59 protein-coding genes and 2 tRNA genes (1 of these 61 running past the window's edge) are annotated in these 55,147 nt (G+C 65.9%); 38 read left to right on the top strand and 23 right to left on the bottom strand.

The window, feature by feature from the left end; all coding sequences use genetic code 11:
• Positions 1-163, bottom strand: partial view of a response regulator transcription factor gene (locus ABIB54_RS04560; protein ID WP_354574350.1) — the 5' portion only. 530 nt of this gene lie to the left of the window's left edge; only the first 163 of its 693 coding nucleotides appear in the window; the start codon lies at positions 161-163; its stop codon lies off the left edge, out of view.
• Positions 164-241: 78 nt separating this feature from the next.
• Here ABIB54_RS04560 and ABIB54_RS04555 point away from each other — a divergent pair, with 78 nt between their 5' ends.
• The 4 genes from ABIB54_RS04555 (at position 242) to ABIB54_RS04540 (ending at position 3,444) form a co-directional block, all read left to right on the top strand.
• Entirely contained in the window at positions 242-532 is a 291-nt protein-coding gene (locus ABIB54_RS04555; protein WP_354574349.1) for a hypothetical protein, read from the top strand.
• Between the two features lie 132 nt (positions 533-664).
• Positions 665-1,261: a heme-binding beta-barrel domain-containing protein gene (locus ABIB54_RS04550; RefSeq protein ID WP_354574348.1), complete on the top strand. Its 597-nt coding sequence runs from the start codon at positions 665-667 to the stop codon at positions 1,259-1,261.
• Positions 1,230-2,333, top strand: coding sequence for a CAF17-like 4Fe-4S cluster assembly/insertion protein YgfZ (gene ygfZ, locus ABIB54_RS04545; protein ID WP_354574347.1), 1,104 nt, complete (start codon positions 1,230-1,232; stop codon positions 2,331-2,333). Before ABIB54_RS04550 ends, ygfZ begins: the two co-directional genes overlap by 32 nt.
• A gap of 43 nt (positions 2,334-2,376) precedes the next feature.
• Positions 2,377-3,444 (top strand): FUSC family protein, encoded by a 1,068-nt coding sequence (locus ABIB54_RS04540; protein WP_354574346.1) that lies wholly within the window; start codon positions 2,377-2,379, stop codon positions 3,442-3,444.
• A 12-nt stretch (positions 3,445-3,456) separates the two neighbouring features.
• Here ABIB54_RS04540 and ABIB54_RS04535 read toward each other — a convergent pair whose 3' ends face one another.
• Positions 3,457-4,242 carry a class I SAM-dependent methyltransferase gene (locus tag ABIB54_RS04535; RefSeq protein ID WP_354574345.1) on the bottom strand — a complete coding sequence of 262 codons (786 nt, stop codon included), beginning with the start codon at positions 4,240-4,242 and terminating at the stop codon, positions 3,457-3,459.
• 32 nt (positions 4,243-4,274) lie between these two features.
• Between ABIB54_RS04535 and ABIB54_RS04530 the strand changes: the two genes are divergently transcribed.
• Positions 4,275-5,018 (top strand): phosphoglyceromutase, encoded by a 744-nt coding sequence (locus ABIB54_RS04530; RefSeq protein ID WP_354574344.1) that lies wholly within the window; start codon positions 4,275-4,277, stop codon positions 5,016-5,018.
• 14 nt (positions 5,019-5,032) lie between these two features.
• Here ABIB54_RS04530 and phoU read toward each other — a convergent pair whose 3' ends face one another.
• The gene (phoU, locus tag ABIB54_RS04525) at positions 5,033-5,686 is read right to left on the bottom strand and encodes a phosphate signaling complex protein PhoU (RefSeq protein ID WP_354574343.1); all 654 of its coding nucleotides are present in this window, start codon (positions 5,684-5,686) and stop codon (positions 5,033-5,035) included.
• Between the two features lie 169 nt (positions 5,687-5,855).
• On the opposite strand from phoU, the gene ABIB54_RS04520 reads away from it, so the two are divergent.
• Positions 5,856-7,007 carry a sensor histidine kinase gene (locus ABIB54_RS04520; RefSeq protein WP_354574342.1) on the top strand — a complete coding sequence of 384 codons (1,152 nt, stop codon included), beginning with the start codon at positions 5,856-5,858 and terminating at the stop codon, positions 7,005-7,007.
• 1 nt (position 7,008) lies between these two features.
• Entirely contained in the window at positions 7,009-7,686 is a 678-nt protein-coding gene (locus ABIB54_RS04515; RefSeq protein WP_354574341.1) for a response regulator, read from the top strand.
• 71 nt (positions 7,687-7,757) lie between these two features.
• Here ABIB54_RS04515 and ABIB54_RS04510 read toward each other — a convergent pair whose 3' ends face one another.
• On the bottom strand, positions 7,758-8,318 hold the full coding sequence (locus ABIB54_RS04510; protein ID WP_354574340.1) for a hypothetical protein: 561 nt from the start codon (positions 8,316-8,318) through the stop codon (positions 7,758-7,760).
• A gap of 161 nt (positions 8,319-8,479) precedes the next feature.
• Between ABIB54_RS04510 and ABIB54_RS04505 the strand changes: the two genes are divergently transcribed.
• The 4 genes from ABIB54_RS04505 to rlmB are packed head-to-tail and all read left to right on the top strand — an operon-like array spanning position 8,480 to position 12,590.
• The gene (locus ABIB54_RS04505; RefSeq protein ID WP_354574339.1) at positions 8,480-8,962 is read left to right on the top strand and encodes a CarD family transcriptional regulator; all 483 of its coding nucleotides are present in this window, start codon (positions 8,480-8,482) and stop codon (positions 8,960-8,962) included.
• Complete coding sequence (ispD, locus tag ABIB54_RS04500) at positions 8,943-10,142, top strand: 2-C-methyl-D-erythritol 4-phosphate cytidylyltransferase (protein WP_354574338.1); 1,200 nt, start codon at positions 8,943-8,945, stop codon at positions 10,140-10,142. Before ABIB54_RS04505 ends, ispD begins: the two co-directional genes overlap by 20 nt.
• Before the next feature lie 10 nt (positions 10,143-10,152).
• On the top strand, positions 10,153-11,568 hold the full coding sequence (gene cysS, locus ABIB54_RS04495) for a cysteine--tRNA ligase (RefSeq protein ID WP_354574337.1): 1,416 nt from the start codon (positions 10,153-10,155) through the stop codon (positions 11,566-11,568).
• Positions 11,568-12,590 (top strand): 23S rRNA (guanosine(2251)-2'-O)-methyltransferase RlmB, encoded by a 1,023-nt coding sequence (gene rlmB / locus ABIB54_RS04490; protein WP_354574336.1) that lies wholly within the window; start codon positions 11,568-11,570, stop codon positions 12,588-12,590. The genes cysS and rlmB overlap by 1 nt, the downstream gene beginning before the upstream one ends.
• 166 nt (positions 12,591-12,756) lie before the next feature.
• On the opposite strand, the gene ABIB54_RS04485 is transcribed toward rlmB, so the two are convergent.
• Both ABIB54_RS04485 and ABIB54_RS04480 read right to left on the bottom strand, forming a co-directional pair.
• Positions 12,757-14,034, bottom strand: coding sequence for a DUF4032 domain-containing protein (locus ABIB54_RS04485; RefSeq protein WP_354574335.1), 1,278 nt, complete (start codon positions 14,032-14,034; stop codon positions 12,757-12,759).
• An 87-nt stretch (positions 14,035-14,121) separates the two neighbouring features.
• Positions 14,122-15,216 (bottom strand): ABC transporter ATP-binding protein, encoded by a 1,095-nt coding sequence (locus ABIB54_RS04480; RefSeq protein WP_354574334.1) that lies wholly within the window; start codon positions 15,214-15,216, stop codon positions 14,122-14,124.
• A 240-nt stretch (positions 15,217-15,456) separates the two neighbouring features.
• On the opposite strand from ABIB54_RS04480, the gene ABIB54_RS04475 reads away from it, so the two are divergent.
• Positions 15,457-16,386 carry a DsbA family protein gene (locus tag ABIB54_RS04475; protein WP_354574333.1) on the top strand — a complete coding sequence of 310 codons (930 nt, stop codon included), beginning with the start codon at positions 15,457-15,459 and terminating at the stop codon, positions 16,384-16,386.
• 117 nt (positions 16,387-16,503) lie between these two features.
• Here ABIB54_RS04475 and ABIB54_RS04470 read toward each other — a convergent pair whose 3' ends face one another.
• The 3 genes from ABIB54_RS04470 to ABIB54_RS04460 are packed head-to-tail and all read right to left on the bottom strand — an operon-like array spanning position 16,504 to position 19,753.
• The gene (locus tag ABIB54_RS04470) at positions 16,504-18,192 is read right to left on the bottom strand and encodes an FAD-binding oxidoreductase (protein WP_354574332.1); all 1,689 of its coding nucleotides are present in this window, start codon (positions 18,190-18,192) and stop codon (positions 16,504-16,506) included.
• Positions 18,193-18,224: 32 nt separating this feature from the next.
• Positions 18,225-18,965, bottom strand: a complete 741-nt coding sequence (locus ABIB54_RS04465; RefSeq protein ID WP_354574331.1) for a lysophospholipid acyltransferase family protein — start codon at positions 18,963-18,965, stop codon at positions 18,225-18,227.
• An 8-nt stretch (positions 18,966-18,973) separates the two neighbouring features.
• Complete coding sequence (locus tag ABIB54_RS04460) at positions 18,974-19,753, bottom strand: SDR family NAD(P)-dependent oxidoreductase (protein WP_354574330.1); 780 nt, start codon at positions 19,751-19,753, stop codon at positions 18,974-18,976.
• 74 nt (positions 19,754-19,827) lie between these two features.
• Here ABIB54_RS04460 and ABIB54_RS04455 point away from each other — a divergent pair, with 74 nt between their 5' ends.
• The 8 genes from ABIB54_RS04455 (at position 19,828) to ABIB54_RS04420 (ending at position 28,477) form a co-directional block, all read left to right on the top strand.
• Positions 19,828-20,694 (top strand): hypothetical protein, encoded by an 867-nt coding sequence (locus ABIB54_RS04455; RefSeq protein ID WP_354574329.1) that lies wholly within the window; start codon positions 19,828-19,830, stop codon positions 20,692-20,694.
• Entirely contained in the window at positions 20,691-23,030 is a 2,340-nt protein-coding gene (locus ABIB54_RS04450) for an SDR family oxidoreductase (protein ID WP_354574328.1), read from the top strand. The genes ABIB54_RS04455 and ABIB54_RS04450 overlap by 4 nt, the downstream gene beginning before the upstream one ends.
• A 25-nt stretch (positions 23,031-23,055) precedes the next feature.
• The gene (locus ABIB54_RS04445) at positions 23,056-23,850 is read left to right on the top strand and encodes a ferritin family protein (protein WP_185201584.1); all 795 of its coding nucleotides are present in this window, start codon (positions 23,056-23,058) and stop codon (positions 23,848-23,850) included.
• A 131-nt stretch (positions 23,851-23,981) separates the two neighbouring features.
• On the top strand, positions 23,982-24,233 hold the full coding sequence (locus ABIB54_RS04440) for a VOC family protein (RefSeq protein ID WP_354574661.1): 252 nt from the start codon (positions 23,982-23,984) through the stop codon (positions 24,231-24,233).
• A gap of 274 nt (positions 24,234-24,507) precedes the next feature.
• Positions 24,508-24,846 carry a YciI family protein gene (locus tag ABIB54_RS04435; RefSeq protein ID WP_354574327.1) on the top strand — a complete coding sequence of 113 codons (339 nt, stop codon included), beginning with the start codon at positions 24,508-24,510 and terminating at the stop codon, positions 24,844-24,846.
• 197 nt (positions 24,847-25,043) lie between these two features.
• Complete coding sequence (locus tag ABIB54_RS04430; protein WP_354574326.1) at positions 25,044-26,147, top strand: tyrosine-type recombinase/integrase; 1,104 nt, start codon at positions 25,044-25,046, stop codon at positions 26,145-26,147.
• Entirely contained in the window at positions 26,140-28,065 is a 1,926-nt protein-coding gene (locus ABIB54_RS04425) for a tyrosine-type recombinase/integrase (protein ID WP_354574325.1), read from the top strand. Before ABIB54_RS04430 ends, ABIB54_RS04425 begins: the two co-directional genes overlap by 8 nt.
• Positions 28,052-28,477 carry a DUF6262 family protein gene (locus tag ABIB54_RS04420; protein WP_354574324.1) on the top strand — a complete coding sequence of 142 codons (426 nt, stop codon included), beginning with the start codon at positions 28,052-28,054 and terminating at the stop codon, positions 28,475-28,477. Before ABIB54_RS04425 ends, ABIB54_RS04420 begins: the two co-directional genes overlap by 14 nt.
• A gap of 22 nt (positions 28,478-28,499) precedes the next feature.
• Here ABIB54_RS04420 and ABIB54_RS04415 read toward each other — a convergent pair.
• Positions 28,500-28,577 (bottom strand) — tRNA-Thr (locus ABIB54_RS04415).
• Positions 28,578-28,768: 191 nt separating this feature from the next.
• On the opposite strand from ABIB54_RS04415, the gene ABIB54_RS04410 reads away from it, so the two are divergent.
• Positions 28,769-29,743, top strand: a complete 975-nt coding sequence (locus ABIB54_RS04410) for a DMT family transporter (protein ID WP_354574323.1) — start codon at positions 28,769-28,771, stop codon at positions 29,741-29,743.
• Here ABIB54_RS04410 and ABIB54_RS04405 read toward each other — a convergent pair.
• Both ABIB54_RS04405 and msrB read right to left on the bottom strand, forming a co-directional pair.
• Complete coding sequence (locus ABIB54_RS04405; protein WP_354574322.1) at positions 29,730-30,275, bottom strand: nitroreductase family protein; 546 nt, start codon at positions 30,273-30,275, stop codon at positions 29,730-29,732. The genes ABIB54_RS04410 and ABIB54_RS04405 overlap by 14 nt on opposite strands.
• Before the next feature lie 7 nt (positions 30,276-30,282).
• A complete protein-coding gene (msrB, locus tag ABIB54_RS04400; RefSeq protein ID WP_354574321.1) occupies positions 30,283-30,705 on the bottom strand; it encodes a peptide-methionine (R)-S-oxide reductase MsrB in 423 nt (140 codons plus the stop codon).
• Between the two features lie 49 nt (positions 30,706-30,754).
• Between msrB and ABIB54_RS04395 the strand changes: the two genes are divergently transcribed.
• The 7 genes from ABIB54_RS04395 (at position 30,755) to groL (ending at position 36,341) form a co-directional block, all read left to right on the top strand.
• Entirely contained in the window at positions 30,755-31,213 is a 459-nt protein-coding gene (locus tag ABIB54_RS04395) for a GNAT family N-acetyltransferase (RefSeq protein ID WP_354574320.1), read from the top strand.
• The gene (locus ABIB54_RS04390) at positions 31,213-32,184 is read left to right on the top strand and encodes a DUF2332 domain-containing protein (RefSeq protein WP_354574319.1); all 972 of its coding nucleotides are present in this window, start codon (positions 31,213-31,215) and stop codon (positions 32,182-32,184) included. The genes ABIB54_RS04395 and ABIB54_RS04390 overlap by 1 nt, the downstream gene beginning before the upstream one ends.
• Before the next feature lie 92 nt (positions 32,185-32,276).
• Positions 32,277-32,591 carry a DUF3263 domain-containing protein gene (locus ABIB54_RS04385; RefSeq protein WP_502917060.1) on the top strand — a complete coding sequence of 105 codons (315 nt, stop codon included), beginning with the start codon at positions 32,277-32,279 and terminating at the stop codon, positions 32,589-32,591.
• 21 nt (positions 32,592-32,612) lie between these two features.
• Positions 32,613-33,176 carry a LytR C-terminal domain-containing protein gene (locus ABIB54_RS04380; protein WP_354574318.1) on the top strand — a complete coding sequence of 188 codons (564 nt, stop codon included), beginning with the start codon at positions 32,613-32,615 and terminating at the stop codon, positions 33,174-33,176.
• Positions 33,177-33,292: 116 nt separating this feature from the next.
• Positions 33,293-33,499: a cold-shock protein gene (locus ABIB54_RS04375; RefSeq protein WP_354574317.1), complete on the top strand. Its 207-nt coding sequence runs from the start codon at positions 33,293-33,295 to the stop codon at positions 33,497-33,499.
• 47 nt (positions 33,500-33,546) lie between these two features.
• Complete coding sequence (locus tag ABIB54_RS04370; protein WP_354574316.1) at positions 33,547-34,587, top strand: DUF3048 domain-containing protein; 1,041 nt, start codon at positions 33,547-33,549, stop codon at positions 34,585-34,587.
• Positions 34,588-34,712: 125 nt separating this feature from the next.
• A complete protein-coding gene (gene groL, locus ABIB54_RS04365) occupies positions 34,713-36,341 on the top strand; it encodes a chaperonin GroEL (RefSeq protein WP_185201568.1) in 1,629 nt (542 codons plus the stop codon).
• A 726-nt stretch (positions 36,342-37,067) separates the two neighbouring features.
• Here the strand turns inward: groL and ABIB54_RS04360 are convergent.
• The 3 genes from ABIB54_RS04360 to ABIB54_RS04350 all read right to left on the bottom strand — a co-directional run bounded on the left by ABIB54_RS04360 (position 37,068) and on the right by ABIB54_RS04350 (position 39,858).
• Positions 37,068-37,358 carry a WXG100 family type VII secretion target gene (locus tag ABIB54_RS04360; protein ID WP_354574315.1) on the bottom strand — a complete coding sequence of 97 codons (291 nt, stop codon included), beginning with the start codon at positions 37,356-37,358 and terminating at the stop codon, positions 37,068-37,070.
• 87 nt (positions 37,359-37,445) lie between these two features.
• Positions 37,446-39,098, bottom strand: a complete 1,653-nt coding sequence (locus ABIB54_RS04355; protein ID WP_354574314.1) for a sensor histidine kinase — start codon at positions 39,096-39,098, stop codon at positions 37,446-37,448.
• A 67-nt stretch (positions 39,099-39,165) separates the two neighbouring features.
• Positions 39,166-39,858, bottom strand: a complete 693-nt coding sequence (locus ABIB54_RS04350; RefSeq protein ID WP_185201565.1) for a response regulator transcription factor — start codon at positions 39,856-39,858, stop codon at positions 39,166-39,168.
• Between the two features lie 105 nt (positions 39,859-39,963).
• On the opposite strand from ABIB54_RS04350, the gene folP reads away from it, so the two are divergent.
• Entirely contained in the window at positions 39,964-40,824 is an 861-nt protein-coding gene (folP, locus tag ABIB54_RS04345) for a dihydropteroate synthase (protein WP_502917081.1), read from the top strand.
• A 10-nt stretch (positions 40,825-40,834) separates the two neighbouring features.
• Complete coding sequence (locus ABIB54_RS04340) at positions 40,835-41,581, top strand: pyrimidine reductase family protein (protein WP_354574312.1); 747 nt, start codon at positions 40,835-40,837, stop codon at positions 41,579-41,581.
• A 190-nt stretch (positions 41,582-41,771) separates the two neighbouring features.
• On the opposite strand, the gene ABIB54_RS04335 is transcribed toward ABIB54_RS04340, so the two are convergent.
• The 5 genes from ABIB54_RS04335 to ABIB54_RS04315 form a co-directional block, all read right to left on the bottom strand.
• Entirely contained in the window at positions 41,772-43,439 is a 1,668-nt protein-coding gene (locus ABIB54_RS04335) for a DNA repair helicase XPB (protein ID WP_354574311.1), read from the bottom strand.
• 175 nt (positions 43,440-43,614) lie between these two features.
• Entirely contained in the window at positions 43,615-44,673 is a 1,059-nt protein-coding gene (locus tag ABIB54_RS04330) for a hypothetical protein (protein ID WP_354574310.1), read from the bottom strand.
• On the bottom strand, positions 44,670-45,029 hold the full coding sequence (locus ABIB54_RS04325) for a PadR family transcriptional regulator (RefSeq protein ID WP_185201562.1): 360 nt from the start codon (positions 45,027-45,029) through the stop codon (positions 44,670-44,672). Before ABIB54_RS04325 ends, ABIB54_RS04330 begins: the two co-directional genes overlap by 4 nt.
• 210 nt (positions 45,030-45,239) lie before the next feature.
• Complete coding sequence (locus tag ABIB54_RS04320) at positions 45,240-47,111, bottom strand: helicase-associated domain-containing protein (protein WP_354574309.1); 1,872 nt, start codon at positions 47,109-47,111, stop codon at positions 45,240-45,242.
• A gap of 77 nt (positions 47,112-47,188) precedes the next feature.
• The gene (locus tag ABIB54_RS04315) at positions 47,189-47,500 is read right to left on the bottom strand and encodes a hypothetical protein (protein ID WP_354574308.1); all 312 of its coding nucleotides are present in this window, start codon (positions 47,498-47,500) and stop codon (positions 47,189-47,191) included.
• A gap of 68 nt (positions 47,501-47,568) precedes the next feature.
• On the opposite strand from ABIB54_RS04315, the gene ABIB54_RS04310 reads away from it, so the two are divergent.
• Both ABIB54_RS04310 and ABIB54_RS04305 read left to right on the top strand, forming a co-directional pair.
• Positions 47,569-47,949 (top strand): cold-shock protein, encoded by a 381-nt coding sequence (locus ABIB54_RS04310; protein ID WP_354574307.1) that lies wholly within the window; start codon positions 47,569-47,571, stop codon positions 47,947-47,949.
• A 37-nt stretch (positions 47,950-47,986) separates the two neighbouring features.
• Positions 47,987-48,628 (top strand): DUF3027 domain-containing protein, encoded by a 642-nt coding sequence (locus ABIB54_RS04305; protein ID WP_354574306.1) that lies wholly within the window; start codon positions 47,987-47,989, stop codon positions 48,626-48,628.
• Between the two features lie 10 nt (positions 48,629-48,638).
• Here ABIB54_RS04305 and ABIB54_RS04300 read toward each other — a convergent pair whose 3' ends face one another.
• Both ABIB54_RS04300 and serC read right to left on the bottom strand, forming a co-directional pair.
• Complete coding sequence (locus ABIB54_RS04300; protein WP_354574305.1) at positions 48,639-48,872, bottom strand: DUF2530 domain-containing protein; 234 nt, start codon at positions 48,870-48,872, stop codon at positions 48,639-48,641.
• 2 nt (positions 48,873-48,874) lie between these two features.
• Complete coding sequence (gene serC / locus ABIB54_RS04295) at positions 48,875-49,987, bottom strand: phosphoserine transaminase (protein WP_354574304.1); 1,113 nt, start codon at positions 49,985-49,987, stop codon at positions 48,875-48,877.
• Between the two features lie 95 nt (positions 49,988-50,082).
• Between serC and ABIB54_RS04290 the strand changes: the two genes are divergently transcribed.
• From ABIB54_RS04290 to ABIB54_RS04265, 6 genes are all read left to right on the top strand, one after another.
• Positions 50,083-50,775, top strand: coding sequence for an iron-dependent transcriptional repressor DtxR (locus tag ABIB54_RS04290; protein WP_354574303.1), 693 nt, complete (start codon positions 50,083-50,085; stop codon positions 50,773-50,775).
• Positions 50,776-51,115: 340 nt separating this feature from the next.
• Positions 51,116-51,610 carry an HNH endonuclease gene (locus ABIB54_RS04285; RefSeq protein ID WP_185201554.1) on the top strand — a complete coding sequence of 165 codons (495 nt, stop codon included), beginning with the start codon at positions 51,116-51,118 and terminating at the stop codon, positions 51,608-51,610.
• A gap of 197 nt (positions 51,611-51,807) precedes the next feature.
• Positions 51,808-52,380, top strand: coding sequence for a prolipoprotein diacylglyceryl transferase (locus ABIB54_RS04280; RefSeq protein WP_354574302.1), 573 nt, complete (start codon positions 51,808-51,810; stop codon positions 52,378-52,380).
• 69 nt (positions 52,381-52,449) lie between these two features.
• Entirely contained in the window at positions 52,450-53,004 is a 555-nt protein-coding gene (locus ABIB54_RS04275; RefSeq protein ID WP_354574301.1) for an RNA polymerase sigma factor, read from the top strand.
• The gene (locus tag ABIB54_RS04270; RefSeq protein ID WP_354574300.1) at positions 53,001-53,585 is read left to right on the top strand and encodes a hypothetical protein; all 585 of its coding nucleotides are present in this window, start codon (positions 53,001-53,003) and stop codon (positions 53,583-53,585) included. Before ABIB54_RS04275 ends, ABIB54_RS04270 begins: the two co-directional genes overlap by 4 nt.
• A 45-nt stretch (positions 53,586-53,630) precedes the next feature.
• Positions 53,631-53,702 (top strand) — tRNA-Arg (locus ABIB54_RS04265).
• Between the two features lie 138 nt (positions 53,703-53,840).
• On the opposite strand, the gene ABIB54_RS04260 is transcribed toward ABIB54_RS04265, so the two are convergent.
• The gene (locus ABIB54_RS04260; protein WP_354574299.1) at positions 53,841-54,935 is read right to left on the bottom strand and encodes a type I restriction endonuclease; all 1,095 of its coding nucleotides are present in this window, start codon (positions 54,933-54,935) and stop codon (positions 53,841-53,843) included.
• Between the last annotated feature and the right edge of the window lie 212 nt (positions 54,936-55,147).

Below are 55,147 nucleotides of genomic sequence, written 5' to 3'. Positions count from 1 at the left end.
TCGCGAGGTCCTGCCGGGCGTCCACGAGGATCAGGTCGCAGCTCGGCGCGGTGATGAGCGACGCCGGCTCGGCGGGAATCTGCCGGGTCCGGTGACTGAGTAGTCCGAGGGCCGGCAAGACATCGCTGTTGACGGCGGAAGTCAGGATCAACAGCTGCGCCAACGAGTCCTCCAAGTGCCGAACCACAGTCTAAAGGCACTCGGAGGCCACGTCAGGCCCGGGTAGGGCAGAATTGGGCGGGTGACCACCGACCAGCCAGCCACTCGCCTCACCCTCACGAGCGTCGTCCCGGTCTGGTCCGTCGCCGTCGTGGGCTCCGTGCTCATCGGGCTGTTCGTACCGCGGGCGCACTACCTCGACTGGGTGCCGTTCGTGCTCGCCGCCGATGTGTTGCTCACCTTCTGCATCCAGCTCGCGATCGTGCAGAAAGAGGGTCTCGTCGACCGCATGATGGCCTGTCTCGGCGGCTCGGTGGTCATTCTCGGCGTCGCTACCCTCGTGCTGGGCATTCTGCAGCTCAGTGCCGGATAGAATCGAACCATGTACCTCGGTCTTGAGCTGTTCTTCATCGGCCTGCTGATCCTCGCCACTCTGGCCATCGGCTATGTCTCCGTGGTGGTGCTGTTCAACCTCTTTCGCGGCCAGCGCTAGTAGAGGGACGCTGTGATCGACCTACCGGTCAACCTGCCCGCCGAACTCGTACCCCTCTCGTGGCTCATCGGGGTGTGGGAGGGCACCGGTGTGGTCAACTACGCCATCGGGGAAGAGATCCGCAACTACGAGTTCGGGCACCGCATGAGCTTCACCCATGACGGGCTTCCCCACCTCAACTACACGTCCTACACCTGGTTGCTCGACGACGACCTCACTCCGCTCGCCACCGAGACCGGCTACTGGCGGCTGAGCCGGCAGGCGACCGAAGGAGACCCGGGTCCCGGACTGCTCCAGGGCGTCGGCATCCAGCCGTTCACCACCGCACGCGCGGTCGAGACGCTGCGCAACGCCTCCGACGGGTTCGACATCGAGGTGTCGATCCTGCATCCCGGCGGGGTGAGCGAACTGTATGTCGGGCAGGTCAAGGGACCCCGCATCGACCTGGCGACGGATGCCGTGATGCGATCCGTCACCTCCAAGGAGCACACCGCCTCGACCCGCATCTACGGGCTGGTCGACAATCACATGCTCTGGGCGTGGGATCTCGCCGCGCTCGGACAGGAGCTCGCCACCCATGCCTCCGGACGGCTGGCCCGCCTTGAGTGAGCTCGAACGCCCGGGTGCGGTCGACGGCGTCGGGACCGACGCCGGCGTCGCCGCCCACTACGGCAACCCCCTCGCGGAACAGCGTTCGCTCGCCGCGGGCGAGGCCGTGGTGGACCTGTCCCACCGTGCCGTTCTGTCCATTTCCGGGGTCGACCGTCTCAGCTGGATCAACTCGCTCACCTCCCAGAGTGTCACCGACCTGAAGCCCGGACAGTCGAGCGAGACGCTGCTCCTGGATGCGACGGGCCGCCTCGAATACGCGGTGCGGCTGCTCGACGACGGCGTGGACCTGTGGCTGCTGCTGGAACGGGAAGAAGCGCCGGGGCTCTTCGCCTGGCTCTCGAAGATGGTGTTCATGTTGCGGGTGGAGGTGCGCGACCGCACCGCCGACTTCGCCACCATCGGCACGCTCGGGTCCCCCGAGATCCTGGTGGCCTCCCCGAATGGCGTGCCACTGGTCTGGATCGATCCCTGGTCGGCGGTGGCTGCCGGAGGCTGGCAGTATGCCGCTGTGGAGCATCACCCTTCCGAGGAGTGGACCTACAGCGAGGTGCTGATTCCCCGCGCTGCCCTGCCCGGACTCGATCTGCCGCTCGCGGGTTTCCTCGCGCTCGAGGCACTGCGGATCGCGGCCTGGCGGCCACGGCTGGCGACCGAGGGCGATGAGAAGACGATCCCCCATGAGCTCGACTGGCTGCGCTCGGCCGTGCACCTCAGCAAGGGCTGCTACCGCGGTCAGGAGACCGTCGCCAAGGTCCACAACCTCGGGCACCCCCCGCGTCGCCTCGTGATGCTGCATCTCGACGGCTCGGACTCCGTGCTGCCGTCGCCGGGGGACGAGGTGCTTCTCGGCGAGAAGACTGTCGGGTCGGTGACATCCGCTGCCCGTCATTTCGAGCTGGGACCGATCGCGCTCGCCGTGGTGAAGCGCACCGCCGACCCCCTCGCCGAGCTCGCGGTGCGGTCTGAGGGCATCCTGGTGCCTGCGGCACAGGAGATCGTCGTGCCCCCGGAAGCCGGGGCCGCGGCGAACGTGCCACGGCTTCCCCGTCTCGGCGCGATTCCCCGCTAGGGAGCGAGCGCTGACGATGCAGGCGGGCAGGGTGCGCTCGGTCGTGCCACAGGTGTTCGATCTCCGATCGTCGGGCCGGCGAACGGTCGAATCGATCGTGCCGGCGTTGCAGATCGTCATCGCTTCCTCGACCTCCTACGCGGTGGCGCACTACCTCCTCGGATACGCGGTGCCGCTGCTCGCGGTGACCGTCACCATCTCGAGCCTCGGCTTCGTGCGGGATGCCCGCCCCGTTCGGGTGCTCGAGACGGCGATCGGCATCGTCATCGGCATCGTGCTCAGCGAAGCGTTGCTCCTCACGGTGGGTCAGGGGCTCTGGCAGGTCGCGCTCGTGCTGATGCTGACCCTTGTCGTGGCGCGCGCCCTCTCGCCGAGCAATGCCTTCGCGGTCGCGGCAGGCGTCCAATCGATGCTCGTCATGTTGTTGCCCGTCCCCGCCGGTGGCCCCTTCGTGCGCAGCATCGACGGAATCGTCGCGGGGATCGTCGCGCTCATCGTCACGGCCCTGGTGCCGCGGGATCCCCGACGGCTCGCCCGTCAGGATGCCCGGCGCCTCTTCGCGTCGCTCAACGAGGCGCTGGATTCCCTGGTCGTCGCGCTGGAGAGGGCGGACGAGCCCTCCGCAGAGCACGCCCTCGATCGACTGCGCACGACCCAGCCGGTCATCGACGGCTGGGCGGCGTCCCTCGACTCCGCCGCCGCGATCGCCCGGATCTCGCCGTTCCTGCGTCGGCGGCGCCCGGATCTGCTCGCGCAGACCCGCGTGCTCCGCGGCATGGACCTCGCCACCCGCAACCTCCGGGTGATCGCCAGGCGCATCGACTTCCTGGTGCGCGACGGTGAGCAGAGACCCGGGATCGCCTCGATCATGGCGAGCCTCGGCACCGCGGTGGAGTTGCTCGGCCAGAGCCTCGACGACCCTCTGCTCGCCGACACGGCGCGGGTCGGACTCGTGGCCATCGCCGAACGGCTCCGCCCCGACACCGTCGTCGCCGGTGCGCCCGTCACGGATTCCGTGGTGATCCTGATGATGCGACCCCTGCTCGTCGACCTGCTGACGGCCGCGGACCTGCCGGCCGAGAAGGCTCGAGCTCTGCTGCCAGAGCTGTGACGGCCCTCTCGGTCACCAGAGGAAGCCCTGGGGCGCTACGGCCTCCCAGAGCACCGTGAGCTCCCCGAGCTTCCACCGGGACCGGCCCCCCTGCACCGGCCAGCCCGCATCCGCGAGACCCTGGGCTGTGGCGATCCAGCGCTGGGACGGACCATAGACCGAGAGGGCCGCGTTGAGCTGCCACTGCCGATCGAGGTCACGCAGGAACGCATGAACCCCCTCCCCGGGCACGTTGCGATGGATCAGCACCTTGGGAAGTCGCTCCGCCACGATCGACGGTCGTTCGAGGTCGGCGAGGCGCAGGCTCACCGTTAGGGTGCGGGGACCGTCGGCCGTGACATCCACCCAGCTGGCGACGCGGCCCACTTCGTTGCAGGTGCCCTCCACGAGCACCCCGAGGGGCTCGAGGCGCGACACCATCAGGCGCCACGCGGCGAGCACCTCGGATTCGTCGTACTGCCGAAGCACGTTGAGCGCGCGGATCACCGTGGCCGAGCGCCCACCGGGCAGCGGCACCTCGAATCCGCCGAGCGCGAAGCGCACGCCCGCCCGGGCGGAGACGCTCGCGAGCGCGACCCGCGCCGGATCAATCTCGAAGCCGACGACCTCCACCGTCGGCCGCACTCGGGAGAGCCTCTGGTGCAGCTCGAGGGTGGTGGTCGCGGATGCCCCGTAGCCGAGGTCGACCACGAGCGCATCAGCGGCGCGACGGAAGGCCGGCAGCTCCGCGATCCACCGGTCGACACGGCGGAGCCGATTGGTTCCGGTGGTCCCACGAGTGATCGAACCGATGGGCATGCGTCGATTATCCCGCTCGCTAGAGTTGAGGCATGACGTACACGCTCATCCTCCTGCGCCACGGCCAGTCAGACTGGAACCAGAAGAACCTCTTCACCGGGTGGGTGGATGTCGACCTCAGCGAGGTGGGACGCACCGAGGCCCGCCGGGCCGGCGAACTTCTCGCGGAGTCCGGCATCCTTCCCGACATCCAGTACACGAGCGTTCTCAAGCGGGCCATCCACACCGCCGATATCGCGCTCGATGTGGCCGACCGGGACTGGATCGACGTGAAGCGCAGCTGGCGCCTCAACGAGCGTCACTATGGTGCACTGCAGGGCAAGGACAAGGCGCAGACCCTCGCCGAGTACGGCCAGGAGCAGTTCATGACTTGGCGCCGGTCCTTCGATGTTCCGCCGCCGCCGCTCGACGACGACAGCGAATTCTCACAGGCTCACGATCCGCGTTACGCCGGCCTCGGCGACGACCTGCCGCGAACCGAATCCCTCAAACTGGTCATCGATCGGATGCTTCCGTACTGGCACTCCGACATCACGGTCGACCTCGCCGCGGGAAAGACCGTGCTCGTCACCGCGCACGGCAACTCTCTTCGCGCGCTGGTGAAGCACCTCGACCACATCGCGGACGACGCGATCGCCGAGCTGAACATCCCGACCGGCATCCCACTGGTCTACACGCTCGACGAGACCTTCGCGCCGGTGAAGCCCGGCGAATACCTCGACCCCGAGGCTGCGGCCGCGGGTGCGGCAGCGGTGGCGGCGCAGGGCAAGAAGTAGCGCGCCAGCGCGGATTACAGTTCCGCGGCCACCCAGTCGCCGGTGGCCAGGTACTGCACCTTCTTCGCGATCGAGACCGCGTGGTCGGCGAAACGTTCGTGGTAGCGCGACGCGAGGGTGGCATCCACAGTGTCGACGGCCGCGCCCTTCCAGGTCTCGCCGAGCACCTTGTCGAACACGCTCAGGTGCAGCGCGTCGATGCGGTCGTCGTCGTTGCGGATCTCTTCGGCGATGCGCACGTCTTCGGTGCGGAGCAACTGGGTGAGCTTGCGCGCGATCTGAACATCGAGATGGCCGAGTTCGGCGAACGTGGTGCGCAGGGACTTCGGCACCACCTTGTCGGGAAAGCGGTAGCGGGCCAGCTGAGCGATGTGCTCCGACATGTCGCCCATGCGCTCGAGCGAGGCGCTGATGCGCAGGGCGCTCACGACAATGCGGAGGTCGCGGGCCACCGGCTGCTGGCGGGCCAGGATGTTGATGGCCAGTTCGTCGAGGGCGATGGCCGCTTCGTCGATCTTGCTGTCGTCGGCGATGACGGCCTCGGCGAGTGACACGTTCGATTCGTTGAACGCACGGGTGGCGTTGTCGATCGACGTCTCCACGAGGGCGGCGATCTCGACGAGGCGCTCCTGCACCTCCGCCAGTTCCTGCTGGAATACCTCGCGCATCGTTCACGTCCCTTTCGCTGCGAGTCTTCGATTCCCGCACAGTTCTGCTGCAACCCTGCCCCGCGCAGGTGAACAGCGGGGGAACCGCACCTGAACAACACGCCAAGTGCCGGAGCCGGCCACCACACGGGCGCGAGCCGAGCCCCCGGATGTAACTAATCTAGTGGCTATGGACTCCGCCCTGCTGGTGCCGCTCGCGCTGGCTTTCGGTGTCGCCGTCGGTGTGGGTGTCACGGCGCTGCTCGTCGCCTCCGCCCGCCGCGGCCAGCGTGCCGTTGCGGTGGTGAGTACCGCGGTGCCCGACGGTGTCGACCAGGTGATCGAGGCCCTCGAGTCCGCCGGGATCGTGCTCGATCCCTCGAACACCGTGGTGAAGGCAAGCCCGGGGGCGATGGCCTTCGGCCTCGTCTGGAACCAGGCTCTCGTGCATCCGGAACTCGTGACCATCGTCGATCGCGTCCGTCGATACGGCGAACCGATCACGCAGGAGCTCGAGCTCTCTCGCGGTCCCTTCGGCGACGCGAACATCTACCTCTTCGTGCGGGTCGCCCGCTTGGGCGCCCGGTACATCCTGCTGCTCGCGGAGGACCGCACCGAGTCCTATCGCCTCGACGAGGTGCGGCGGGACTTCGTGGCCAACATCAGCCATGAACTCAAGACCCCGATCGGCGCGGTCGGCCTTCTCGCCGAAGCGCTGCAGGCGGCCTCCGACGATCCGGACCAGGTGCGCCGCTTCGCCAAGAGGCTCACCAAGGAGGCGGATCGCCTCGCCCGCATCACGCAGGAGATCATCGAGCTCTCCCGCTTGCAGGCGGCGGATGCCCTCACCAGCCCCCACGTCGTGGAGATCGACCACGTGGTTGCCCTGGCGATCGACCAGAACCGGGTGGCGGCGGAGTCCAGCCGCGTCACCATCGTCAGCGGGGGAGACGCCGGCGCGGAGGTCTACGGCGACGAACCGCTGCTCGCCGTCGCCCTGCACAACCTCATCGCCAATGCGATCCAGTATTCGCCCAAGGGCTCCCGGGTGGGCGTCGGCGTGAGCAACGCCGACGGCATCGTCGAGATCGCCGTCACCGACCAGGGCATCGGCATTCCGGATGACGAACTCGACCGCGTGTTCGAGCGCTTCTTCCGCATCGATCCGGCTCGCTCACGCCACACCGGGGGCTCGGGGCTCGGCCTCAGCATCGTCAAGCACGTCGTGCAGAACCACGGCGGCGACATCCGCGTCTGGTCCCAGCCCGGAAACGGGTCGACCTTCACCATCCGCCTGCCCGAAGCGTCCCACGCCACGACCGCATCCCTGAAAGAGGCTTAAGTTGCGCATCCTGATCGTCGAAGACGAACCCTCCCTGAGCGAGCCCCTCGCCTTCCTGCTCGGTCGTGAGGGCTACGAGACCTCCATCGCAGCCGACGGCATCTCCGCCCTCGCGGAGTTCGACCGCGCCGGAGCCGACCTCATCCTGCTCGACCTCATGCTTCCCGGCATCGCTGGCACTGAGGTGTGCCGCGAGATCCGCACTCGATCCCAGGTGCCGATCATCATGCTCACCGCGAAGGACAGTGAAGTGGATGTGGTGGTCGGCCTCGAGCTCGGTGCCGACGACTACGTCACCAAGCCGTACTCCACCCGCGAGCTTCTCGCGCGCATCCGGGCCGTCATGCGACGCCGGGTTGAGACCGACGAAGACGACACCGCCATCCTCGAGTCCGGCGACGTCCGCATGGATGTCGACCGCCACACCGTCGCCGTTCGCGGAGTGGACACGGCCATGCCGCTGAAGGAATACGAGCTTCTCGAGGTGCTTCTGCGCAACTCCGGCCGGGTGCTCACCCGCGGCCAGCTGATCGACCGTGTGTGGGGCTCGGACTACTTCGGCGACACCAAGACGCTCGACGTGCACATCAAGCGCATCCGGTCGAAGATCGAGAAGGAGCCCTCCGACCCGAGGATGCTGCTGACCGTTCGCGGGCTCGGCTACCGCTTCGAGCCCTGAAGCAGCCGACGGCAGCCTGGGGCGGCAGGCTGGGGCGGCACCCGCGCGCGGGCTCCGCTGCGGCCCAGCGGCTACGGGGCGGTCGTCGCCGTGGGGGTCGGGACCGGGATGACCGTCGGGTTCACCGGCGGAGTGGCGGTCGGCAGCGGCGTCGGAAGGAGCTTCGAGTATTCGGAGAGCGACCCGTCGAGCACCGGCACCAGCAACTGGTCCCCGGTCTCCGTGCCGTACTGGACGAAGACGGGGAAGAGGGATCCGGGCTGGGAGTTGATTCCGCTGAAGATCAGCTGGCGGGTATCGGAGGATCCGAAGGTCTTGACCTCCCCCGCGTCGAGCTGCACGCGGGTGTCGACCTTGCCGGAGGTCCCCTCGGCCGTCGTGCCGTCGTACTGGATGAGCACGTTCACGGTCTTCTGGCCGTCGTTGACGAGGTTGACGAGGAAGCTCGCCTCCTGCCCGTCCTTCGTGAGGAGCAGTGCGTTGCGCACCTTCACCTGGCCGACGGTCGCGCCCACCCCGTCGCTCGGGTCGTACTTCTTGAGTGTCGACTGCGGCGCGAAGAAGCTGCAGCCGGCGGTGGAGAGCAACAGCGACGCCGCCACTACGACGGTTGCGACGATGCGAGCTCTCACGGGACCCTCCAGAACGAAACGAAAACACGGCGATGACGCGGCGGATGGCCAACGAAGCCAGTTCGAAGTTTAGCCTACGGCGACGGCGGCCAAGGCCTCTCGCCCCCGCCACGGAAAAGGCCCTGTGATAAACTGACGGCCACTGAAACGGAGTGTCAGCAATGCTTTTCGAGGTCGGCGAGACGGTTGTTTACCCCCACCACGGTGCGGCGACGATCACCGAAGTGAAGACGCGCAAGGTCAAGGGTGAAGACACGCTCTACCTCAAACTCACCGTCGCACAGGGCGGCCTCGTGATCGAGGTGCCGGCAGAGAACGTCGATCTCGTCGGGGTTCGGGATGTGATCGGGCAGGACGGCCTCGACCGCGTCTTCGACGTCTTGCGGGCCCCGTTCACCGAGGAGCCGACCAACTGGTCACGCCGTTTCAAAGCCAACCTGGAGAAGCTCGCCTCGGGAGACGTGATCAAGGTGTCCGAGGTGGTTCGCGATCTCTGGCGCCGCGACCAGGACCGGGGGCTGTCCGCCGGTGAGAAGAGCATGCTCGCCAAGGCGAGGCAGATCCTCGTCTCCGAACTCGCCCTCGCCGAGAAGACCGACGAAGAGAAGGCCTCGACCGTGCTCGATGAGGTTCTTGCGTCCTAGCTCCGGGCCCGATGTCGGCATCATCGTCGTCGCGGCCGGCAGCGGATCGCGTCTCGGGCATCCGGATCCCAAGGCTTTCGTGCCGGTCTCCGGGCGACCGATCCTCGCCCACGCCCTCGAGGGGGTCTTCGGCAGCGGCGAGTCGGCGCAGGTCGTGGTGGTCGCGCCCGCCGACTGGGTCGACGAAGCACGCACGCTCGCGACAGAGGTCGCCGGGGCCGCTCACGAATCGGTGACCGTCGTCATCGGTTCCGAGTCTCGCCAGGGCTCCGTGGCGGCGGGCCTCGCCGCGCTCGCAGCGAGTGTTCGGATCGTGCTCGTTCACGATGCGGCCAGGTCGTTCACGCCGCCTGCCCAGTTCGACGCCGTGGTCGCGGCGGTGCGGCAGACCGGCGCAGGGGTGATCCCCGGCCTCGCCGTCGCCGACACGATCAAGCGGGTGGAGGGCGGGCTCGCGGTCGCGACCGTCGATCGCTCGGAGCTCGTTGCGGTGCAGACCCCGCAGGGCTTCCCCCGGCAGCAGCTCGTTGCCGCCTACGCGGACGCGAGCGCCGACCACACCGATGATGCCGCCCTCTTCGCTGCCGCCGGTCACCCGGTGGTCGTGATCGATGGCGATGCCCTCGCCTTCAAGATCACCACACCGTGGGACCTCCGCCGAGCCGAGTCCCTCCTCGCCGCGGTCCTGCCGGCGGAGACCCGCACCGGCATCGGCATCGATGTGCATGCCTTCGACGAGGCGAGTCCGCTCTGGCTCGGCGGCGTGTTCTGGCCGGCGGAGGTCGGCCTCGCCGGGCACAGCGACGGGGATGCGGTCAGTCACGCCATCTGCGATGCGCTGCTCTCGGCATCAGGCCTCGGTGACCTCGGGTCGAACTTCGGCACCTCGGATCCCCGGTTCGCGGATGCCCATGGCGAGGTCTTCCTCGCCGCGACCGTTGAGCTCGTGGGAGCCGCCGGGTTCGCGATCGGCAACGTCTCGGTGCAGGTCGTGGCGAACCATCCGAAGATCGGCACCCGGCGAGCGGAGATCGAGACCAGGCTCAGCGCACTCGTCGGGGCTCCGGTGAGCGTGGCGGCGACGACCTCCGACGGGCTCGGATTCACCGGGAGGGGCGACGGGATCAGCGTGGTCGCGACCTGTCTTCTTCAGCGCATTCGGTCGGGGAGCACTCGGTAGGCTGGTGCGCGTGACAGTGCGCCTCTACGATTCCCGCTCGCAGGGGCTTCTCGACCTTGTGCCGATCGTCGAAGGCAAGGTCGGAATCTACGTCTGCGGACCCACGGTTCAGTCCTCGCCGCACATCGGTCACCTGCGCTCCGCCCTCGTCTACGATCAGTGGCGACGCTGGCTCGGCTATCGCGGATACGACGTCACGCTCGTGCGCAACGTCACCGACATCGACGACAAGATCCTCGCGAGCGCGGCCACCGGGAGCGAGGAATGGTGGGCCCTCGCCTACCGCTTCGAGCTCGAGTTCACCCGGGGTTACGAGCGCCTCGGCATCCTCGCGCCCACCTATGAGCCGCGCGCGACCGCCAGCATCCCGCAGATGCAGCGCTTGATCGCGGAGCTGATCGAGCGCGGTCACGCCTACGCCGCCGACGACGAGTCGGGCGACGTCTACTTCGACGTGGCGTCCTGGCCGGCCTACGGCGAGCTCACCAACCAGAAACCCGCAGACATGGCGGCATCAGCCGATGCGCCGAGCCGGGCCAAGCGCGATGCCCGCGACTTCGCCCTGTGGAAGGGGCACAAACAGGACGAGCCGGCATCGGCCGCATACCCTTCGCCCTGGGGTGACGGCCGCCCGGGGTGGCACATCGAGTGCTCCGCGATGTCGCAGCAGTATCTCGGCACCCGCTTCGACATCCACGGTGGCGGTTTGGACCTGCGGTTCCCGCATCACGAGAACGAGCTGGCCCAGTCATCCGCCGCCGGCCATGGCTTCGCGGGCGTCTGGGTGCACAACGGGCTCGTGAATGTGAACGGACAGAAGATGTCCAAGTCGCTCGGCAACTCCATCTTTGCGGCCGAGTTCCTCGATCAGGCTCGCCCGCTCGTCGTGCGGTACTACCTCGGCTCCGCTCACTACCGCTCCACCATCGACTATCACGATGGCGCACTTGCCGAAGCGGAGGCCGCCCTCGATCGCATCGAGGTGTTCCTCGATCGCGCTGCCCGCCGCCTCGAGGGAACGCAGTTCGCTGGCACCGGCGTGGAGATCATTCCCGACGAATTCGCCGAGGCGATGGACGACGACCTCGCCATTCCGCAGGCGATGGCCGTGCTCCACGAGCAGGTTCGTGCCGGCAACGCGGCTCTCGATGCTGAGGACCTCGGCAGCGCCGCAGCCCTGCAGGGCCAGGTGTTGGCGATGACGGAAGTTCTCGGAATCAACCCGATGGCCGTAGAGTGGCAGACTGCTGCGGATGATCCGGCGAGTGTAGCGCTCGCAACTCTCGTCGAGAAATTGCTCGAGGACAGGGACGCGGCACGCAAGGCGCGCGATTTCCCGTCCGCCGATCGCATTCGCGATGAACTTGCCGCAGCCGGCATCCAGATCGAAGACACCCCGTCGGGGTCGCATTGGAGTCTTGACTAATGAAGAGCAGTGGAGCCAACAAGCCGCGCGCAGGTGCCGTGCGCAAGAGCAGCACCGGCAAGCAGGTCGGCTCCGGTGGCCAGGGTCGCCAGGCGCTCGAAGGTAAGAAGCCCACCCCGAAGGCCGTCGATCGTCCGTACCATCCCGCGGGCAAGCGCAAAGCGGCCAATGACCGTTTCGCCGCCGCCGGCGGCACGAAGAAGCCGTCGAGCACGGGCGCCCCGCAGCGTGCAGCCGGTCCCCAGCGTGCACAGCGTCCGAAGCAGACCGACGAGTTCGAGGTCGTCACCGGCCGCAACTCGGTGCTCGAGGCTCTCCGCGCCAAGATCCCGGCGACCGCTCTCTACATCGCGACCCGCATCGAATACGATGACCGCGTCAAGGAGGTCATGCAGATCGCGACCAAGCGCGGCCTGCCGATTCTCGAGGTCATGCGCCCGGAGCTCGACCGCCTCGCCGGCTTCGACTCGGTGCACCAGGGACTCGCCCTCAAAGTTCCGCCCTACGAGTACGCGCACCCCACAGACCTCCTCGACAAGATCGTGGCGAGCGGGCGCGTTCCACTCCTGGTCGCGCTCGATGGCGTGACCGACCCGCGCAACCTGGGCGCGATCATCCGCTCGGTCGCCGCATTCGGCGGTCACGGCGTGATCGTGCCGCAGCGTCGTTCGGTGGGTCTCACCGCCGCGGCCTGGAAGACTTCGGCGGGTGCCGCCGCCCGCACGCCCGTCGCGATGGCATCGAACCTCACCCAGACGCTCAAGGCGTTCAAGGAGCGCGGCGTGTTCGTGCTGGGACTCGCCGGCGACGGTGACACTCCGCTGCCCGAACTGTCCTGGGCGAAGGAGCCGCTGGTGGTTGTCGTCGGCAGCGAGGGGAAGGGCCTCTCCCGCCTCGTGACCGAGACCTGTGATGCCGTGATCTCGATCCCGATCAACTCCTCGACCGAGTCGCTCAACGCCGGCATCGCCGCGAGCGTCACCCTCTACGAGATCTCGAAGCAGCGCGCGAAGAAGAAGTAGCGTCGGCGCGTAGAGCCCCGGTCCGGCCTTTCATCATTCAGGAAGGTGTGGGGCTGGCGGGGCTGGAGTTGCTCGTGGGGTCGTCATGCGCCTCATCCGTCCCGCCCGGCACAGGACTTCCTGAATGATGAGGCGGTGACTCTGGTGCTGCGCGTCGGGCGGCGGCTCAGACTTTCGAGCGCCAGTCATCCTCCGCGATGACGTCCACCGGCAGGGTGATCGTGCCGGTCGCCGGAGCGATGACCGTCGCCTCGTCCCGACGGTGGCGCAAGACGGTGTCGATATAGGAACTGACGGCCTCGGCGAGCGGAACGTCGCGGTTCTCGTTCTGCGACAGGTACCACCGGTGCTCCAGCAGCTGGTGGAACATCTCCGCCGGCTCCAGTCGTCCCTTGAGATCGCGGGGGATGGCGCGGATCACGGGCTCGAAGACCTTAGCGAGCCACTCGTGGGCCACCATCTCCTCATCGTCGCCCTGTTTGTTGAAGGTGGCGGTGTAGGAGTCGAGGTCGTTGAGAAGGCGACGCGCCTGGTTCTCCTGGGCGTCGAGCCCGGTCAGGCGCAGCAGGCGGCGCTGGTGGTGCCCGGCATCCACGACCTTGGGCTGGATGCGCACCTGCGAGCCGGTGTCGTCGGTCTTGATGGCCAGCTCTTCGATGTCGAATCCGAGCTCGTTGAGTCGTTCGACCCGCTCGTTGATGCGCCAGCGTTCGGAGGAGGAGAAGGATTCGGATCCGGTGAGCTCGACCCAGAGGCTGCGATAGGCCGCGACGATGCCGTTCGACACCTCGACGGGATCCAGTCCCTCCTCGAGTCGCCCGCCCGCGGCGAGATCGAGCAGCTCTCCGGCGATGTTCACCCGGGCGATCTCGAGATCGTTCTCCCGTTGACCGTTAGACAGTCCGTTGTAGAGCTGGCCGGTCTCGGCATCCACCAGGTAGGCGGCGAAGGAGCCGGCATCCCGGCGGAAGAGGGTGTTGGAGAGCGACACGTCGCCCCAGAAGAACCCGATGATGTGTAGGCGCACGAGGAGCACGGCAAGCGCATCGACGGTGCGCGTCGCGGTCTCGGGGCGCAGAGTCTGCGAATACAGCGCCCGATAGGGCAGCGAGAACTTCAGGTGGCGGGTGACGAGCACGGAATCGAGCTCGTTGCCCTCGTCGTCCGTTCGATTGGTGATGACCGCGACCGGGTCGACGCAGGGCACATCGAGCTTCTGCAGCGTGCGCAGCATCTCGTACTCCCGGCGGGCGAGCTCCGCCGAGGTCTCCTTGATGGCGATCACATAGCCGCTGAGATGCACGAAGCGCACGAGGTGGCGCGAGATGCCCTTGGGGAGCGCGGCGATCACGCTGTCCGGCCAGGTGTCGAGCGGGAGGTTCCAGGGCAGGTCGAGGAGTGCGGGATCGACTGTCGCCGAGGTGATGTTGAGGGAACCGCTCATGTGCGTTGCCTAACGGAGTTGTAGTGCGGACGAAAAAGTGCGGGCGACGATCGTGATCGCCGCCCGCACCGAAGGGTATTCGACTGCTTAGTCGACCACGGCCTTGCTCAGGCGATCGCCCGACTCGATGTCGAACGCGTGCACGTGAGCCGGCTCCGGGAGGATGAACACGGTCTCACCGGCGTTCGGGTGCGAGCGTCCATCGACACGGGCCACGAGGTCGACTCGCGCGCCGTCGATGTCGGTGTGACCGTAGAGATAGCCGTCCGCGCCGAGCTCTTCCACGAGGTCCACCGCGACCTGCAGGCCCTCACCGGAGGTCGATACGCGCACGTCCTCGGGGCGAACACCGATGGTGACCTTGGTGTTGTTGGTCTTGCCCATGGTGGCACGGTCGAGCGCGGCGACTGCCGTGCCGAACTTGAGGCCACCGTCGACGAGCTCAGCGGTGAAGAGGTTCATCGCCGGGGAGCCGATGAAGCCGGCCACGAAGACGTTCTTCGGGTTGGCGTACAGGTCGCGGGGCGTCCCGACCTGCTGAAGCACGCCATCCTTCAGCACGGCGATGCGGTCGCCCATGGTGAGCGCCTCGGTCTGGTCGTGGGTGACGTAGACGGTGGTGACGCCGAGTCGACGCTGGAGGGATGCGATCTGGGTGCGGGTCTGCACGCGAAGCTTGGCGTCGAGGTTCGAGAGCGGCTCGTCCATGAGGAACACCTGGGGCTGGCGCACGATTGCGCGGCCCATGGCGACGCGCTGGCGCTGTCCGCCGGAGAGTGCCTTCGGCTTGCGGCCGAGGTAGGGCTCGAGGTCGAGGAGCTTTGCGGCTTCGAGCACGCGGGTCGCACGCTCGTCCTTGTTGACGCCGGCGATCTTGAGGGCGAAGCCCATGTTCTCGGCGACGGTCATGTGCGGGTACAGCGCGTAGTTCTGGAACACCATCGCGATGTCACGGTCCTTCGGCGGCACGTCGGTGACGTTGCGGTCACCGATGAGGATGTTGCCGTCGTTGACCTCTTCGAGCCCGGCGAGCATGCGCAGGGACGTGGACTTTCCACAGCCGGATGGTCCGACGAGCACGAGGAACTCGCCATCTGCAACGTGCAGGTCGAGCGCGTCGACCGCCGGCTTCGTCGAGCCGGGGTAGAGGCGGGTAGCTTTGTCAAAAGTGACAGATGCCATGGTTGTACAACTCCTTCACCGGCAGGTACGTGCCGGACGATCCGTAGTGAATGGATGGTAGTGCACTGCCATTATGCCACTCGAACGGGGTGCACCAAGGGGCCAATTCCCCTCGATAGGCTGAAGCGGCTGGCACTTTGGCTTTTTCCCAGACTGCGTGTCTAGTGTTCTTAGGGCTCCGCTCACGGCAAACTGCAGCGGCTGATGGCCACGGCATTGATTGATAGCGAGTGAGGTGCGATGACCTACGACGGTTCGAGTGACAAAGGTCTCAGCAAGAACGAGAGGCGCGAGGCTGCGCGTGAGAAGGCCCGTGCGCTGCGCGAGCAGCAGAAGAAGAAGGATCGCCGCAGTCGGGTGGTACTGCAGGGGAGCCTCGCGGTTCTGGTGATCGCCATCGTCGCCGTCATCGGTCTCGTGATCGTCAACAGCGTGCGGCCGCCGTCTCCCGGCCCCGCGAACATGATCAGTGACGGCATCAAGATCGGCCAGGGGTTCACGGCTGTGCCGACCGCAGCACTTCAACCGGATGCCAAGCCCGTGCCATCCGCAACCAACCCCGCCAACGTGATCGACCTGCGTGTGTACATCGACTACCAGTGCCCCTCCTGCGGTGACTTCGAGAAGACCAACGCGGAGCAGATCAAAAAGTGGGTCTCCACGGGGGCGGCAACTCTCGAGATCCACCCGGTCGCCATCCTCGACCAGTCCTCGCTCGGCAAGAAATACTCCACGCGGTCGGCGAATGCGGCCGCTTGCGTGGCCAACTACTCGCCCAACCAGTTCTTCGACTTCAGCGCACTGCTCTTCCAGAACCAGCCCAAGGAGAACACCGAGGGCCTCACGGACGACCAGATCATCGCACTCACGAAGAAGGCGAAGGTGGGAAAGGCCGATTCGATCGCCAACTGCATCATCGACCAGAAATTCAAGTCGTGGACGAATGCGGCGACGGCCCGGGCGACGACCGGTCCGCTGGTCGGTACGGATGTGAAGAATCTCTCGTCCACTCCCACCGTGATCATCAACGGCAAGAAGTACGGCGGAGCCATCGACAACGCCGCGGACTTCGCGACCGCGGTCTCCAAGGCGGCGGGGGACAGCTTCAGCGAAGACTCCTCGGCGACGCCGAGCCCGAGTCCGTCGCCGTCGGCTGCCGACGGCAACTAGCGCTCCCGCTCACCACCGGCTCGCGCCGGAGAAGTGATGCCTGACGAGAACGGCCGGACCCTGGGGTCCGGCCGTTCTCGTTTTCGGGCAGTGCCGCCGGGGGCAGTGCCGCCGGGGTCAGTCCTGCAGGGCCGCCACCGGTGCCGAGGTGATGATCTTGCCCGGGTTGAAGGTGTTCGTCGGGTCGGCCGAGTCGAACAGGCCCTGCATCACCGCGACTCCTCCGGTGGAGATGTCCTGCTCGAGCCACGGAGCATGCTCGAGGCCGACACCGTGGTGGTGCGACACTGTTCCACCCGAGTCGATGAAGGCCTGCTGGATCGCGCTCTTCACGACGTCGTACTGGTCGAGCGAATCGCCGCTCGGCAGGTAGGCGAAGGTGAAGTACAGGCACGCTCCCGAGTGGTACGAGTGGGAGAGGTGGGCCATGATCCAGCCCTTGACCCCGATCTCATCGAAGGCCTTGTTCGCGGCGGCCATCACGTTGTCGTACAGTCCGGGGAGCTTCGACCAGGGGGCCGAGGTCTCCGAGACATCCGCTGAACCGCCGAGGTCGAGCAGGAAGTCGCGGATGTACGGGGTGTCGAACTTCTTCTGGTCGTAGAGGGCACCGGGTCCCTTGCCCACTCCGATGCCGCCGTGCTTCTTGACGATGCGCCCGACGAGCTTCTCGTTGCGGGCCACGTGCTCTTCGCTGCCCTCGTAGCCGATGAACGACAGGCACATCTTGTCGGTGTCCCAGCCCTTCGATTTGAGGAAGACGCCGAGGCCCTTGGTCACGAGGCTCGAGATTCCCTTGCTCTCCTTGCTGGTCGCGAACGAGAACACGGTCTCGCGACCGTCGGAGACCCGGGTTACCGAGGGAGTGGCGTCGCTTTCCGAGATCTCCTTCATCGCCGCGAGCCCGTCAGTCCAGGTGGGGTAGAGGTAGGCCTGGATCTCCCGCTTCACCGGGATGCGGTGCACCTGTACGGTCACCTCCGTGATCACGCCGAGGCGCCCCTCGCTGCCGAGGATCATCTCCCGCACGCTCGGGCCGGTGGAAGCGCTCGGCACGGCGCGGATGACGAGCACGGTTCCCGGGCGCACGACGCGAAGTCCCTTGGCGATGTCGGCGATGTCGCCGTACTTGTCCGACTGCATTCCGGAGGATCTCGTGGCGACCCATCCACCGACGGTGGAGTGGGTGAAGCTGTCGGGGAAGTGACCGATCGTCCAGCCGCGCTTCTCGAGCTGGGCCTCGAGGTCGGGGCCCTGTGCTCCGGCTTCGATGCGGGCGAGGCCGGATCCTTCGTCGATGTCGATCACGCGGTTGAGGCGCCCGAGGTCGAGGGAGATCACGGTGCGGGTCTCTTCGGCGAGCGGTTCGAGGCTGCCAACGATGTTGCTTCCGCCGCCGAAGGGGATGATCACGGCGTCGGCCGCGACCGCGGCATCCACCACCTGCTGCACCTCGAATTCGTCCGCGGGGTAGATCACCACGTCGGGGGTGCGGGCAAGGGACCCGGCGCGAACGCGGATCAGGTCGCGGATGCTCTTGCCGAAGGTGTGCACGACGCGGCTCATGTCGTCCGTGGTCACATGCTCGTCCCCGGCGATGGCGACCAACCGCTCGAGGAAGTCAGCGCTCGCGCGGCTGGCCGGCACATCTAGGTCCTCGAAGGTGGGGGGAGCGACCGTCGGCGCCCCCGGCTCGAGCCCGAGGGCGAAGGTGAGGAATGGGGCGAACCCGGGCTTGTCATCGTGATGGAACGCGACGCCATCCCGTCCCCAGCCCCACCACTTCATGTGCTGAACATCGGTCACTTCTGTACTCCTCCGTGTTGCGGGTACCGCGGTCATTTCTGCCGGGGTCGGGTGTGTCGGCCGAGGATGTCGGCCGAATGCAGGTCTCTCAGGCGCACGATCTCCTGGCGGGTGCGCTCGGCGAAGTCTCCCTTGGATTCGCCCTCCGCGACGCGAAGCGGGTCTCCGAAGACGACTCCGACGGGCAGCCTGCCGGGTCTCGGCCAGTTCGTGCCACGGGGGTGGGCGATGTGCGCCCCGATGAGGGCCACCGGGATGCACGGCACGTCACAGGCGGCGGCAAGGGCCGCGGCGCCCGGCTTGAAGCGGCCGAGCTCGCCGTCCTTCGACCGGGTGCCCTCCGGGAAGATCAGCACGGGGATGCCGCGCATCAGCAGCGAGCGGGCGCTGGTCGACGATGTCTCTGTCCCGGTTCGACGGACGGGGAAGGCATTGAAGAACAGCGCAGTGAGCCCGCGGCGCCACCAGACGTTGAAGAAGTAGTCCGCGGCGGCACCGGCGGCGAGGTAGCGGGCCAGTGGGCGGGGGAGCGATCCGACGATCAGCGGGGTGTCGAGATGGCTGGAGTGGTTCGCGATCACCACGAACCCGCCCTTCACCTCTTTCAGCTTCTCACTGCGGATCACGGTGACGCTCGTGAGCGACCAGATGAGCGGCTTGAGCAGTGCCCGCTGGGCGAGGAAACGAGCTACGGCCTGGTAGGGGGAGTTGAAGCGATCATGAAGCCGCTTCGCTGCGGAACGGGGCCCTGCGGGGCGCGAGCTGAGAGGCATCCGCACCGTCACCGCACTACGGGCTTTCGCCGAGACGACGAGATCGCACCGGAGAACGAACGGATGGCGCTCTTCGGAGCGAGCCCGGCCAAGCCGATCAGCGCTCGGTAGCGAAGAGTAGGTATGGAAATCACTTTGCCTCGATCCACGTCGCGCAGGGCTGCGCTCACCAGTTGTTCGGCGTCGAGCCACATAAAGTTTGGGATGCCGCCCGAACGGATGCCGGCCCGCTCATGAAACTCCGTGCGAACCCAACCCGGGCAGAGGGCCGTGACCGTGACGCCACTGCCGCGCAACTCCACCGCGAGTCCCTCGGTGTACGAGGTGACCCAGGCCTTGATCGACGAGTAGGCACCCATCGTGAGGAACCCCGCGGTGCTCGAGACATTGAGGATGCTGCCGGAACCACGCTCGACCATCCCTCGAGCCGCGGCACCGCTCAGAACGAAGACCGCGCGGCACATGACCTCGAACGCTCGGTCGAATTCGGAGACGTCGGGATCGAGCGACGAGGAATGCATGCCGAATCCGGCATTGTTCACCAGCATGTCGATGGGCCGCTCGGGATCGCTCAGCCGTTCGGCCACCCGGGCGACCGCCTTCCGGTCCGACAGGTCGGCCGGAAGCAACTCGACGGAACGGCCCGTCGCCCTCAATTCCGCGGCCATCGTCTCGAGCCGGTCGGTCGACCGGGCGACGAGCACGAGATCATAGCCACGCGCAGCGAGGAGACGGGCGAACGCGGCACCTATGCCAGACGTGCCGCCGGTGACGAGAGCTACACCCATGCCGTTAGGTTACGCTGCTCAGGGGGCAGCGGTTGCCTAAACAGGGGCTCCGATGGCAGCAAAGGCTTGGAATCATGACATTCGCGAACAGCGACTCCACCACTGAATCCCCGGCGGGTTCGGGCGATCACGCCCTGGACTCCACCCCTGCGCGATTCGACGTTCGCGGCTTCGCCCGAACGGCACAGGGCAATCATCGCGAGACACTGCGCCTCGACGAATTCTCGACGACCCCGCTCTCGGCGGACAGCATCCGCTCCGTGCGGTATCTGGCCCGCCTGGAGAGCGGCACGATGGAGCAGTTGCGCAACCTGCTGGTGACGGCGACACACAAGGATGCCCGGATCACGGCCTTTCTGGTGACCTGGGCATTCGAGAAATTCTGGATCGCCGACGCCCTCGATGCCGTGCTCGAGGCGAACGGGCAAGCCAAGTCGCACGACGCGGCCGAGGGCTCGGTGCGCCGATCGCACACCGAGTCGGTCGAACGACACGGGCCGATCCGTCGGGCGATCGCGGGGCTCATCCAGGGGGTACCGATCATCGGGGTTCACGTGACAACGGGTCTGGTGGACGAATGGGTGACCCGTGCGGCATACGACCGTCTGGACGCCTCGAGTCAGAGCTCAGCGCTCTCGGCCACCATCGCGACGATCGTCGCAGTGAAGGAGAGGCACGTCGCCTTCTTCGACGACGAGGCCCGGCGTCGACTGGCGGATGACCCGAAAGCCGTCGCCCTCACCCGCACCTCTCTCGAGCGCCAGGCCTGGCCGCTCGGCGCCATCGACCGCGCCGGTGACGACCGATCCTTCTTCGAGACTTCCGTCTTCGGCGACGACTCGGGCCGAGAGCGTGCCGCCGACATCGGTCGCCGGGTCGCCGGACTGCCCGGCATGGATTCCCGCATCGGCGATGCCGTGACCCGGAAGTTGCGCGAATGAACGCCGCCGCAGAGCCGTCGAAAGCACAGCCGTCGAAAAAGGCTCCCGTACGCAAAGCGAAGGTCGCGGCGCCGAAGGCCGTCGCCGCATCCGGCCTCGGCTCGTCCCACGTCTTCCTCACGGGAGGGACCGGGTTCGTCGGCCAGGCGATCCTCGAGCGTCTGCTGTCGTCGCATCCGGACACCACCATCTCCCTTCTGATCCGTTCGAAGGGCAGCACGAGTGCGACGGACCGCCTGCGCACCCTGCTGCGCAAGCCGGTCTTCCGCCTGTGGCGGGAGCGCGTCGGAGACGACGAGGTGGAACGAGCCGTCCGTGAACGCCTTCGCGTGGTCGAGGGGGATCTCGGCTCGGTGCCGGCGCTCCCCGCAGACCTGGACGTCGTCATCCACAGCGCTTCATCCGTGTCCTTCGATCCCCCCATCGACCAGGCCTTCGAGACGAACCTGGGGGGAGCGGTGACCCTCTACACGGCACTGCTCGCGAGCGGGGCGGACCCGCACGTCGTGCACGTGTCGACGGCGTACGTCGGCGGCATCCGCAAGGGGATCGTGCCGGAGGCGCGACTCGCCCACACCGTGGACTGGCGCAGCGAGTTCGAAGCCGCGCGCGACGCTCGCGTCCGCGTCGAGATGGCTTCACGCCAGCCGGAGACCCTTCGCCGCTTCCTCGGGGAGGGCCGCGCCGAGCACGGCAAGGAAGGTCCGCAGGCGGTCGCGAAGGCCGCGGAAGCCGCCCGTGTCGAGTGGGTGCGCTCCCGCCTCGTCGACTACGGCCGCACCCGCGCCGAGAGCCTGGGCTGGACCGACGTGTACACGCTCACCAAGGCCTTCGCCGAACGAGCCGCCGAGGAGATGTGGGGGGATGCCGGCCACCGGCTGTCCGTCGTGCGCCCCGCGATCATCGAGAGCGCGCTGCAGCATCCGTTCCCCGGCTGGATCGACGGCTTCAAGGTGGCCGACCCGCTGATCCTCGCCTACGGGCGCGGCCTGCTGCCCGAGTTCCCCGGCCTTCCCGACAGCGTGCTCGATGTGATCCCCGTCGACTTCGTCGTGAACGCGATCCTCGCGATCGCCGCCCGCCCGGCACCGGTCGCCCAGTACGTGCACGTGAGCTCGGGGGCGAGCAATCCGCTGCCTATCCACCGCATGTTGCAGAACATGAACGAGTTCTTCACGGCCAATCCGATGCCGCACGCGAGCGAGGGCCAGGTGCGGGTGCCCACCTGGAGTTTTCCCGGTGACCGCAAGGTGGAGCGTGCCCTGCGCAACCAGGAGCGCTGGAACGACCGGCGCGAGCAGCTGCTCGAGCGGTTTCCGTCCACGGCCCGCACCCGCGCCCAGATCGCCAAGGTGACGACCCGTCGCAGCGATCTCGAATCGCTGCGCAACTTCGCCGAGCTCTATCGCGCCTACGTGCAGACGGAGATCATCTTCGACGACCGAAAGCTGCGCGAGCTCGGGGAATCCCTGGCGCTCACTCCCGGGGACGACACCGGCTTCGACGTGACGACGATCGACTGGGAGGACTACCTCCAGCGCGTGCACTTCCCCGCCATCACGACCCTCACCCGGGCTTTCGCCGTGCGGCCGGCCGCCTCGGAGAAGGTGCAGAAGGCGCTGCCGGCCCGCACGGATGTCGTGGCCGTCTTCGACCTCGAGGGCACAGTCGTCGATTCCAACATCGTCGAGCAGTACCTCTGGGTGCGTTCGGCGGGCTTCCGCAAGGCAGCCTGGCCGGGCGAAGTGGCCAGCCTGCTCGGCTCGCTGCCGGGCTACCTGAGCGCCGAACGCCGAGACCGCGGGGAGTTCATCCGGGTCTTCCTCCGGCGGTACAGCGGCATGCCGGTGGCGCGGCTCGAGAGCGTCGTCTCTGGCGGCTACCGCGATACCCTCCTGCGGCACACCATGCCCGCCGCGATCGCCCGCATCAAGGAGCACCGGGCCGCCGGCCATCGCACCGTGCTCGTCACCGGTTCGATCGGCACCCTCGTCGCCCCGCTCGCCGATCTCTTCGACGAGGTGATCGCGGGGTCGATGCACGAGCGCGACGGTGTGCTCACCGGCTATCTCGCCCAGCCGCCCCTGGTGGATGAGGCGCGAGCCGCCTGGCTGCTGCGCTACGCCGAGACCAACGGATTCGATCTCTCGCAGAGCTACGGCTACGGTGACAGTCATGCCGACCTGGTCTGGCTCGAACTGCTGGGAAACCCCAGTGCGGTCAACCCCGACACCAATCTGTCGCGTGAGGCACAACGAAGAAGGTGGAGCATCCACAACTGGAAGCGCGGATCCCACCCCACGGATCCAGTAAGCCCGAAAGGAGCGGGAGAGTAGCCGTCTCGGCCTCTCCTCACAGCACATGGCATTCGATGTAGACAAGTACACGGCGACCTCGGTCAACGTGAATTGGGACGATCTCGACCTCGAGCGCTTTCGCGAGCATCCTCTTCCGGCGGGCTCGCTTCGCACCCTCCGTTATATGGCGGATGTGGAATATCACACGGTCTGTTACACGCGCGACCTCCTCACCACCCCCTCCCACAAGGAGGCGGACATGAGTGCGTTCATGACCATGTGGAACCGCGAGGAGTTCTGGCACGGCGAAGCGCTCGCGACGGTTCTCGGCATCCACGGGATCGTCGTCGACTTCGACGAGATCAAGGCCGACCGCCTGAAGCTCGGGTGGAAGGACAAGCTGGATCCGATCAAGCAGTCCATCGCCGGAAAGCTGGTGGGCACGGACTTCGTGGCCGTGCACATGGCCTGGGGTGCTGCCAACGAGTGGTCGGCGATCACCGCTTACAACCGTATGGCGGACCTGGAGGAAGACCCGGTGCTCGCCGAGCTGCTGAAGCGGATCGCGAAGCAGGAGGCTCGCCACGTCGCCTTCTACACCTCCCAGGCCCGTGATCGCCTCGCCAAGAGCCGCAAGGCGCAGGTGCTCGCCCGCTTCGCGCTCAAGAACTTCTGGGCGCCCGTCGGCTCCAGCATCATGGAGCGCACCGAGGTCCAGCACGTGATGGGCCACCTCATGGGCGGAGCCGAGGGCCGCAAGGGTGCGCGCAAGATCGACGCAGCCATCTCCGGGCTCCCCGGCATGGAGGGCCTCACGATCGTCGAGGACTCGCTGGACAAGCTGGGCGTCGCCGCCTGAGTTCGGGCGCAGTAGGAGTATTCGACGCCGAGCCGCCGATGAAGACTCTCATGCCCAGAATCACCGTGGCGAGCGCGTTGGTCGACGACTAGGCCAAGGCGCTCGCGTTCTACACCGAGAAGCTCGGGTTCATCGCCAAGACCGATGTCTCCCTCTGTGAGCACCGCTGGCTCACCGTCGTGGGAGCGAATGAGCCCGACGGGGCCGAGTTGCTGCTCGAGCCCGATGTGCACCCGGCAGCCAGGGTGTTCAAACAGGCGATGGTCGCGGACGGCATCCCCTTCGCATCGTTCGCGGTGGATGACGTGGCCGCCACCCACGCGGATCTCGAGGCGCGCGGGGTGCACTTCACGCAGGCTCCGACGTCGAGGGACCCGTCGTGACCGCAGTGCTCGACGACACCTGCGGCAACCTCATCCAGCTGACCGGCCCAGCCTGACGACGATCGCATGGTCCGCAGTCCGGGCCAGTCCGGGCCAATCCGGGCCAATCCGGACAAAACGGGCCGGCACGCCGGCCCCGAATGACCGAAGTCGCCCGCATTCGTGGGGTGCGCGGCGGGACCGCGAGGCCGCGATCGAACCTCGGGGCACACCTCACCGTGCGACCGGGCCGTCGCTCTTGCTGACCAGCGTGCGGCTGGAGCACTATGAAGCCATGACCAAGTACCTCATCTCCTTCCCGAGCGAAGCCATGGTGGTCACCGAGGAGGAGTTCCCGCTCGTCGTCGCCGACTCCCACGCCGTGATCGAGGAGGCCAAAGCGGCCGGCGTCTACGTGTTCGGGGGAGGGATCGACGAACAGGTCGATCCGGTGTTGGTGTCGGCCGATGGGTCGGTCACGCCAGAGATCTATGTGGGCAGTCGCCTCAAGGGCGGGTTCACCGTCCTGGAATTGCCGACGCGCGAGGACGCCGTCGAATGGTCGAGGAAGATCGCGGCCGCCTGCCGATGCGCCCAGGAACTCCGAGAGTTCATGTACGACCCGGCCAGTTAGCTTTCGCGAACACCGGGCGCTCGCGGACGGACCGGGCTGGCGTGCCGGCCCCAGTAGCCCGAACACGCCCGTCTTCGACTGAAGTGGAGCCCCCTGTCGGATTCGAACCGACGACCCCCGCTTTACAAGAGCGGTGTTATCTCTAGTAGTCGGCACCTACGTAATCGACGTCATCCACTCCTCGAATGCTTCCTTCGATGACACTGAATGACCTAGTGTGTGCCCAGGAGGCAATCATCGCCGCGATAGCCAAGATCGAGAGTGCCGAGCGTTGGGCGGTCGTCGACTCGCGGGGTGTGCCCATTCCTGAAGTAACCGCATTCCTCCGTCACAGCGAAGCGATCGAGCGATCGGTCAATACGTTGAAGGCCTACGCGTCCGATCTCGCCATCTTCTATAGTTTTCTCGAAATTGACGGCGTCATGTGGACAGCCATCAACAATGAAGTTCTGGGCCGCTTCGTCAAATTCGCGCGAGCGGCATCTGCCGAGAGGGCTCGTCCAGGGAATCCGTCGGGGGTTCGGACGCCCGCCAGCGTGAACCGCTGCATGGCGTCCATTTCTGCGTTTGCGCTCTACCGTTTCGAGTCCTCGAATGACCAGGTCTATTCGCTACTGCGGCGGACAGCTCGGAAGCATAAGAGACTAGTTATGGACCGAGAATCCATTGCCGTCACCATCGGACCGCGTCTGAGACAGACATCTGGAAAGCTGCAGATTCTCACCAACGACGAGGTCGACGCGATCGTGGATTCGTGCAACAACCTTCGCGACAAGTTGCTGGTTTCCATGCTCTATGAGACAGGCATGCGCATCGGGCAACTGCTCCTGCTCCGGCACTCCGATATTCGGGTGCCAAAGTCGGTCGTTCGGGTAAAACGCCACGACCTAACGCTCGGCATCGAATCGAGGAACAAGAGTCTCCTTGAGGCAGAGGTTCCCGTCCCGCACGGCCTTATCAAGCTCTATGCGGCCTACATGGGGACCGAATACGGGATGGTCGATTCGGATTTCGTGTTCATCAATCTATGGTCCGGAAAAATCGGCGCTCCCCTCTCCTATAAAACGGTCGAGCAGATTGTCAAGCGACTTCGCAGCAAGTCTGGCCTCGATGAATGGAGCGCGCACACTTTCCGGCACTCCTATGTCACCAGGCTCCTTCAGGCCGGAGTTCCCATCAAGACAGTTTCATACCTGGTTACCCACGCCTCTGTGAAGACGACCATGGAGATCTACGATCACACAAATGTCGAAGATATCCGCCGCCAATTAATCGAAGCCGGAGTCTTTAGCGATGCCTAACCTCGAATTCGCGCCTAGCGACGAGTACGGAAGGAAGCTGCGCGAGGAGCTGCCACCTCACTTCTTGCTTGACCCTATTTCACCGGACACAAAAGGTCGGTACTCCCGAAAGGAGTGCATCGCGGTTGGTTGCGTGCGGATCAGCACCAAGACCGATCTGGACTTTTGTAAGCCGCATGGCAATAGATTCACGGCGTCAGCGGAAAAGGATCCCGTTGCATGGGCGCAGAGCACTACCGCGGGGCGGAAGAGAATCGCTCCCGAAAATCTCTTCAACGTTGCTCACGCCGGCTCGACTTTGGTTCGAGACGAGCTGGCATTCGGGCTGATGAAGCGCGGTGAGCGAAATAGACCTGTGAGGCCGCTTGCGGTGAATGCGGTGGCCAGGGGCCTCGCACGGCTTGGAGTGGGATCGATCCTAGAACTCAGATATGACGCAAGCGCCATCGATGAGATCGTCAATGGAAGCGGGGGTGCTCAAGCTATCGCCCGCTCCGCACTTCTCGACACGCTCGATGAGTTGTGTATTCGCGTTGGGATCGAGCCGACGAGGCGTTATCTAGGTCTGGGTTCGGCCGGCCGAGGAGCGTTTGCAAACCTCAATAACATCGCGAATCCCGAGTTCCGAAAGACGGCTCAACGGTGGGTCGATTACCGAACGTCGAGTGAACAGGGCGCCCCGTCCTACATTCAATCGACGGTCTTACACCTCACCGTTTTCTGCGCGTGGCTCGAAGGGCAGAACGTGACCAAGTGGTCGCAACTGACCAGGGAGCACATGGTGCGGTTCCTCGATTTCACCAGGAAGCGTCGTCAGGCCAATGGCGAGCCCTACACTGCGAAATACCGCAGCTTGGTGATTAGCTCCCTGACGGTCTTCGTCGACGAAGTGCGGCTAAACGATTGGGCCGACATTCCTCTGGCTGCTCGTTGGCTACGCAGCGAACGCCCGCGAGTGCCAAGAAGCAATCCCCGACTTATCGGCAAAAGCGCAACAGCGAGGCTGCGCACCCCAGGCAACCTCCAGCTGATCGAGGACCTGGACTGCCGGCTCATCATCAGGATCATCGCTGAGACCGGGCTTCGCAGGAAGGACGTTTGCAACGGCATCGCGATGGACGCGCTATCCGAAGTCGATGAGGGCAAATGGTCGCTCAGGTACTTGAATTCGAAGTCAAATGAATATTGTTGGGCTCCGGTGGAGCCGGCTCTTGCGGAGGCGATTAAAGGCCACATTAGGTTCAAACGGGCGAAATACCCGACCGCAAAGATGCTCTTCGCCGTGGATGAACACGACCGCATAATCACGCTTACTTTGGTCAACAGCGCTCTTACTAGTTATGCCAAAGAGCTCGATCTTCGTGACTCCTCAGGGAAGTATTTGCGTGTCACGCCGCACATGTTCCGGCACCAAAATGCCACGGATTGGTTGGAAGCCGGGGTGACTATCCCGGTCATTCAGAAGCTGCTCGGCCAGAAGAGCATGCAGACGACGGAGATCTACGCCCGAATGTCGGAGGAGGCCGCACGTGAACAATGGGAGGGGACGATAGCGGTCAACAGCGACGGTGAAATCGTTCAGAGCAAGAGCGGAGATGTCGCGGATGCTGCTTGGGTCCATGCATTCATGGGCGGCGCTACTCAGGCGTTGCCGAATGGCCGGTGCGGGCTCCACTGCAGCGAGAGTTGCGAGCACGCAAACGCGTGCCTCTATTGCCCCTTGTTCCTCACTACCCCTGAATACCTACCGGTCCTTCGTGAGCAGAGAGCGGAGCATCTAATCATGATCGAACTCGCGGAAAAGGAAGGACATCAGAGAATCGTCGAGAAGAACCAGAAGCCGTTCTTCGCACTGACAAAGCTCATCCAGAAGCTTGAGCGCATCGACGAGCGCGATAAGGCCAATGCGAATGTCTGAGCACCTCACGGCGGCCGCTCAGGAACGTTCTAAACGATGTCTGGTAGCCGTTAGAGCTGCGGTCAGGGACCTAGAGTCCGAGGGGAGCCGTCTCTCGCTGAAAACAGTTGCTCAGCGAGCTGGCGTATCGCGAAATTTCATTTACTCGAATACTGCAGCGCTGCACCTCGTAAGCACAGCTCGCGCTGCCTTCACCGCAGCCACGCCGATGGCACTGCCTCAAGCTAGATCGACTGGATCCGAAGAGTCGATACGCATGCGCCTCGCGGCCGCGCTACTCGAAGCGAAAAAGGTGAGGGAGGAAAATAACGACCTTCGCCGACAGAACGCGGCACTGCTACAGGAGGTTATAGATCTCCAAAATCCACGTCGCCCTGAAAATGTACTCCCGCTGCGCAAAACGCGTTTCTGAGAACAATCGACAGTGCCCCGAGTGGAGCCCCCTAACGGATTCGAACCGTTGACCTGCTCATTACAAGTGAGCTGCTCTGGCCGGGCTGAGCTAAGGGGGCCGGCGTTCAATTATGGTGCCTGGACTTCTTGCATGACATGTCCTTCACGCTCGATACCAGCAGTTCAAACCAAAAGTCTTCGACGGCTAGAGATAAGAAGTGCTCTGGCCAACTGAGCTAAGGGGGCGAACGGGTATTCATATTACTTGGCGTGCGCAGAGTGGGGCGCCGCTGCCGATAACCTTGGACCAATGACGACCGAACACGCGCACTCCCGGTCGGCGGTCGCCATCGGGGTCGCGGGCGCAGTGATGGTCGGTGTTCTCACCGCGACCCAGTCGCGGATCAATGGAGAGTTGGGCCGGGCGCTCTCCGACGGCTATCTCGCCGCGGTCATCTCCTTCGGCTCGGGCCTCGTCATCCTCGTCGTCGCGCTCGCCGCGTGGGCTCCCGGCCGCCGTGGCCTGTCGAAGGCGTTCGCCTCTGTTCGCGAGGGCACCACACCGTGGTCGTACCTGTGCGGGGGAGCGGGCGGCGCACTCTTCGTACTCGCGCAGGGCATCACGGGCGCGGTGCTCGGTGTCGCACTGTTCACCGTGGCCGTCGTCTGCGGCCAGACCATCAGCGGACTCGCGATCGACCGCAACGGCATCGGACACACGCCACCGGCCGCGATCACGGTCACCCGGCTCCTCGGCTCCGCGCTCGCTCTCGTGGCGGTCGGCGTGGCGGTCTCGGCGGGCGTCGGCGGCGACATCCCGGCCTGGATGCTGCTGCTTCCGTTTGCCGCGGGACTGGCTGTTGGCCTCCAGCAGGCGGTCAACGGGCAGGTGCGACGCGTCGCGGCATCCGCCCTCACCGCCACTTTCATGAACTTCCTGGTCGGTACCACCGTGCTTCTCGTGGCCTGCCTGATCCACGAAGCCATCGTCGGCCTTCCCGAGCGGATGCCGACCAACCCCCTGCTCTATCTCGGAGGTCTCATCGGCACGATCTTCATCGGGGGCGCAGTCGTCGTGGTGCGCGTCACCGGAGTGCTGCTCCTCGGTCTCGGTTCGGTCGCCGGACAGCTCGTGATGTCGCTGGTGCTGGATCTCGTGATTCCGGCAACCGGGCGGGTGATCGTGACCTCCACCGTGATCGGCACACTGCTCACCCTGGTGGCGGTGGTGATCGCGGCGATCCCGTCGCGATCACTGGGCACGGCGCCGGTCAGAGCACGCTGAGGTAGTCCTCGGCGGGGAATGGCTTGCGTTCGCCGGCCTTCTCGCCCTGTTCACGTCCTCCGACGAAGAGCCAGCCCAGCAGTTGCTCGTTATCAGCCAGGTGGTGCATCACGCGCACGGGAAGCGAGCGGGTGAGATGCCCGGTGCGCCACATCACGCCCCAGCCCGCGTCATCCAGCAACAGGCTGAGAGTGTGGGCGACACCGGCTGCTGCCGCCGCCTGCTCCCAGTCGGCCACCTTGTGGCTGGGCTGAACTGCCTCGACGACGGCGATCAGCAGTGATGCCCGCAGCGGCTTGGCCGCCAGCTTCGCGGCATCCGCGCCCTCCAGGCCGCTCGCTTCGACGAACGCCGTGCCGAGCCGCTCGCGCGCAGCTCCGCGGAGTTCGATGAGGCGCCAGGGACGCAGCGCCGCGTGGTCGGCGACGGAGGACGCCGCCGCCACGAGGGGCAGCAGTTCGTCGTGACTGGGTGCGTCAGCGCTGACCTTCGGTTGCGAGCGGCGGCGGCTGACGGCATCCAGCAGCGACATCGGGGCTCTAGCCCTCTTCCGTGAACTCGAGGGACAGCGAGTTCATGCAGTACCGGTCGCCGGTGGGCGTCTGGTAGGCGTCATCGAAGAGATGCCCGAGGTGTGAACCGCAGTTGGCGCACAGCACCTCGGTGCGGGTCATGAACAGGCTCTTGTCGGTCTTGAGGATCACGGCGTCGGGGTTGACCGACTCGTAGAAGCTGGGCCATCCCGATCCGGAGTCGAACTTGGTGTTGCTGGCGAAGAGCTCCGCGTGACAGGCGCCACAGGTGTAGACCCCGGCGCGCTTCTCGTCGAGAAGTGCTCCCGACCACGGGCGCTCGGTCGCCGCCTCACGCAGGATCGAGAATCGGGTGGGGTCGAGCTCTGCGCGCCATTCCGAATCGCTCTTGGCGACGGGGTACTTGGTGTTGTCGGTGTTCTTACTCATGAGGCATCCTTCGTCGAGATGAGTCGTACCCCTCATTAAACTCGGCAGCATGCCCGAATGTTCCATCGTCCAGAAATCGTGGAGTCAACTCACACTCGAGGAGTTGTATTCCGTGCTCAAGCTCCGCACCGACGTCTTCTTCGTCGAGCAGCGCATCGACGAGGAGGAGCTCGACAATCGCGACCAGGAGCCGAGCACCGAGCACCTCTGGATTGCGGATGCTTCGGGCGCGGCAGCGTACCTGCGCGTGCTCCTCGACGCCGAAGCGACCCATCTCGACGCGCTCCGCATCGTCGGGCGGGTCGTCGTGCGCGCGGATCGTCGCGGCGAGGGCCTGGCGCAGCTGCTCGTGGCCCGGGTGATGGAGCAGCACGGTCACGAGTCGATGCTGCTGCACGCGCAGGAGTACATCGCTCCGCTCTACGCGAAGTTCGGCTTCGAGGTCTTCGGCGAGAGCTACATCGAGGCGGGCATCCCGCACATCTCGATGTACCGCGCGGGCCGCTGATGGATACCTCGAGCTGGTATCGCGCCTTCGGGGAGCTCGAGGCGCGCGGCCAGTCCGAGATCTACGAGCGGTGGGCGCTTGGCGTGGCGGATGACCCGGAGCTGATCGCCCTCATCGACGAGTTGCCCCTGCAGAAGCGGCAACCCAACCTCATCTTCGCCTGCGCCCGCCTGCTCGGAGCGCCGGAGTCCGACTACCCTCACTTCCGGCGGTGGCTGCACGACCACTGGGCCGAGGTCGTGCCCGAGGCCCTCGCCCGCAGCACCCAGACCAATGAGGCACGGCGCTGCGCCTCCCTCCTCCCCGCGCTCTCGCTCATCCCCGGCCCACTCGCCGTGCTCGAGATCGGCGCGAGTGCCGGCCTCTGTCTCTTCCCCGATCGCTACAGCTACTCCTACGACAGCGGCCAACGGATCAATCCGGCGGAGGGGCCGAGCCCCGTTCTCCTCGAGTGCGCGACGACCGGTGGGGTGCCTCTGCCTACCGCGCTGCCGCACATCGTGTGGCGGGCCGGACTCGACCTGCGTCCGCTCGATCTGCGCAACCATGACGACATACGCTGGCTCGAGACGCTGGTCTGGCCGGAGCAGCACGAGCGTCGCGAGCGGCTGCGCGCCGCCATCCGCATCGCAGCAGAAGATCCGCCCCGCATCGTGCGGGCGGATGCCTCGGAGCTCGCCGCCCTCTCCGCCCTCGCCGCGGAAGCTCCGGCCGACGCGACCCTCGTCGTGATCACCAGCGCCGTGCTCGTCTACCTGCCGTTCGCCGAGCGGATGCGGTTCGTCGACTCGCTTCTCGCGCTCGATGCCCGCTGGATCTCCCTCGAGGGAGTGCGTGGCCTTCCGGCGGTCCGCGCGGCGCTGCCGGACGACGGCGGATCTGACGGTCGATTCGTGCTCGCGCTCGACGAGGTGCCGCTCGCATTCACCGGTGCGCACGGCCAGTCCCTCGACTGGATCGCCACGCCATAGGCGGTTTCGACCGATCTTCGCGGCGCGGGCGGTGCCTCCGGTTGCACACAGCCAGGCCGCCCTAGTATTGCCGCAGAGCGGAGGGAGAACCTGTGCCAGCCTCATCTGAGCGGTCTGACCTGCCCTCGGCGACCCCGGAGATCGCGGCTCTCCCGGCTCGCGAGCAGCGCATCCTGACGTTCGAACGCCAGTGGTGGTCGCATGCCGGGGCGAAGGAGGCCGCAATCCGAGCGGAGTTCGACCTTCCGGCGGCCCGGTACTATCAGTTGCTGAACGCGGCGCTCGACCTGCCGGAAGCCATCCTCTTCGATCCCCTCCTGGTGCGACGGCTGCAGCGACTGCGGGATGCCCGCACCGACGCGCGATCCGCTCGGGTTCTCGGCACCGCCGACTCCACCCCCCAGTAACCGAATCAACGAAAAGAACCGATGGCGAACAAACCGACCGACCGCTTCGACAGCGTGCCTGACGACCTGTTGCGCACCGGCGCGCACCGTTCCGCTCCGAAACGGGGCCGCGGATGGATCGCCTTCGCCTGGGCTGCGCTCGCCACCGGTGTGCTGGTGGCTGCGGGATTGTTCGGCCTGGCGGTCATCCGGGGCACCATCGACCTCCCCTTTGCGACCGCGACCGCGGCGCCGAGCTCGACGCCGTCCCCCACTCCGACGCCGACCATCACGCCCAAGATCGATCCCGCACTGGCGATTGCCGTGCTGAACGGCACCACCACCAGGGCACTCGCGACCTCTGCCGGGAACGACCTCGTCAAGCAGGGCTGGGCGGGGGCATCCGAGAAGATCGGATCGCGCACGAATGCCAGCTCCTCCGACATCACCAAGACTGTCGTGTACTACAGCGACGCGGCGAACGAAGCGGCGGCGCGTGCCATGGTGCTGTCGCTCAAGATCGGTGAGATCCGCCTCTCGACGGCCTATCCCGGATCGCCGATCACGGTGGTGCTCGGCAGCGACTACAAGCTTCCCGCGGGTTGATCCGCCGCCCTGTGTTTCGCTGAGGTTTAATTCGTTCCGATTTGCCCGAATCGCCATTACTATCTGGGATTGGTTGCTGACAGCGGCAGCCGGAGGCGAAACACAGGGAGTATTCGATGGCGAACGGAACCGTCAAGTGGTTCAACGCTGAAAAGGGCTACGGCTTCATCACGGAAGAAGGTGGTGGGCAGGACGTCTTCGTCCACTACTCCGCGATCGACATGGGGGGCTACAAGGTGCTCGAAGAGGGACAGAAGGTGACCTTCGAAGTCGGCACCGGAAACAAGGGCCCGCAGGCCGAATCGGTGCGGCTGGCCCAGTAGGGTCCAAAGGCCCGGTCGATGCGGCCGTGCGCGGCTATCCTGTGCGCATGGGGGATACACCGGCACGGGTGCGCGCGCTTCTCTCGCTGACTCTCGCGATCGGACTCGGGCTGTGCCTGTCGGGCTGCGTTCCGCAGAAGGCGACCCCGTCGGTGAGCCCGACCCCGAGCCCCACAGCGACGGTCACGGCGCCGCCGACCTCGATCGCGCCACTGCGCGGAACGACGGTGCCCGCGGGATCCCTCGACCATGCGTCCATCGCGGCGAAGATCGACAACCTGCCCTCGGCGCGACCGCAGCTCGGCCTGGAGAGCGCCGACCTCGTCTACCAGGAACTGGTCGAAGGCGGCCTCACCCGCTACGTCGCAGTCTGGCAATCCAGCATCCCCGCTCTGATCGGTCCCGTGCGCTCCATCCGACCGATGGATCCGGACATCGTCTCGCCGCTCGGCGGCATCATCTGCTATTCCGGCGGCCAGCAGCGCTTCGTCGACCTCATGCGCAAGACACCCGTGTACAACGCCATCCACGGCCAGGCGGACACGGCCAGCACCTTCTTCCGGACCCCGACGAAGGCTGCGCCCCACAACGTGCTCGTCAGGGCCCCCGAGCTGCTCGCCCAGCACGCGGATATCCCCGCGCCGGCTCAGCAGTTCCCGTACGCTCCCGCCCCCGCGTCGACCGCGGTCACGGCCGGGACACCGACCGCGGCGATCAGCTATGCGTTCTCCGGTGTGACCATCGGCAGCTGGACGTGGGATGCCACCAAGGCCGTCTTCCTCCGTTCCCAGGGCACCGGCCCCGACCTCGACAGCGCGGGGGCGCAACTCTCCACCACGAACGTCGTCGTCATGCGGGTAACGGTCACCACCGACCAGAACGTGCCGAAGACCAACCTGATCGGCTCTGGTGAGGCCTGGATCTCCTCCGGCGGGCGCACCGTTCACGCGAGCTGGACCAAGGCATCGGCGACGGATCCGATCCATCTCGCCGATGATGCGGGGGCACCGGTGCTCCTCGCCGTCGGCAACACCTGGATAGAGCTGGTTCCCACGGCGGGATCCGTCTCGGTCGTCGCTCCCGGCTAGAGCCGCACGCCTCCGGAGCTCACTTGCACTCTCAGGGGGAGAGTGCCAGAATCATTTAGCACTCCCTTATTGAGAGTGCCAATAGCTGTTGCTTACATGACGTCCCGGAAGGACGAAAAACACACATGGCAAAGATCATTGCTTTCAACGAGGAGGCCCGTCGCGGCCTCGAGCGCGGCCTCAACATCCTGGCCGACGCCGTCAAGGTGACCCTCGGCCCGCGCGGCCGCAACGTCGTACTCGAGAAGAAGTGGGGCGCCCCCACCATCACGAACGACGGTGTCTCCATCGCCAAAGAGATCGAACTCGACGACCCGTATGAAAAGATCGGTGCGGAGCTCGTCAAAGAGGTAGCGAAGAAGACGGATGACGTCGCCGGAGACGGCACGACCACCTCCGTCGTTCTCGCCCAGGCCCTCGTGCGCGAAGGACTGCGCAACGTCGCGGCCGGCGCCGACCCGATCAGCCTCAAGCGCGGAATCGACAAGGCCGTCACGGCAGTCATCGCCGCCCTCGTCGCCGGGGCAAAGGAGATCGAGACCAAGGAAGAGATCGCGGCCACCGCATCCATCTCTGCCGGGGACCCGGAGATCGGCGCCCTCATCGCGGAGGCGATCGACAAGGTCGGCAAGGAGGGTGTCGTCACCGTCGAGGAGTCGAACACCTTCGGAACCGAACTCGAGCTCACCGAGGGCATGCGCTTCGACAAGGGCTACCTGTCGGCGTACTTCGTCACCGACCCGGAGCGCCAGGAAGCGGTCTTCGAAGACCCCTACATCCTGATCGTCAACTCCAAGGTCTCCAACATCAAGGACCTCCTCCCGGTCGTCGACAAGGTCATCCAGTCGGGCAAGCAGCTCCTCATCATCGCTGAGGACGTGGATGGCGAGGCTCTCGCTACTCTCGTCGTCAACAAGATCCGTGGCATTTTCAAGTCCGTCGCCGTCAAGGCTCCGGGCTTCGGCGACCGTCGCAAGGCGCAGCTGCAGGACATCGCCATCCTCACCGGTGGCCAGGTCATCTCCGAGGAGGTCGGACTCAAGCTTGAGAACGCCACCCTCGACCTGCTCGGCCGTGCCCGCAAGGTCGTCGTCACCAAGGACGAGACCACGATCATCGAGGGCTCCGGCGACGCCGAGGCCATCGCCGGTCGCGTCAAGCAGATCCGTGCAGAGATCGAGAACACCGACTCCGACTACGACCGTGAGAAGCTCCAGGAGCGTCTCGCGAAGCTCGCCGGTGGCGTTGCCGTCATCAAGGCCGGAGCCGCGACCGAGGTCGAGCTCAAGGAGCGCAAGCACCGCATCGAGGACGCCGTTCGCAACGCGAAGGCCGCCGTCGAAGAGGGAATCGTCGCCGGTGGTGGCGTCGCCCTCATCCAGGCCGGCGCAATCGCCTTCGCCTCCGAGGCCCTCACCGGCCTCACGGGTGATGAGGCGACCGGAGCGAACATCGTCAAGGTCGCCGTGGATGCCCCGCTCAAGCAGATCGCGCTCAACGCCGGTCTCGAGTCCGGTGTCGTCGCCGAGAAGGTGCGCAACCTGCCCACCGGACACGGCCTCAACGCCGCGACCGGTGAGTACGTCGACATGCTCCTCGCCGGAATCAACGACCCGGTGAAGGTCACCCGCTCGGCACTGCTCAACGCAGCGTCGATCGCCGGACTGTTCCTCACCACCGAGGTCGTCGTCGCTGACAAGCCCGAGAAGGCTGCAGCACCGATGGGCGACCCGTCGGGCGGCATGGACTTCTAAGTCCCGCCAGCACGGCAAGATCTACCAGACAGCAGGGCGTCTCCTTCGGGAGGCGCCCTGCTGTCGTGTGTGGCTGTCGCCGGGGTGCCCCAGCGATCCGTCACAGGACGCTCGCATGGCGTGGTGGCCAGCGGTTTGTGACGGTTCGTGGATGGAGTGGGTGTGGCTGTCGCCGGGGTATCCCAGCCGATCCGTCACAGGACGCTCGCCCGGGCGCTCTGGCCAGCGGTTTGTGACGGTTCGCGGATGGAGTGGGGCTGGCTGTCGCCGGGGTGTCCCAGCGATCCGTCACAGGACGCTCGCCCGGGCACTCGGGCCAGCACTTTGTGACGGTTGGCGGATGGAGTGGGGGTGGCTGTCGCCGGGGTGTCCCAGCGATCCGTCACAGGACGCTCGCCCGGCCGCTCTGGCCAGCGGTTTGTGACGGTTGGCGGATGGACTGGGGCTGGTGCTCGCTGGGGGTGGGGCGTCCGGCGGCCGATCCGTCACAGGACGCTCGCCCGGGCGTGGTGGCCAGCGGTTTGTGACGGTTGGCCGCTGGAGTGGGGGTGGTGCTCGCTGGGGGTCGGGCATCCGGCGGCCGATCCGTCGGAAAGTGCTTGTCCGGCGGCTCTCCCGGGCCGTTTGTGACGGTTGGCCGCCGCCTGCCGGCCCGCCCACCAGGCCGCCGCACGCCGGCCCACCACCACCACCACCCTCGCTACCGCCCGCCCGCCCGGCAGCGGCTCAGTGTGCGAACAAGCGGGTGTTCGCCGCCTCGATCTCGGCATACTGCTGCCCGTCATGGCCGAGCGCCGTGCCCATGGCCGCCAGCACCTCTTCGACACGCTGTTCGAGACCCTTCCACTCCGTCACCGCGCCCTGAAACGCAGTGGCCGCGGGTCCCGACCAGGATGCCTGCAGGCTGGTGAGCTGTCCGTGAAGGGCGCCGACCTCGCCCTGAATTCGACCGATGGTGCCCTTCGCGGCCGTTGTTGCCGCGAGTACCGCTTCGCTGTCGACCTGATAGCGCGTCATGTCTGCCTCCGTGGGTTCACGTCCGCACACCGGATGGGTCGGATCGCTCCCCGACGCTAACCTCCGGTCGCGGCGTGCGACCCCGAGTCAGTCGCGCTTGGGGGCAGCGGCGGGGGTGTAGTCCTCGGGGAGGAGCGGAAGGCTGACCCGGAAGGTGGCGCCACCTCCGGGAGTCTCCCGAACGGTGACCTCTCCCTTGTGGGAGGCGATGATGCCGGAGACGATCGCGAGCCCCAGCCCGCTGCCCCCGGTCTCGCGGGTGCGCGACGAGTCCGCCCGCCAGAAACGCTGGAAGATCTTCTCCCGGATCTGCGGCGGGATCCCCTCCCCGTGGTCCACGACCTCGAGCACACCGACACCCCGGGTGGCGTCGACCGAAACGACGATCTCCAGCGGCGAGTCATCCGGAGTGAAGCGCATGGCATTGCCCATCAGGTTCGTGACGACCTGTCGGATCTTGTTCTCCTCGGCGAGCACGACGGCGGGTTGCTCCACGGCGTCGACGACGGGCGCGGCGACCTCGATCGGCATCGTCGTGAGCTCATCGCGCGCCTGGCGCCGGCGGAGACGGGCGAGTTGCGCCCCGGCGAACCGGATGGGCCCGGTCGCGGCCGGCGCGCCCGTGGGCCGTGCGGGAGAGGCTGGCGCTGACGGGGCATCCGTCGTCGAGGGTGCAGCCTTTGCGACGATCACGCTGACCGTGCGCTTCGGGGCGGAGGCCATGGCATCGAGGGCGGCATCATGGGCGATCGGCACGAGGTCGACGGCGCCGAGTTGAAGCGGCTTCGCCTCGTCGATGCGGGCGAGTTCCAGCAGGTCGGAGACGAGCTCGCCCATGCGGATCGCCTCCTTCTCGATGCGTTCCATCGCCTGGGCCACGTCTTCGGGCTTCTGCAGTGCGCCCATGCGGTACAGCTCGGCATAGCCGCGCACAGAGACGAGTGGAGTGCGCAGCTCGTGGCTGGCATCCCCGACGAACCGGCGCATCTGGTCGATGGTGCGCGCACGGTCGGAGAAGGCGCGGTCGATGCGGTTGAGCATGGTGTTGAGCGAACGGTTGAGCCGCCCCACCTCGGTGTTCGGGGTTGCGCCCTGCAGTCGTTGGCTGAAGTCCCCGTCGGCGATCGCGGCGGCGGTCGCCTCGACCTCGCGCAGCGGAGTGAAGGTGGATGTCACGAGCAGCCGGGTGAGCGCGGCGCCGAGCACGATCACCGCGAGCCCGAAGCCGAGAAAGATCACCAGGAACTGGTTGATCAGTCTGTCGGAACTCACCAGGTCGACCGCCACGACGACGGTGACGTAGTCCGCGGAGTCGACGATGTTGCGCGGAACGGCCACGATGCGCCACTGGTCGTCGTGTTCTTTGTCCCAGACGGTGAATGGCACACCACCGGTCTTGATCACGGTGTTGAAGGGCATCGACGGCACGTTCGGCGCCGAATGCGTCAGTGCTCCGTTATTGCAGAGCTCATCACCGTTGGTGTCGAGCACGGCGAGGTAGTAGTCGTTGATTCCGGGCAGCGCGTCACAGGTCTTCGCGCCGGTCTTGGTGTACCCCGGCACCGCCTGGGCGTATTTCGTCATCTTCGCGTCGGCATCCGCGAGCAGGTAGGTGCGCAGTACCGTCATGGTGCCGACGCCGGCGACGAGCAGTCCAAGGGTCACCAGAAGCACGGTCACGCCGGTGATCTTGGTGCGAAGGGAGACGCCGCTCCACCATCGCGTGAGTTTTTCGTGCATCAGGAGATCCAGATTACGGCGCACACCCTGAAAGCGACCCCCGTACCCACAGCTCTGCGGGGGATGCTCAGGCCCGCGCGGCCTTGAGCATGTAGCCGAAGCCGCGCTTGGTCTGGATCACCGGCTCTTCGGAATACTGGTCGAGCTTGCGGCGCAGGTAGGAGATGTAGCTCTCCACGATGCCGGCGTCGCCGTTGAAGTCGTATTCCCAGACGTGATCGAGGATCTGCGCCTTGGAGAGAACACGGTTCGGATTGAGCATGAGGTAGCGGAGCAGTTTGAATTCCGTCGGGCTCAGCTCGATCTGCTCGGATCCGATGGTCACCTCGTGGGTGTCCTGGTCCATGGTCAGTTCGCCGGCGCGGATGATCGCGTCTTCCTCGTCCTGCATGGTGCGGCGGAGGATCGCCTTGATGCGGGCGACGATCTCATCGAGGCTGAATGGCTTGGTGACGTAATCGTCGCCACCGACAGTGAGGCCGGTGATCTTGTCTTCGGTGTCGTCCTTGGCCGTGAGGAAGAGAATCGGCGAGGTGTACCCACTCGACCGGAGGCGCTTGGTGACGCCGAATCCGTTCATGTCCGGCAGCATCACGTCGAGGATGATGAGGTCGGGCTCCTCCTCGAGCACGGCCGAGATGGCCTGTGCCCCGTTTCCCACGGCGCGCACGGCGAAACCGGCGAACCGCAGGCTCGTCGTCAGCAGGTCGCGGATATTCGGTTCGTCATCGACAATCAGGATCTTGGGGCCATCGCTCATGGCACCAGTATCTGCGCGTCAGCTGCGCGCTTCCTGAGTATGGGGAGCGGATCTCCCGAGCTGCCGATTCTCGGCGGGAATCCGGCATCGCGTGGCTAGTCTGTGATCGTGAATCGCATCATCGGAAGCCGCACCTTCGACTTCGACCGGCAGGTCGCGGTGATGGCGATCATCAATCGCACGCCGGACTCCTTCTTCGACAAGGGAGCCACTTTCGCTCTCGACCGGGCCGTGGATGCCGCGCTGGCCGCGGCGGCCGCGGGTGCCGACTGGGTGGACATCGGGGGCGTGCCATTCGGCCGGGGAGATCCGGTGAGTCTTGCAGAGGAGATCGACCGAGTCGTGCCGGTGATCGCGGCCATCCATGCGCGCAGCGATGTCGTGATCTCGGTGGATACCACCAACGCGGAGGTCGCTCGGCGCAGCATCGAGGCCGGGGCATCCGTCATCAATGACACCAGCGGCTTCTCCGACGCCGACATGGCACGGGTCGTCTCGGAGAGCAGCGCGACTCTCGTGATCACCCACAGCAACGGCGTGCCGCGCAGCGAGCCGCAGAGCCCGCAGTACGACGACGTGGTCGCCGAGGTGGTCGACTACCTGCGCGCTCGGGTGGAGCTGGCGGAGGCCGCGGGCATCCCCCGGGACCGCCTGGTCATCGACCCCGGACACGATCTCAACAAGAACACGCTGCACACCCTGGAGATCACCCGGCGACTGCAGGAGGTCGCGGCGATCGGGTTGCCGACGCTCGCCGCGGTATCGAACAAGGACTTCATCGGTGAGGCCATCGATCGGGAGCAGGGGCAGCGGCAGTCCGGTTCGATCGCCGCCGCCGTCATCTGCATCATGAACGGCGCCAGGATCGTGCGGATGCACGACGTGCCCGCCGCCGTCGACGCGGTGCGGCTGACCGAAGCGGTGCTGGGATTCCGCCAGCCGGCCTACGCGCGTCACAACGTCTGATGGGGCTCTGATGGGCGTGCAGATCGATTGCCTGTTCCCCGCGCCGGGATCGGACCTCTCCGACGAGCAACTCTCCGCGCTGTACGACCGCGACGATCGGGAGGCTCCTTGGCTGCGGGTGAACTTCGTGTCGAGCGTTGATGGAGCGGCGACGGTCGACGGGGTATCCGGCGGGCTCGGCGGTGACGCCGATCACCGGGTCTTCGACCTCTTGAGAGAGCTCACCGATGTCGTGATCGTCGGCGCAGGTACGGTGCGCGGGGAGGGCTACGGACCGATGGTGCTGCCGCCCGCATCGGTCTCGCGGCGCGTGTCGCGCGGGCTGGCGCCGCATCCGGTGTTCGCGATCGTGTCGAGCCGCCTCGACCTCGACCCCTCGTCGCGCATCTTCACCGATGCTCCGGTGCGACCGATCGTGGTGACGACGGATGCCGCGCCGCGGGACCGACGGGACGCGCTGTCCGCCGTGGCCGACATCCTGATCGCGGGGGACTCGCGGCTCGACCCCGCGCGTCTCGTCGCTGGACTCGCCGAGCGCGGACTCCCTCAGCAGCACTGCGAGGGTGGCCCCTCGCTCTTCGGCACGATGCTCGCCGCCGGCGTCGTGAACGAGCTCTGCCTCACCGTGAGCCCACAGCTCGTGGCCGGAGAGGCCGGTCGCATCATCACCGGCGACCTCGCGAGCCCCCGCGACCTGGCGCTCGGGCACGTGCTCGCCTCAGGCGACACCCTGCTGCTGCGCTACGAACGGCGCTGAACCGAGCGCACCCCGCCGCACCCTGCAGCCGCTCCCTGCAGCCCGTCGCCCCTCATCATTCAGGAGGTTCTGTGACCCCTGGGCAAAGAGTCAACTCCCGGGAGCTCACCAAGCCCACCGGTAACTCCAGCACCACACCTTCCTGAATGATGAAAGTGGCACTGCCGGGAGACGAGCGCTGACCTGGGCCTCAGGCCGCGATCTGGTCGCCGTCCAGGATCGTGTAGCTGTAGCCCTGCTCCGCGAGGAAGCGCTGGCGGTTCTGGGCGAAGTCCTGGTCGACGGTGTCGCGGGCGACCAGCGTGTAGAAGTTGGCGGGAAGCCCGCTCTCCTTCGGGCGCAGGAGTCGGCCGAGGCGCTGGGCTTCCTCCTGGCGCGATCCGAAGCTGCCGGAGACCTGGATGGCCACGGTCGCCTCGGGAAGGTCCACGGAGAAGTTGGCGACCTTCGAGACGACGAGCACGGTGATCTCGCCCTCGCGGAAGGCCTGGTAGAGCCGTTCGCGTTCCTCGATCGGCGTCGATCCGGTGAGTTTCGGCGCGTCGAGAACCTCGGCGAGAGTGTCGATCTGGTCGAGGTACTGCCCGATCACCAGAATCCGCTCGCCCGCATGCTTCTTCACCAGGTCGCGCACGACCTGCAGCTTGGCCGGCGCGGTCGCCGCGAGCCGGTAGCGCTCGTCGTCGGCGGAGGCCGCGTACTCGAGCCGCTCCTGCGGGGGCAGGTCGATGCGCACCTCGAAGCACGAAGCCGGCGAGATGAAGCCCTGAGCCTCGATCTCCTTCCATGGCGCGTCGAACCGCTTGGGCCCGATGAGGCTGAAGACATCCCCCTCGCGACCGTCCTCGCGCACGAGGGTGGCGGTGAGGCCGAGGCGTCGTCGCGCCTGAAGCTCGGCGGTGAGCTTGAAGACGGGAGCCGGCAGAAGGTGCACTTCGTCGTAGATAACGAGTCCCCAGTCCAGGGCATCGAGCAGGGCTAGGTGGGCGTACTCGCCCTTTCGCTTCGCCGTGAGGATCTGGTACGTCGCGATCGTGACGGGCTTCACCTCTTTGACCTGGCCGGAGTACTCGCCGATCTCATCCTCGGTGAGCGTCGTGCGCTTGAGGAGCTCCGCCCGCCACTGCCGCGCGGAGACGGTGTTGGTCACGAGGATCAGCGTCGTGGTCTCGACCCTCGCCATCGCGCCGGCGCCGACGAGGGTCTTGCCCGCGCCACAGGGCAGTACGACGACTCCCGATCCGCCGTCCACGAAGCTCGACACCGCGTGATTCTGGTACTCGCGCAGGTTCCACTCGCTGGTATCGAGGGCGATCGGATGCGGCGTGCCCGGGGTGTATCCGGCGAGATCCTCCGCCGGCCAGCCGAGCTTGACCAGCTCCTGCTTCACCTGCCCGCGCGCCCAGGCCTGGATCTGATAGCGGTCGATCGCGGGACCCTTGCCGCGCTGGTCCTCCGGGAGGAAGAGCAGGGGCGCGATGCGCTTGGCCCGCACGATCTCGCTCAGCACCGCGGCATCCGTCGAGCGCAGCATGAGGGTGCCGTTCTCATCGCGCTCGATGACGAGTCGACCGTAACGGCCGACGGTCTCGGCGATGTCGATCGAGACGCTCTGGGGGATGGGGAACTTGGAGTACTTCTCGAGCGTGTCGAGCATGTTTTCGGCGGTGTGGCCGGCGGCGCGGGCGTTCCAGAGGCCGAGGCGGGTGATGCGATACGTGTGGATGTGCTCGGGTGCGCGCTCGAGTTCGGCGAACACGGCGAGGTCGTGCCGGGCATCCTCGGCGGCGGGGTGCGCGACCTCCAGCAGCACGGTGCGGTCGCTCTGCACGATCAGGGGTCCAGACAGCGCATCCACCTCGCAAGCCTAGGTCACGCTGGTGGGTGGTCGTCGGTTGGGGCCTTCTCTCGACGCTCGCCCCGGCATAACTCCTGCAATGTGGTGCCGCCAGCAGAGCATGCGCAACAGCCACGGGGGCAAACGCGTGGTGCTTCTCAAATTGCAGGAGTTACGCCGGGGGAGAGGTCGGCGCTCAGGGGGTAGGCGGCGCGGAAGATGCCGGCGGTTCCGAAGATGCTGGAGGTTCGTTGGTTGCCGCGGGCGCGGGCGTCACGCCGCTGCCGTCGCGCAGGGGTGGTGGAGTGAGTAGCGGTTGCACTCGGGCGAATGGTGCCTGCACCGGGGTGGCCGTCGCATCCGCTCGTGGTCTTCCTGTCATATTGTCGATCGAATTCATGGGAATGGATTCGAGAGGGTAGACATTCCACCCGTTTCCATTTGTGACCTCCGTGCTTGGCACGAGCATTCTGCCATCGCTCATCGTCGTGAAGTCTTCACCCGGGGGTTTCGACGAGAGCGGCTTTCCGTTCTGGTCGAACAGTTGCACACCGGTGATCGGGGCGCCGTTCGCGTCATAGGCGAAGATGTTTGTGACCGACCCGCCATTGCGCGTGAGCCCGGCCGGAACGGACTCCGGTTGCACGTTCACGGATTGCGCGTAGGCCCAGCCCGAGGAGCTGGCAAGCGCGGTCAACAGAAACGGCAGGGCTAGTATTGCCACGATGTTCACGAGATCTCTGACCAACTTCATCCAGCGAGGGAGCCAGAGATTGCGCCCCCACTGCACGCTCACGATAGCGAGCGCTGCGAAGATGAACCATCGAAATGGGGTGTCGGGCAGGGCCGAGACGATGCCCCGCCCTCCTGCGATAAGTATTGCTAGTTCGAAAGCCGCCCAGGCGCGGAGCATCCACCAGGCGGGTCGGAGAATGACCGCGAAATCGAGAACGGCACCCGCGGTGCGATTTCGTCGGATGCGGCTCGTCGTGCGTGCCCGCATGAGTCTGATGCTTTCAATCGACCACGGCATCACGCTCTTGGCCGCACGGGGCGGAAGTCCCGCGGCGGAGCGCAGTTCGATGGCGTAGGCATCGGGATCGCCGAGTTCTTCGTCGAGCGCCTTCTCCGTGAGGTCAGCCTCGAGCCCCTCGGTGAGATCTTCGATCTCCTCGTCGGGGAGGTCATCGAGCCTCCGGCGAACGCGGGCCGCGAAGTCGGCGATCGTCTGGTCGATGGAAGTGGCGGTTGTCATGATTTCTCCCCGATCGTTCGAAGCTGTGGGTGGTGAGTGGTCTGGTCGAGGAGCACCGACATGGTGTCGACGAACTTGGCCCAGCTGGTGCGCTGGTCGGCGAGCATCTGCCGCCCCTGGGCGTTGATGCTGTAGTACTTGCGATGGGGACCGCCATCGGACGGCGCAACGTAGCTCGAAACGACCCCCGCGGTGTAGAGCCGCCGCAGAGTTCCGTACACCGACGCATCCCCCACCTCGTCGAGTCCGGCGCCCCTCAGCCTTCGCACGATGTCATAGCCGTATCCGTCATCATCTTTGATGGCAGCGAGCACCGCGACGTCCAGTACCCCCTTCAGTAATTGCGTGGTGTCCATTGATCTCCTTGTCCCAGTGCCCATGAGTCCGACGGATCCCACACTACTGTGCATTGCGCGCTACTGTGTACCACGACATTCCGTCACGCCGGAGCGATCGAATTGCATAACTCCTGCAATATGGTGCCGCCAGCAGAGCATGCACAACGGCCACGGGGGTGCGCCCCTGAGGCATCCCAAACTGCAGGAGTTATGCCGGGGGGAGCGGGGCTACTTCGCCGGGGAGATGCCCGCTATGCGCGACAGCGGCAGGGTGCGCTCGATCGCGGCGCGGTTGTCGCGGCCGCGCAGGCGCCCACCGGCGACGCTCGTCGGCTCGAGTTGGTAGTCCACGAGGGTGCCGTTCGGCATGGTCACCGTCACCGTGAGAGGGGTCTTGGCCTTGATCGCGGCATCCAGTTGGCGGATCAGCCACGCATGTCCCGTTTCTTCGTCCTCCGGTTCACCGCCGAGGCGCAGCCGTTCGATGAGCGCGTCCACCGGGTTGATGCCCGCAGCAGCTACCGCCTTGGCGTGGCGTTGCCGGCGCAATGCCACGATCTCACCGGCAGCATCCTCCGCGGCCACGGGATAGCGCGCGTCGCTCAGCGACCAGAACACCACGTCGAGGGGGAAGCGACTCTGCGCCCTGGAGGCAGAGGTGCGTTCGAAGCCGAGGGAGGAGAGGCTCTGGTCCACGAGGATCGTGCCGATGAGCAACTCGTCTTCGGAGCGGATGTAGCTGCGGGCATCCGGTCTCGGATCGGCGATGCTGCCCACCCTCACCTGTCCGTAGCGGCTGGATGCCTCGCCGATGAGGTAGTTGAGCGGCTGGGGGATGCCGGTGAGCGAGATGCCACCGAGAAACTCCAGGATCGATTCCGCGGTCTCGCCCGCGGCCATCGCCCGATTGACGCTCGAGGTGGACACTCGGTAGCTCGAGGCGAGCGCGCGGCTCTCCACGTCGGCGAGGGACCGCAGCCGGGCATCCACCCGGGGCGTCAGCGGCCCTGGTGCGACCACCGAGAGGTCGTGCTGCAGATACACCTGCTCGACCTCTGTGGGCAGCAGCGCGGTCATCGCCTCCTCCGCGAGCTGGATGCCGTGGGCGAGCAGCAGCGACCCGGGTCCGGTGGGCGCCTGGTTGGCGGTGATGCCCAGCAGCTCGGCGTCGCGGGTGTAGGCGCCGATGCGTTCGTCCATCCAGTCACCGCCCGCCGGATACAGCCAGTCGATGTACCCGCGCAGGCCGGCACCCCAGAGAGCGTGGGTGCGCTCGCCGAGGAGCTGCCGGATGTCGGCGGGCAGGCGCTCGAACCAGGCGCCGCCGAGAGTTGCCCAGCGTGCTCCCGTCGAGCGCTGCAGCCAGGCGCCGCCGCTGTCGGTGATCATCCACGATCCGGTCTCACGCGCCACCAGCCCGGCGCGGTCGGCCACTGCGAGAAAGACGGCGACCGATTCGAGATCGACGCTCATCGCGTGCGCGAGACGCTTGCTGTCGGGCAGGGCGACGCCGCCCTTCGCCAGTTCGCGGGCGGGGTCTCGCTCCACCTCGACGAGGAGCTCCGTGATCGCGGTGATGGCGGCGAAGGCGCGTTCGGCACCCAGGCGGTCGATGAATCGGCGATCGACATCCGGCACCGGTTCGAGGGCGGCCGGGGCGTTCGTCGAGGCGAGGTCCGCGAGAGAGGGGAGCCCGAAAGCCGGCCAGGAGCGCAGCTGGTCGCGAACGCTGCCGTAGGCGGCGAATCGCTGGGACTCGGCTTCGACGAGGAGAAGGGTGTATGCTCCGGAAACGCGCTCGGCGACGGACTCGGCCGACACCTCACGCCCGGCGAGGGCGGAGAGTCGTGTGGCGATGTCCGTGGCGGTGGGCGTTTCCGTCTCCTCGGTGAGTTGCCCGATCGCGGCGAGCACCGCGAGCGTCTCCCGGTCGAGGCGCATGAGGGTCTGCTGGATGGACGCGCGATCGAGGAAGGCCTCGGCTAGGTCGAAGAAGTCCTTGATGCCGGAAGGCGAAATCTCCCGCGCCCGCAGAGTTGCGGCGAGGGCCGTGTCGTCCATTGCGCGGAGGCGCGTCGCCAGGGACAGGGTGTCACTCATGTCTGCCCACCCGTTCCTTGGTCCAGCGGCCCCCGTTCGGTGGCATCAGATCAGCGGCACCGCTGAATCGCTGCGTGCTATTTCTTCGTGCTGGTGTTGCGGGTGGTGCGCGCTGGCGCGGACGTTGCGGATTTCGCCTCGCGACTGCGCCGGATGCCGCTGATGACGATCAGCACGATGATGAGGAGGAATCCGATGGGCAGTCCGACACCAGGAAGCAGGGCCACCGCCTGCCAGAATCCGCCCTGGAACTGGTTGCCCGGCAGGCCCGATGCCGTGGCGATGATCACCGTGAGGAACGCCACTATCGACAGGCCCACGATCCCTGCGATCATGAAGGCCAGCACTCGTTCGTTACGATGAATGGTCACCGGGGTTTCTTTTGCCACAGTCCTAAGGATACGGCCCCCGACTCCCCGTAGGCTTACGGGCACAGCCAAGTGAAAGAGGTACCGCCATGCCCACCGGCAAGGTCAAGTTCTACGACGAAGAGAAGGGCTTCGGCTTCATCAGTTCTGATGACGGCCAGGAGGTCTTCCTTCACGCCTCCGCGCTTCCCGCCGGCACCACGGTCAAGGCCGGCGCCAAACTCGAATTCGGCATCGCCGATGGCAAGCGCGGCGCCCAGGCGCTCTCGGTGCGGGTGCTCGAAGCGCCCCCGAGCCTCGCGAAGCTGAGCCGCAAGCCCGCGGATGACATGTCGATCATCGTCGAGGATCTGGTGAAGCTCCTCGACGGAATCGGCACCAACCTCAAGCGCGGCCGCTACCCCGACAGCAAGCACGGCAAGACGATCGCCGCGATGCTGCGCAAGGTCGCGGATGAACTCGATGCCTGATTCGGCGGCTTCCTCTTCCGTCGCTTCGGATTCGGAGGTGCCAGCTTCTGTGGCGCTCGACTCCGACTTCGACCTGGGGCGGACCGCGCTGCTCGAGATCACCTCGGCCGAGTCCATCGGCGACCCCGCGGGATCGATCGACAGCGGCGAAGGCGTGACCACGGTCTACTTCGAAACGCTGCTCTCGGGCTACCCGGGCTGGCGTTGGACCGTGAGCATCGCCCATCTCGAGGACACTCCGGCGAGCGTGCTCGAGACGGAACTCACTCCGGGTGACGATGCCCTGCTGTCGCCGGCGTGGGTGCCGTGGGTGGATCGCCTCGCCGACTACACCGCTGCCCAGGACACGGCGGTGGAGGATGACGAGTCCAACGACGAGCTCGACGACGATGATGACGATGACGAGTCGGATGAGTCCGATGACGACGAATCGGACGACGAGGATTCAGAGGACGACGAGTCCGACGATGATGATGACGACGACGACCTCGGGAGTGACGTGCTTCACGGCGGCGACCTCGACGGCGTCGACATCGACGACCTCGACGAGACGGACGACGACACCGACACCGACCTCGACGAGACGGACGACGACGAAGCCGACGACGAATCAGACGACGACGATCCAGACCTCGACGATCTCGACGATCCCGAGGACGAGCACGAGCGCTCCGTCTGACCGAACCGACCTACTTCGGCCGCTTCGCCGCGTAGATCAGGCCGGCGAGCCCGAGGAGGATTCCGACGGCGCAGGTCCAGAGGATGGGGCCGTTGCCGGAGTCGCTCAGCGGCCGCAGGAAGAGCAGCACGATGATGGTGGCGACCACCCAGATCGCCAGCCCCACCAGCAGCGGGCGGCGGTCATCCGTCTTCACCGGCACGGGGTCGGGGCGGCGTTCGGAGTCCTTCAGGAAGAGCCGCATGCTCAGCTGTTCTCCACGACGAACTCGATGGAGGAGACGAGGGCCCGCACGTCATCCGGCTCGATCGCGGTGAAGGTGGCGACGCGCAACTGGTTGCGACCGAGCTTGCGGTAGGGCTCCGTGTCGACGATGCCGTTGGCGCGAAGGGTCTTCGCGATGGTGGCCGCGTCGATGCTGTCTGCGAAGTCGATGGTGACGACGACCTGCGAACGGTGGTCGGGGTTAGTGACGAAGGGCGTGGCATAGGTCGACGCCTCTGCCCAGTCGTACAGCACCGCGGACGACTCCCTGGTGCGGGCATCCGCCCAGGCCAGTCCGCCGTTGCCGTTGATCCAGTCGATCTGGTTCTCCATGAGCAGCAGGGTCGAGAGTGCCGGGGTGTTGAGAGTCTGCTTGAGGCGGGAGTTGTCCACCGCGTTCTTGAGGCTGAGGAACTCCGGGATCCAGCGCTCGCTCGCCGCGATGCTCTCCACCCGCTCTATCGCGGCGGGGGAGAAGAGGCCGAACCACAGGCCGCCGTCCGAGGCGAAGTTCTTCTGCGGCGCGAAGTAATAGACGTCGGTCTCGGATGCCTCGAAGTCGATGCCGCCGGCCGCGCTCGTCGCGTCCACCACCGTGAGGGCGCCCGGGTCTCCGGCGGCGCGGATGACCGGGGCCATCACTCCCGTGGAGGTCTCGTTGTGCGGCCAGGCGTAGACGTCGATGCCGGCGGTGATCTCGATCTCGCTGCGGGATCCGGCGGGCGCATCGATCACGATCGGCGCCTTGAGGAATGGGGCGCCCGCGGCCTGCGCGAACTTGGAGCCGAACTCGCCGAAGGTGAGGTTCTGGCTGCGCTTCTGGATGAGCGAGAACGCGGCAGCATCCCAGAATGCGGTAGATCCGCCGTTGCCGATGACGACCTCATAGCCGTCGGGAAGGCGGAAGAGCTGCGACAGCCCGGACTGCACCCGGCCGACGAGGTCCTTGACCGGTGCCTGGCGATGGGACGTCCCGAGGATGTTCGCCCCCGTGCTTGAAAGGTGAGCCAGCTGTTCCGCCCGCACCTTGGACGGGCCGCAGCCGAATCGTCCGTCGGCGGGCAGGAGGGACGAGGGAATGGTCAATTGCGGCATGGGGCCAATTCTATGGGAGCGGTTTCGGCACGGAATGCCGGGGCTGTGGCGCAGGTTAGGCTTACCTGAGAAGCGAGCAGCGTTAGGAGGCGACGATGGCCGATCTCATTGACACCACTGAGATGTACCTCCGCACGATCTACGAGCTCGAGGAAGAGAACATCTTCCCTCTTCGCGCGCGCATCAGCGAGCGACTCGGCCATTCCGGGCCGACTGTCTCGCAGACGATCGGCCGCATGGAGCGCGACGGTCTCGTTGTCGTCGAGGGCGACCGCCACCTGGCCCTCACAGCGGAGGGTCGCAGCAAGGCCGTGCATGTCATGCGCAAGCATCGCCTCGCCGAGCGCCTGCTGGCCGATGTCATCGGCCTTGACTGGGCTCTCGTTCACGAGGAAGCATGTCGCTGGGAGCATGTGATGAGCGAGTCGGTGGAGCGCCGCATCATCGAGCTTCTCGAGCACCCCACACACTCCCCGTATGGCAACCCGATCCCGGGTCTCGACGAGCTGGGCGATCACGCGGTCGGCCAGTTCTCCGACGGCGTGGTGAACATTGTTAACTACACGCTCGGTGCGGTCGGACCGATCGCGGGCGTCATCCGTCGCCTCGGTGAGCCGGTGCAGTACGAGGTGGAACTGCTCGAGCAGTTGCGCACGGCCGGTGTGCTGCCGGGCGCGAAGGCGAGCTTCACCGCCGTCGGTTCCTACGTGCTCGTGCAGGTGGAGGGCCACGAGGATGGCCTCGAGTTGCCCACCGAGGTCGCCATCCACGTCTACGTGGGAATCTAACAACGCGTTAACGCTTCGTTTCGGCGCGTGCCGTGCCTTCGATTGCGCGTATTTTCTGGGTTACGCTGGGTTTCTTGCACTTCTGAGAGTCGTTTTCGAAAAGAGCCCGATGTCACAGTCACGAGCCATCCAATCCGTGGATGCGCGCGCGTACTTTTTCATACGGCCCTGCTGTCAGCAACGGGTGGGCTTCCACGCGGGTAATCATCAGGCACTGTCTCACTGACAGTGCCTTTTTGTTTGCCCGAAACCGCCTGCTGCCCGCGTTCGACCACGACGCCCAGAACGCACGGTGCATCGATCTGCCTGGAAGCCGTCCAGGCATTTTGAAAGGATGACAATGCGCACGCTGGTCCTCAATGCGGGCTTCGAGCCCCTCGCCGTTGTGTCGTTCAAGCGAGCGCTGGTGCTCGTGATGAACCAGAAGGCGACGATCGTCGCGGCGGATGCCGGGCATCCGGTCTGGGCGGCATCCGGTTCCTACGATCGCCCATCTGTCATCTTGTTGACACGCTACGTGCGCATCCCGAATAGCCGACTGATTCCGGTGTCGCGTCGCGGTGTGCTGCGTCGCGATGGACAGCGCTGCGGATACTGCGGGGGAGCCGCCAACACGATCGACCACGTACTGCCGCGCTCGCGTGGGGGTGCCGACAGCTGGGAGAACCTCGTGGCGTGCTGCCTGAAGTGCAACAACGTGAAGGGCGACCGCACGCCAGCCGAGATGAACTGGACCCTGCGCGTGCGCCCGAAGCCGCCCCACGGCACGGCCTGGCTGGTGCGCGGGGTCGAGCGTGCTGAGGCCGAGTGGGAAGAGTTCCTGCCCGCGGCGTAGTCCCGCTGGGCGAGGAGGTCATCTGCCGCCGTATCGAGCCCCTGTCGTATCGAGCCGCTGTCGTATCGAGCCGCGCCGTTTCGAGCCCCTGCCGTTTCGTCGCCATCCGTAACCTTTTCGACGGCGCGAACGATTACAGATTCGAGGGCTCAGAATTTTGTGGGGGCCGCACTGTCGCAAGAGTAAGGGATTCGGATATGTCTTTCATCACCGCGCTGATCAGCAGCAAGATCGCCCTCGGGGCGCTCGGCGTTGCGGTCGTTGCTGCCGGCGGAACCGCAGCAGTCGCCGTCACCGCTCACCTGCCCGAGGCTTCGCAGGGCATCGTCCACACCGCCAGCGCGACGCCGGACCCCACGGAGTCCGCAACTGTCCCGAGCACCGAGACCGTCGATTCAACGGATGCACCCACGCCCGTCTCCTCCACCTCGTCACCGACCGGTCCGGATGCCACCGGCGCGGCCGCGTTCGGGCTCTGCACCGCCTTCACCCATGGAGGCCTCGCCGCGAAGTCGACCGCGTATGGTTCGTTGGTCACCGCGGCGTCGGGGGCCGAGAACATCGCCTCGTACTGTGACACGGTTGTCGCTCCCGGAAAGGCGGCCTCACATCGGGCAAACGACTCGTCGTCGACGCCCGAGGCAGGGGACACGTCATCCGCTCCCGAGTCAGAGGACTCCACTTCGCACAGCGCAGTGGCCCCGGCCGTTCCGGCGCAGCCCAGCCACGCGGCGACGGGTGCGAACCACAAGAAGTCCGGTCGCCCGTAACATCTGCATGGAGCCGAAGGGTCGTCTGGTAACAGGCGCCTTTTCGGTGGGTCGGCGTGATCTGCGGCCGTGCAAGCGACCGTAAGGAGAACGGTGGTAGGAAGCGGTGATTCGAATCCCGACGCGCGTCTGCTCTTCACCGTCGCCTATCGTCAGCACGCAGCGGCTGTCAGAGGCTACTTGCGATCCCAAGGACTCGACGATCCCGAAGCGGTCACGCAGGATGTCTTTCTCGCCCTCTTTCCGCGGCTGGCCGACATCAGCGGTGGGGCAGAAGGCCTTCGTTCGCTTCTGTTCAGCATTGCCCACGCGCGTGTCGTCGATCATCATCGGCGACGCAGCGCGTCCCCGAGCCTCTCGGAATACGACCCGGAGAGCGACCGGCGCACAACACATTCGGCCGAGGATGTCGCACTGGCATCCCACTCAGACGTGGAGATCCTCCTTCACTCTCTGCCAGACGACTATCGGGAGGTGCTCGCATTGAGAATCATCGCCGACCTCTCTCTTGAAGCCACCGCCCAGATCATGGGTAGGTCCACCGGCGCGGTGAAGCAACTCCAGAGACGCGCGCTCGGTGTCCTTCGAACCCAATTGACGATGAATTCGGCGGGTACATCATGACAAACGCTTCCATCGACGACCTGCTTTCGCAGTCGGGGTTTGACGACCAGGCTAATCTTCGAGCGTTGCTCGGCGAGATCGAGGCGCTCGGAGCCGGCGACGCTCCAGAGCCCTCTGCCGAGGTGCTCGCTCTCATGGTGCTGACGACCGGAGTGCAGCAGCGCAGCTTTCGCGCGCGGCATCGCACGCCGATCATCATTGCGGCTGTTGTTGCGTCGTTGGGCATGGGTGCCACCGCTGCCGCGGCCGCGGTCCCGGAGGTGCGCCACGCAGCCCAAAACGTGATCGAGGCGGTCATCCACGCCGTTGCGCCAGATTCGGGCGCCAAGTCGGCACCCTCCGGAGTGCCGTCCCACCAGGACGGTCCTGTTCCCTCGACCCAATCGTCCGATTCGCATGGGCAGGGTACGAGCACCACGACGAAGTCGGTGCCCGAAACAAAATCCACCAACGCGCCGTCGTCGCCGCCGAGGGCGACCGTCGTGCCGGCGAATCCGCACGCGACTGCAGCACCCGTCGCACCTCCCGCGAAGGGTCTCACCACAGAGCACACGCCCCCGGCGCGGCCGCACGCTCCGTGACGAGACAGGCAGGCTGCAACCTACCCGACTAAACTCGATCCGCCAGCCTCTGTAGCTCAATGGAAGAGCAGTTCCGTCCTAAGGAAACGGTTGGGGGTTCGAGTCCCTCCAGGGGCACCTCGAATCCACCAACTAAATAGCTGGTCAGAGGCCTATTTCTAATCCCGAACTCGTCGGTAGGTGCGGTTTCACTCACCTCGCTCCGGTCGATCTTTTCAGGGGCACTTACCCTGGGGCACCGGATCGATCCGGCGCTCAAGCGAGAAGCTTGACCGCCTCACGGATGCTGGAGGCGTACTGGTAGATGTCGTCCAGCGAGTCGATTTCGTGGCGCGTTTCGACCTTGTCGGCGTCGAACAGCCCCAGATACTTCTTAGCCTTGCCGTTGAAGTGGAGTCGGGCGATGGGCTTCCGGTTGTTGTCATCCAGGAGGATAGCGAAGTAGGACTTCGAGTCGCGATGCACCACCCGCTGCGGCTTCACTTCGCTGCACGCGATCGCCTTGATGATCTGGTAGCCCTCGAGCTCTTCGGGGGTGGTCTCGATCTCAGTGTCGCGATCGAGATCCTCCTGCACGGCAACGTGACTGGTCACGGCCTCCTCTTGCGCGCCGGATTCGACTGCCGAGAAGTTGTTGCCACCGAGAGCCACTTTCAACCGGTCGTTGACTTGATCGTTGAGGAACTGCTTCGTCGCCTTGGTGACCAGGGTTGTGAACTGCACGCGAACGCGCTGGGTGAATGTACCGTCGTAAACCCGAGTGGTGAAGAAACGGATCCACTCGTCTTCTGGCTCCTTGAACTGCGCAGCAATGGTGCGCTTGATCTGGCCGATGTACTTGAGCTCCCCAGCGGCGTTGATGATCGAGTCGAGGTCGAACACGTCTTTGGTGAGTTTGCGAAGTTCGGGGATCAGCGACTCGTCAATGTCGAGGAGGTCCAGCACGAGGAACGGTTTGTCGTCCATGCGGTTGGGGGCATCGAGGTCCGTGTAGAACTGGTAGGTCTCACCATTCGTTAGAACCGCGATGCGGGCGTTCGTCACGGCGAAGTAGCGGTAGAGCTGCGACGCGTTCTCAATCTTCAATGGCTCGCTCGACTTCTTGCATTCAATGAGCATCTGCACTTCGCCGTCTCGCATGATGGCGTAGTCGATCTTCTCGCCCTTCTTGATTCCGACGTCGGCTGTGAACTCCGGGACCACCTCGAGCGGATTGAACACGTCGTAGCCAAGGATGTTGGAAATGAAGGGCATCACGAAGGCGTTCTTTGTGGCCTCCTCCGTTTGGATGGCCTCACGCTGGTTCTTCACCTTTAGCGCCATTGCTGTGAGCAGCTCTTCAAATTCCACGATTCCTCCATTGTGAACATTCCTAACAAAACAGTATCGAGAAGATGACGGAATGTCGTCCGCACCACGACTGCGTGCCGTCCGTCGAACCATTGGCCGCAAGCAATGACGGTGGCCGATTGCTCCATACGCACATTGGAGCGGCCCCACTTCCCGAACTGGGGTAGCTGGATACCCGCTCGCCCCTGTCATACGCTCGCGGACTCGGCTAG

The sequence above is a fragment of the Frigoribacterium sp. UYMn621 genome (assembly GCF_040549525.1).
Taxonomy (GTDB): domain Bacteria; phylum Actinomycetota; class Actinomycetes; order Actinomycetales; family Microbacteriaceae; genus Lacisediminihabitans.
Note: the sequence above shows the minus strand (reverse complement) of the source record. Positions and strands in the feature narration are given on the sequence as shown.

Excerpts from the sequence above, each read along its gene's own strand:
- ygfZ (WP_354574347.1), top strand. The coding sequence starts at position 1,230 with ATGCCTCCGGACGGCTGGCCCGCCTTGAGTGAGCTCGAACGCCCGGGT.
- ABIB54_RS04535 (WP_354574345.1), bottom strand. The coding sequence starts at position 4,242 with ATGCCCATCGGTTCGATCACTCGTGGGACCACCGGAACCAATCGGCTC.
- ABIB54_RS04530 (WP_354574344.1), top strand. The coding sequence starts at position 4,275 with ATGACGTACACGCTCATCCTCCTGCGCCACGGCCAGTCAGACTGGAAC.
- phoU (WP_354574343.1), bottom strand. The coding sequence starts at position 5,686 with ATGCGCGAGGTATTCCAGCAGGAACTGGCGGAGGTGCAGGAGCGCCTC.
- ABIB54_RS04520 (WP_354574342.1), top strand. The coding sequence starts at position 5,856 with ATGGACTCCGCCCTGCTGGTGCCGCTCGCGCTGGCTTTCGGTGTCGCC.
- ABIB54_RS04505 (WP_354574339.1), top strand. The coding sequence starts at position 8,480 with ATGCTTTTCGAGGTCGGCGAGACGGTTGTTTACCCCCACCACGGTGCG.
- ispD (WP_354574338.1), top strand. The coding sequence starts at position 8,943 with ATGAGGTTCTTGCGTCCTAGCTCCGGGCCCGATGTCGGCATCATCGTC.
- rlmB (WP_354574336.1), top strand. The coding sequence starts at position 11,568 with ATGAAGAGCAGTGGAGCCAACAAGCCGCGCGCAGGTGCCGTGCGCAAG.
- ABIB54_RS04485 (WP_354574335.1), bottom strand. The coding sequence starts at position 14,034 with ATGAGCGGTTCCCTCAACATCACCTCGGCGACAGTCGATCCCGCACTC.
- ABIB54_RS04480 (WP_354574334.1), bottom strand. The coding sequence starts at position 15,216 with ATGGCATCTGTCACTTTTGACAAAGCTACCCGCCTCTACCCCGGCTCG.
- ABIB54_RS04475 (WP_354574333.1), top strand. The coding sequence starts at position 15,457 with ATGACCTACGACGGTTCGAGTGACAAAGGTCTCAGCAAGAACGAGAGG.
- ABIB54_RS04465 (WP_354574331.1), bottom strand. The coding sequence starts at position 18,965 with ATGCCTCTCAGCTCGCGCCCCGCAGGGCCCCGTTCCGCAGCGAAGCGG.
- ABIB54_RS04460 (WP_354574330.1), bottom strand. The coding sequence starts at position 19,753 with ATGGGTGTAGCTCTCGTCACCGGCGGCACGTCTGGCATAGGTGCCGCG.
- ABIB54_RS04455 (WP_354574329.1), top strand. The coding sequence starts at position 19,828 with ATGACATTCGCGAACAGCGACTCCACCACTGAATCCCCGGCGGGTTCG.
- ABIB54_RS04450 (WP_354574328.1), top strand. The coding sequence starts at position 20,691 with ATGAACGCCGCCGCAGAGCCGTCGAAAGCACAGCCGTCGAAAAAGGCT.
- ABIB54_RS04445 (WP_185201584.1), top strand. The coding sequence starts at position 23,056 with ATGGCATTCGATGTAGACAAGTACACGGCGACCTCGGTCAACGTGAAT.
- ABIB54_RS04435 (WP_354574327.1), top strand. The coding sequence starts at position 24,508 with ATGACCAAGTACCTCATCTCCTTCCCGAGCGAAGCCATGGTGGTCACC.
- ABIB54_RS04430 (WP_354574326.1), top strand. The coding sequence starts at position 25,044 with ATGACACTGAATGACCTAGTGTGTGCCCAGGAGGCAATCATCGCCGCG.
- ABIB54_RS04425 (WP_354574325.1), top strand. The coding sequence starts at position 26,140 with ATGCCTAACCTCGAATTCGCGCCTAGCGACGAGTACGGAAGGAAGCTG.
- ABIB54_RS04420 (WP_354574324.1), top strand. The coding sequence starts at position 28,052 with ATGCGAATGTCTGAGCACCTCACGGCGGCCGCTCAGGAACGTTCTAAA.
- ABIB54_RS04410 (WP_354574323.1), top strand. The coding sequence starts at position 28,769 with ATGACGACCGAACACGCGCACTCCCGGTCGGCGGTCGCCATCGGGGTC.
- ABIB54_RS04405 (WP_354574322.1), bottom strand. The coding sequence starts at position 30,275 with ATGTCGCTGCTGGATGCCGTCAGCCGCCGCCGCTCGCAACCGAAGGTC.
- msrB (WP_354574321.1), bottom strand. The coding sequence starts at position 30,705 with ATGAGTAAGAACACCGACAACACCAAGTACCCCGTCGCCAAGAGCGAT.
- ABIB54_RS04395 (WP_354574320.1), top strand. The coding sequence starts at position 30,755 with ATGCCCGAATGTTCCATCGTCCAGAAATCGTGGAGTCAACTCACACTC.
- ABIB54_RS04390 (WP_354574319.1), top strand. The coding sequence starts at position 31,213 with ATGGATACCTCGAGCTGGTATCGCGCCTTCGGGGAGCTCGAGGCGCGC.
- ABIB54_RS04380 (WP_354574318.1), top strand. The coding sequence starts at position 32,613 with ATGGCGAACAAACCGACCGACCGCTTCGACAGCGTGCCTGACGACCTG.
- ABIB54_RS04375 (WP_354574317.1), top strand. The coding sequence starts at position 33,293 with ATGGCGAACGGAACCGTCAAGTGGTTCAACGCTGAAAAGGGCTACGGC.
- ABIB54_RS04370 (WP_354574316.1), top strand. The coding sequence starts at position 33,547 with ATGGGGGATACACCGGCACGGGTGCGCGCGCTTCTCTCGCTGACTCTC.
- groL (WP_185201568.1), top strand. The coding sequence starts at position 34,713 with ATGGCAAAGATCATTGCTTTCAACGAGGAGGCCCGTCGCGGCCTCGAG.
- ABIB54_RS04360 (WP_354574315.1), bottom strand. The coding sequence starts at position 37,358 with ATGACGCGCTATCAGGTCGACAGCGAAGCGGTACTCGCGGCAACAACG.
- ABIB54_RS04355 (WP_354574314.1), bottom strand. The coding sequence starts at position 39,098 with ATGCACGAAAAACTCACGCGATGGTGGAGCGGCGTCTCCCTTCGCACC.
- ABIB54_RS04350 (WP_185201565.1), bottom strand. The coding sequence starts at position 39,858 with ATGAGCGATGGCCCCAAGATCCTGATTGTCGATGACGAACCGAATATC.
- ABIB54_RS04340 (WP_354574312.1), top strand. The coding sequence starts at position 40,835 with ATGGGCGTGCAGATCGATTGCCTGTTCCCCGCGCCGGGATCGGACCTC.
- ABIB54_RS04330 (WP_354574310.1), bottom strand. The coding sequence starts at position 44,673 with ATGACAACCGCCACTTCCATCGACCAGACGATCGCCGACTTCGCGGCC.
- ABIB54_RS04325 (WP_185201562.1), bottom strand. The coding sequence starts at position 45,029 with ATGGACACCACGCAATTACTGAAGGGGGTACTGGACGTCGCGGTGCTC.
- ABIB54_RS04320 (WP_354574309.1), bottom strand. The coding sequence starts at position 47,111 with ATGAGTGACACCCTGTCCCTGGCGACGCGCCTCCGCGCAATGGACGAC.
- ABIB54_RS04310 (WP_354574307.1), top strand. The coding sequence starts at position 47,569 with ATGCCCACCGGCAAGGTCAAGTTCTACGACGAAGAGAAGGGCTTCGGC.
- ABIB54_RS04300 (WP_354574305.1), bottom strand. The coding sequence starts at position 48,872 with ATGCGGCTCTTCCTGAAGGACTCCGAACGCCGCCCCGACCCCGTGCCG.
- serC (WP_354574304.1), bottom strand. The coding sequence starts at position 49,987 with ATGCCGCAATTGACCATTCCCTCGTCCCTCCTGCCCGCCGACGGACGA.
- ABIB54_RS04290 (WP_354574303.1), top strand. The coding sequence starts at position 50,083 with ATGGCCGATCTCATTGACACCACTGAGATGTACCTCCGCACGATCTAC.
- ABIB54_RS04285 (WP_185201554.1), top strand. The coding sequence starts at position 51,116 with ATGCGCACGCTGGTCCTCAATGCGGGCTTCGAGCCCCTCGCCGTTGTG.
- ABIB54_RS04280 (WP_354574302.1), top strand. The coding sequence starts at position 51,808 with ATGTCTTTCATCACCGCGCTGATCAGCAGCAAGATCGCCCTCGGGGCG.
- ABIB54_RS04270 (WP_354574300.1), top strand. The coding sequence starts at position 53,001 with ATGACAAACGCTTCCATCGACGACCTGCTTTCGCAGTCGGGGTTTGAC.